The organism is Pseudoalteromonas sp. A757 (genome assembly GCF_004103285.1).
Taxonomy (GTDB): domain Bacteria; phylum Pseudomonadota; class Gammaproteobacteria; order Enterobacterales; family Alteromonadaceae; genus Pseudoalteromonas; species Pseudoalteromonas galatheae.
Window position 1 is genome coordinate 1 of record NZ_QNQN01000050.1, and the last position, 56223, is coordinate 56223.

The 56223-nt window shown below is 42.7% G+C and carries 45 protein-coding genes; 10 read left to right on the forward strand and 35 right to left on the reverse strand.

Annotated features, from left to right (window positions below):
* Positions 1-92 precede the first annotated feature (92 nt).
* The 9 genes from DRB05_RS01405 to DRB05_RS01445 form a co-directional block, all read right to left on the reverse strand.
* Positions 93-320 carry a hypothetical protein gene (locus DRB05_RS01405; protein WP_010378049.1) on the reverse strand — a complete coding sequence of 76 codons (228 nt, stop codon included), beginning with the start codon at positions 318-320 and terminating at the stop codon, positions 93-95.
* Positions 321-584: 264 nt separating this feature from the next.
* On the reverse strand, positions 585-1763 hold the full coding sequence (locus DRB05_RS01410) for a cystathionine beta-lyase (RefSeq protein ID WP_128725345.1): 1179 nt from the start codon (positions 1761-1763) through the stop codon (positions 585-587).
* Between the two features lie 2 nt (positions 1764-1765).
* Complete coding sequence (nudC, locus tag DRB05_RS01415) at positions 1766-2668, reverse strand: NAD(+) diphosphatase (protein ID WP_128725380.1); 903 nt, start codon at positions 2666-2668, stop codon at positions 1766-1768.
* Positions 2669-2816: 148 nt separating this feature from the next.
* Positions 2817-3611 carry a glucosamine-6-phosphate deaminase gene (nagB, locus tag DRB05_RS01420; protein WP_045988699.1) on the reverse strand — a complete coding sequence of 265 codons (795 nt, stop codon included), beginning with the start codon at positions 3609-3611 and terminating at the stop codon, positions 2817-2819.
* Between the two features lie 263 nt (positions 3612-3874).
* A complete protein-coding gene (locus tag DRB05_RS01425; RefSeq protein WP_128725346.1) occupies positions 3875-5008 on the reverse strand; it encodes a DUF5009 domain-containing protein in 1134 nt (377 codons plus the stop codon).
* Between the two features lie 258 nt (positions 5009-5266).
* Positions 5267-6391, reverse strand: coding sequence for an N-acetylglucosamine-6-phosphate deacetylase (gene nagA / locus DRB05_RS01430; RefSeq protein ID WP_128725347.1), 1125 nt, complete (start codon positions 6389-6391; stop codon positions 5267-5269).
* A complete protein-coding gene (locus DRB05_RS01435) occupies positions 6391-7302 on the reverse strand; it encodes a BadF/BadG/BcrA/BcrD ATPase family protein (RefSeq protein ID WP_128725348.1) in 912 nt (303 codons plus the stop codon). Before DRB05_RS01435 ends, nagA begins: the two co-directional genes overlap by 1 nt.
* A gap of 322 nt (positions 7303-7624) precedes the next feature.
* On the reverse strand, positions 7625-8467 hold the full coding sequence (locus tag DRB05_RS01440) for a 2OG-Fe(II) oxygenase family protein (RefSeq protein ID WP_128725349.1): 843 nt from the start codon (positions 8465-8467) through the stop codon (positions 7625-7627).
* 385 nt (positions 8468-8852) lie between these two features.
* A complete protein-coding gene (locus DRB05_RS01445) occupies positions 8853-9974 on the reverse strand; it encodes a hybrid sensor histidine kinase/response regulator (protein ID WP_128725350.1) in 1122 nt (373 codons plus the stop codon).
* 106 nt (positions 9975-10080) lie between these two features.
* Here DRB05_RS01445 and DRB05_RS01450 point away from each other — a divergent pair, with 106 nt between their 5' ends.
* Positions 10081-13812, forward strand: coding sequence for a response regulator (locus DRB05_RS01450; RefSeq protein ID WP_128725351.1), 3732 nt, complete (start codon positions 10081-10083; stop codon positions 13810-13812).
* 111 nt (positions 13813-13923) lie between these two features.
* Here DRB05_RS01450 and DRB05_RS01455 read toward each other — a convergent pair whose 3' ends face one another.
* Positions 13924-14598: a DUF3334 family protein gene (locus DRB05_RS01455; protein ID WP_010378035.1), complete on the reverse strand. Its 675-nt coding sequence runs from the start codon at positions 14596-14598 to the stop codon at positions 13924-13926.
* Positions 14599-14713: 115 nt separating this feature from the next.
* On the opposite strand from DRB05_RS01455, the gene cmoA reads away from it, so the two are divergent.
* Positions 14714-15439 (forward strand): carboxy-S-adenosyl-L-methionine synthase CmoA, encoded by a 726-nt coding sequence (cmoA, locus tag DRB05_RS01460; RefSeq protein ID WP_128725352.1) that lies wholly within the window; start codon positions 14714-14716, stop codon positions 15437-15439.
* An 8-nt stretch (positions 15440-15447) separates the two neighbouring features.
* Positions 15448-16416 (forward strand): tRNA 5-methoxyuridine(34)/uridine 5-oxyacetic acid(34) synthase CmoB, encoded by a 969-nt coding sequence (gene cmoB, locus DRB05_RS01465; RefSeq protein WP_128725353.1) that lies wholly within the window; start codon positions 15448-15450, stop codon positions 16414-16416.
* Between the two features lie 142 nt (positions 16417-16558).
* On the opposite strand, the gene DRB05_RS22610 is transcribed toward cmoB, so the two are convergent.
* Both DRB05_RS22610 and DRB05_RS01470 read right to left on the reverse strand, forming a co-directional pair.
* Positions 16559-16708 carry a hypothetical protein gene (locus tag DRB05_RS22610; RefSeq protein WP_161568666.1) on the reverse strand — a complete coding sequence of 50 codons (150 nt, stop codon included), beginning with the start codon at positions 16706-16708 and terminating at the stop codon, positions 16559-16561.
* Between the two features lie 344 nt (positions 16709-17052).
* On the reverse strand, positions 17053-19893 hold the full coding sequence (locus tag DRB05_RS01470) for a TonB-dependent receptor (protein WP_128725354.1): 2841 nt from the start codon (positions 19891-19893) through the stop codon (positions 17053-17055).
* Positions 19894-21069: 1176 nt separating this feature from the next.
* On the opposite strand from DRB05_RS01470, the gene DRB05_RS01475 reads away from it, so the two are divergent.
* Positions 21070-21483, forward strand: coding sequence for a hypothetical protein (locus DRB05_RS01475; RefSeq protein WP_128725355.1), 414 nt, complete (start codon positions 21070-21072; stop codon positions 21481-21483).
* 147 nt (positions 21484-21630) lie between these two features.
* Here the strand turns inward: DRB05_RS01475 and adk are convergent, their stop codons facing one another.
* The 15 genes from adk to nhaR form a co-directional block, all read right to left on the reverse strand.
* The gene (adk, locus tag DRB05_RS01480) at positions 21631-22275 is read right to left on the reverse strand and encodes an adenylate kinase (RefSeq protein ID WP_010378026.1); all 645 of its coding nucleotides are present in this window, start codon (positions 22273-22275) and stop codon (positions 21631-21633) included.
* A 168-nt stretch (positions 22276-22443) separates the two neighbouring features.
* Positions 22444-23448, reverse strand: coding sequence for a type I glyceraldehyde-3-phosphate dehydrogenase (gap, locus tag DRB05_RS01485; protein WP_128725356.1), 1005 nt, complete (start codon positions 23446-23448; stop codon positions 22444-22446).
* A gap of 17 nt (positions 23449-23465) precedes the next feature.
* Positions 23466-24086: a bifunctional 4-hydroxy-2-oxoglutarate aldolase/2-dehydro-3-deoxy-phosphogluconate aldolase gene (locus DRB05_RS01490; protein WP_010378022.1), complete on the reverse strand. Its 621-nt coding sequence runs from the start codon at positions 24084-24086 to the stop codon at positions 23466-23468.
* Between the two features lie 23 nt (positions 24087-24109).
* Positions 24110-25963: a phosphogluconate dehydratase gene (gene edd / locus DRB05_RS01495; RefSeq protein WP_128725357.1), complete on the reverse strand. Its 1854-nt coding sequence runs from the start codon at positions 25961-25963 to the stop codon at positions 24110-24112.
* 685 nt (positions 25964-26648) lie between these two features.
* The gene (locus DRB05_RS01500) at positions 26649-27413 is read right to left on the reverse strand and encodes a class II glutamine amidotransferase (protein ID WP_128725358.1); all 765 of its coding nucleotides are present in this window, start codon (positions 27411-27413) and stop codon (positions 26649-26651) included.
* Positions 27414-27481: 68 nt separating this feature from the next.
* Positions 27482-30727 (reverse strand): proton-conducting transporter membrane subunit, encoded by a 3246-nt coding sequence (locus DRB05_RS01505; protein ID WP_128725359.1) that lies wholly within the window; start codon positions 30725-30727, stop codon positions 27482-27484.
* Positions 30724-32151, reverse strand: a complete 1428-nt coding sequence (locus DRB05_RS01510; protein ID WP_240036184.1) for a proton-conducting transporter membrane subunit — start codon at positions 32149-32151, stop codon at positions 30724-30726. The genes DRB05_RS01505 and DRB05_RS01510 overlap by 4 nt, the downstream gene beginning before the upstream one ends.
* Positions 32152-32222: 71 nt before the next feature.
* Positions 32223-32510, reverse strand: coding sequence for an NADH-quinone oxidoreductase subunit K (locus tag DRB05_RS01515; RefSeq protein ID WP_235956556.1), 288 nt, complete (start codon positions 32508-32510; stop codon positions 32223-32225).
* Positions 32511-32515: 5 nt separating this feature from the next.
* On the reverse strand, positions 32516-33280 hold the full coding sequence (gene mbhE, locus DRB05_RS01520) for a hydrogen gas-evolving membrane-bound hydrogenase subunit E (protein ID WP_128725362.1): 765 nt from the start codon (positions 33278-33280) through the stop codon (positions 32516-32518).
* A gap of 60 nt (positions 33281-33340) precedes the next feature.
* Complete coding sequence (locus tag DRB05_RS01525) at positions 33341-33595, reverse strand: DUF4040 domain-containing protein (RefSeq protein ID WP_128725363.1); 255 nt, start codon at positions 33593-33595, stop codon at positions 33341-33343.
* Positions 33588-33887, reverse strand: a complete 300-nt coding sequence (locus DRB05_RS01530) for a monovalent cation/H(+) antiporter subunit G (RefSeq protein WP_240036185.1) — start codon at positions 33885-33887, stop codon at positions 33588-33590. Before DRB05_RS01530 ends, DRB05_RS01525 begins: the two co-directional genes overlap by 8 nt.
* Positions 33888-33913: 26 nt before the next feature.
* On the reverse strand, positions 33914-34180 hold the full coding sequence (locus DRB05_RS01535; RefSeq protein ID WP_128725365.1) for a monovalent cation/H+ antiporter complex subunit F: 267 nt from the start codon (positions 34178-34180) through the stop codon (positions 33914-33916).
* Positions 34177-34740 carry a Na+/H+ antiporter subunit E gene (locus DRB05_RS01540; protein ID WP_128725366.1) on the reverse strand — a complete coding sequence of 188 codons (564 nt, stop codon included), beginning with the start codon at positions 34738-34740 and terminating at the stop codon, positions 34177-34179. The genes DRB05_RS01535 and DRB05_RS01540 overlap by 4 nt, the downstream gene beginning before the upstream one ends.
* A complete protein-coding gene (locus DRB05_RS01545; protein WP_128725367.1) occupies positions 34737-37487 on the reverse strand; it encodes a cation-transporting P-type ATPase in 2751 nt (916 codons plus the stop codon). Before DRB05_RS01545 ends, DRB05_RS01540 begins: the two co-directional genes overlap by 4 nt.
* 121 nt (positions 37488-37608) lie before the next feature.
* Entirely contained in the window at positions 37609-38514 is a 906-nt protein-coding gene (gene nhaR / locus DRB05_RS01550) for a transcriptional activator NhaR (RefSeq protein WP_128725368.1), read from the reverse strand.
* A gap of 140 nt (positions 38515-38654) precedes the next feature.
* Between nhaR and DRB05_RS01555 the strand changes: the two genes are divergently transcribed.
* Both DRB05_RS01555 and DRB05_RS22615 read left to right on the forward strand, forming a co-directional pair.
* Positions 38655-38846 carry a hypothetical protein gene (locus DRB05_RS01555; RefSeq protein ID WP_128725369.1) on the forward strand — a complete coding sequence of 64 codons (192 nt, stop codon included), beginning with the start codon at positions 38655-38657 and terminating at the stop codon, positions 38844-38846.
* A complete protein-coding gene (locus tag DRB05_RS22615; protein ID WP_161568667.1) occupies positions 38843-38998 on the forward strand; it encodes a hypothetical protein in 156 nt (51 codons plus the stop codon). Before DRB05_RS01555 ends, DRB05_RS22615 begins: the two co-directional genes overlap by 4 nt.
* Before the next feature lie 159 nt (positions 38999-39157).
* Here the strand turns inward: DRB05_RS22615 and DRB05_RS01560 are convergent, their stop codons facing one another.
* Together DRB05_RS01560 and DRB05_RS01565 are read right to left on the reverse strand one after the other, a co-directional pair.
* Entirely contained in the window at positions 39158-39442 is a 285-nt protein-coding gene (locus DRB05_RS01560; protein WP_128725370.1) for a hypothetical protein, read from the reverse strand.
* Between the two features lie 119 nt (positions 39443-39561).
* Positions 39562-40449 (reverse strand): LysR family transcriptional regulator, encoded by an 888-nt coding sequence (locus tag DRB05_RS01565; RefSeq protein WP_128725381.1) that lies wholly within the window; start codon positions 40447-40449, stop codon positions 39562-39564.
* 147 nt (positions 40450-40596) lie between these two features.
* Between DRB05_RS01565 and DRB05_RS01570 the strand changes: the two genes are divergently transcribed.
* A complete protein-coding gene (locus tag DRB05_RS01570; RefSeq protein WP_128725371.1) occupies positions 40597-41313 on the forward strand; it encodes a haloacid dehalogenase type II in 717 nt (238 codons plus the stop codon).
* Positions 41314-41538: 225 nt separating this feature from the next.
* On the opposite strand, the gene DRB05_RS01575 is transcribed toward DRB05_RS01570, so the two are convergent.
* On the reverse strand, positions 41539-43059 hold the full coding sequence (locus DRB05_RS01575; RefSeq protein WP_128725372.1) for an aldehyde dehydrogenase family protein: 1521 nt from the start codon (positions 43057-43059) through the stop codon (positions 41539-41541).
* Between the two features lie 158 nt (positions 43060-43217).
* Between DRB05_RS01575 and DRB05_RS01580 the strand changes: the two genes are divergently transcribed.
* Positions 43218-44129 carry an AraC family transcriptional regulator gene (locus tag DRB05_RS01580; RefSeq protein WP_128725373.1) on the forward strand — a complete coding sequence of 304 codons (912 nt, stop codon included), beginning with the start codon at positions 43218-43220 and terminating at the stop codon, positions 44127-44129.
* Here the strand turns inward: DRB05_RS01580 and DRB05_RS01585 are convergent.
* From DRB05_RS01585 to DRB05_RS01595, 3 genes are all read right to left on the reverse strand, one after another.
* Complete coding sequence (locus tag DRB05_RS01585) at positions 44065-45582, reverse strand: trehalase family glycosidase (protein WP_128725374.1); 1518 nt, start codon at positions 45580-45582, stop codon at positions 44065-44067. The genes DRB05_RS01580 and DRB05_RS01585 overlap by 65 nt on opposite strands.
* A gap of 8 nt (positions 45583-45590) precedes the next feature.
* Positions 45591-46853 (reverse strand): MFS transporter, encoded by a 1263-nt coding sequence (locus tag DRB05_RS01590; RefSeq protein ID WP_128725375.1) that lies wholly within the window; start codon positions 46851-46853, stop codon positions 45591-45593.
* A gap of 128 nt (positions 46854-46981) precedes the next feature.
* A complete protein-coding gene (locus DRB05_RS01595) occupies positions 46982-47983 on the reverse strand; it encodes a LacI family DNA-binding transcriptional regulator (RefSeq protein ID WP_128725376.1) in 1002 nt (333 codons plus the stop codon).
* 254 nt (positions 47984-48237) lie between these two features.
* On the opposite strand from DRB05_RS01595, the gene DRB05_RS01600 reads away from it, so the two are divergent.
* Together DRB05_RS01600 and DRB05_RS01605 are read left to right on the forward strand one after the other, a co-directional pair.
* Positions 48238-50490, forward strand: a complete 2253-nt coding sequence (locus tag DRB05_RS01600) for a TonB-dependent receptor (protein ID WP_128725377.1) — start codon at positions 48238-48240, stop codon at positions 50488-50490.
* A 441-nt stretch (positions 50491-50931) separates the two neighbouring features.
* Positions 50932-51591: a hypothetical protein gene (locus DRB05_RS01605; protein WP_128725378.1), complete on the forward strand. Its 660-nt coding sequence runs from the start codon at positions 50932-50934 to the stop codon at positions 51589-51591.
* 196 nt (positions 51592-51787) lie between these two features.
* Here DRB05_RS01605 and DRB05_RS01610 read toward each other — a convergent pair whose 3' ends face one another.
* Positions 51788-52192 (reverse strand): PaaI family thioesterase, encoded by a 405-nt coding sequence (locus DRB05_RS01610; protein WP_240036186.1) that lies wholly within the window; start codon positions 52190-52192, stop codon positions 51788-51790.
* Between the two features lie 305 nt (positions 52193-52497).
* Positions 52498-54741, reverse strand: a complete 2244-nt coding sequence (locus DRB05_RS01615; RefSeq protein ID WP_128725379.1) for a TonB-dependent receptor — start codon at positions 54739-54741, stop codon at positions 52498-52500.
* Positions 54742-56223: the final 1482 nt, after the last annotated feature.

The following is a 56223-nucleotide window of genomic DNA, read 5'->3' on the forward strand; positions in this document are numbered from 1 at the left end:
GCGATATGACACCAATTGGTTATCTTGAGGCTGCATAAAATTCTACGAAATAGCTGTACTAAATTGGGTGGAGTTACTTTGTGACGTAAGTCTTAAATATTACCTTCCTCTATAGATTCCCTGTACTTACGCTTAAAGTACTTCAAACTGGCATTGATCTCTTTAATTTCCATCCTTGATTCCACCGCTAAATCTCTCATTTCTTTGACTCGCTTTGAAATAAGGTAAATAAAGAGGGGAATTGGTATACATAAAAAAATAAAACCTATGTAAACAAGCGCACTTATGACGCTGATACTACTCCACATTACTTCCATCATATAATTCTCCTTGAAATTTCCTATGTATTATTTATGTAAAGCTGGCAAAAATACGTAAATAAAGTTACTCCTTTCAACGCCATAAAACTAGCTTTATATGACCTGCGTCTACAAATTTTGGAGAATTATGAAACGGAAGTATTAGGTAATGGCACTACTTGGGTCAAGGTGATGAAAAACATGCGACCTTCAAAATGGTATAAATAAGTCCGAGGTAGCTCACTTAAAATGAAGCACCCCATACCAATAAGTCGAACCGAAATTTTAAGATTTACCGAGGTTTTTTTCGTAGACTTTAAGTGCGTGTTCTAAATCTTCTATCAAGTCTTCTACGTCTTCAAGACCAATGTGAAGGCGGATCACGGGGCCCAATGCCCAACCTGTGGTTGATCGCAAATGCTCCATGGTTTTATTAGCTGTAACTAAACTTTCATAGCCGCCCCATGAGAAACCCATTTTAAAATGGGATAAGGCATCTAAGAAGCGGTTAATCGCCTTTTGGCTACCTTCTTTCATTACGATTGAAAATAAACCATTACTACCATCAAAGTCTCGCTTGAAGAATTCATGGCCTGGGCAAGTCTCAAAAGCGGGATGTCTAACGTGGTCCACGAGCGGATGCGTTTCGAGCCATTTCGCCACTGTCATTGCCGACAGCTCGTGCTGTTTTAACCTTGCAGGCATAGTACGTAACCCACGTAGTGCTAAATAGGCATCATCTGCAGAGGTACATTGACCAAGTAAATACGAGTGCTCTCTAAGCTCAGGCCAATAGCGCTCATTTGCAACGGCAACCCCCATCATGACATCCGAATGCCCAACAATATACTTGGTTGCGGCTTGAATGCTGATATCAACACCATGATCGAGCGGACGAAACTGCCAGCCATTACCCCACGTATTATCAAGCATAGTGATAACGCCACGGCGCTTTGCAACTTCAACCATCGCTGGCACGTCTTGAACTTCCATGGTGATTGAACCTGGAGACTCTAAGAACAACACTTTGGTATTGTCTTGAATTAACGCGTCAATACCAGCGCCAACCATAGGGTCATAATAAGTGGTTTCGATACCATAACCTTTTAACAACTTATCGCACAAATCTCTGGTTGGTTCATAGGCAGTATCCACCATCAGCAGGTGATCGCCTGCTTTTAAAAATGACAGTAGTGACTGTGCGATAGCAGCAGCACCAGACGGATATAAGGCGCAACCCGCACCATTTTCAAGCTCAGTAATGGCATCTTGCAAGGCGAAATGGGTATTGGTGCCACGGCGGCCGTAAAACAGGGTGCGATGTCCACGGCCTTTTATCGCTTCTTGCATTTCGGCAACACTCTCAAAAACTACGGTAGAGGCGCGCTGAACAACTGGGTTTACTACCCCTTTGGTATATTCTGCTTTTCTTCCAGCAGCAACGATTTTAGTATGCTTTTTCATAATTACTCTTCTGATTGTGCACGCCAGTATTCAACTAAATATCTGGAGATAGAGTCTTCTCTGGTGAGTTTATAGCCGGGCTTTGTATCACCCCACTCTGAAAATGTATTAAGCTCCGCCCGTGAAAACCATTTAGCTTGCTCAAGCTCATCTTGCTCGACAAAAATCTCTGTGGTTTTCGCCTTCGCGATAAACCCAAGCATAAGTGAAGACGGGAACGGCCAAGGCTGTGAGGCAATATAAGTGGCGTCGTATGCTTCAACCCCCGCCTCTTCCATCACTTCCCTTATCACGGCTTGCTCTAACGTCTCGCCGGGGTCAACAAACCCAGCCAGCGTCGAAAATACACCTTCTGGCCAAACAGCCTGACGGCCCAACAAACAGCGTTCAACGCCATCAGGGAAAACATGAGTGACAAGCATGATAACGGCGGGATCTGTACGTGGAAACGTCATATGGCGGCATTCAGGGTTAACACAACGTCTTGCATGACCTGCTTCAACCATTTTATTGGGTTGCCCACAACGCCCGCAAAAACAATGGGTTTTATGCCAGTAACATAAGCCTCGTGCAAGCACACCAATTGAGCCCTGTTGCTTTGGTAAGTTACGACCCACTTGGCGCATATCGATAAATTCTGATTCGGAGTCAATAAAAGAAAGCTTTTCTTGTTGTTTGGAGACATCAAGCGCAAAATAGCTGTGCGCTTCGTCACGACCTAAGAATATCGCGTCTTGAAGTGCTAAATCAGCGACTTCTGTGCGAGAAAGATAGTGTAATTCATTATCTCGGGCATGCACTAAATTAGCGTCGTCTTGAATTAATAACCAGCGACTGTTGTCACCCATTTGAGATAATAACCAGTTTTGATCTTTTCTTTCGTTAGATGCTCTGTCCAACGTCATTTGAGTGTAATACAGCAAGCCCCTATCCCTTCGTGTTTTGGAACAATTTATCCACCTCGGCGAGACCTTAAAGCTACCATAGCACAAAGGTACAGGCAAAAAAAAAAGCCCATAAATGGGCTTTTGAAAACTACAGTGTGATTTCACACTACAGAGAGGCAAGATAGTCCAACAGCTTTTGATTTTCGTTTTCAATATGCTTATAGAATTCAATATCTTTTAGCTTAGATGCCGCAGCTTCATCGATGACGATTACAGCATCACGATGCATTTGTAGTGCCGAAGCCGGACACGCTGCCGTTAACGGGCCTTCCACCATAGCAACAACGGCATCAGCTTTATTTTCACCAGTCGCTAATAACACGACTTTTTTAGCATCTAAAATCGTGCCAATACCCATAGTGATTGACAAGTGAGGTTGGTACTCATCTGCTTTAAAAAAACGGGCGTTATCATCAATCGTCGCTTTCGTTAGGGTTTTAACCCGAGTGCGTGACGTTAAGCCTGAAGACGGCTCGTTAAAGCCAATATGGCCATTTCTGCCAATACCTAACAGTTGTACATCAATACCACCAGCCGATTTAATACGCGCTTCATATTCGCCGCACGCCGTAATTGGATTTTTTGCATCCCCCGGCGGTACGTGCGTGTTACTTTTATCAATGTTGATATGGTCAAACAGCTGCTGCTGCATAAAGTAACGATAACTTTGTGGGTGCGAGCCATCTAAGCCTAAATATTCATCTAGGTTAAAGCTGGTAACTTCAGCAAAACTGATTTCGTTCGCTTGGTTACGCTTAATTAATTCTTGATACAAAGCGACCGGTGTTGAACCCGTCGCTAATCCCAACACAGAGTTAGCTTTACGCTTTAATTGCGTTGTAAAAATGTCTGCACCATATGCTGCCACTTCGGCAGCGTCTTTTAAAATGACTACTTGCATACGATTAACCAAATGTTGAGATGATTAGAATAAAATGGGATCTGAGCCTTGCCTCGCGTGCAATCAAAGCAAGGTCAGATCGAACCTAATTGGGATACACAACATTAGGTTATTACCATTATGACAACGCTGTCATTATTATCAGAAATAATTCGCTTGTAAAGCAAAAGTGAAAAAAAAATATGGATATTTTTTACTCTATGCAATCGAAAGATGTTAAAAAGCCCAAAACGGTGGGCTTTTTGGAAGAAGGCTTGTGATTATTATACACTTACAAAAATACGGCGTTTATACATCCAATGCAGCACTAAAAGCTGTACCGCCAGTAGCGCAAAAACAGCAATTAATGGTTGCCACGCAATTGGCACTGAGGCGATCACGCCACCGAATACGCTTTTACTAATAAAGGTCCAATTCACTAAGCTTGATGCTAAATAAATAATAATGGAGTTAGCCCCAATAATAACAAATGGATACGCCCAACGCTGAAAACTCAGTACATCTACTATCGCGTAAAATACCGCAAGTAGAATTGCGCTCCAGCCAACGGTTACTAGCACAAATGAGCTTGTCCACAGTTCTTTATTAACTGGAAATTGCATGTCCCAAAGCCAACCTAGTGCTAAGACGAGTACACCTGAGGCTGCCAAAATACCAACGGTTTTCCACTCTCCTTGCGTTTGTGCATTGGCAATCGCACGACCAGCAAATACACCTGCGATAGCGTTTACAATGGCAGGTAAGCTTGACAGCACACCTTCTGGGTCAACCGGACGGTTTTGATAACTGATCCCTGGTAGAAAATACGTATCAATAAACGCATTCCAACTACCAACACCATTTGCACTTAAGTCCCCCGCTTGCCCACCAGGAACCGGGATAAAGCAAAGCAGTAACCAATAAAATAACAATATGCCTAAACCCGCATAGGCTAAGGTTCGCAAGCTGGTATGCCAAACCAGTAAAGCACAAAAGAACCAAGCAAACGCGATACGACCTAATACACTGGCGTAGCGAATACCGTCAGGATCCATTGGGATCCCAGTTCCCCAACCATGGTTGTATAACACGCCAAAAGCACACAGTAACAAAAGGCGCTTCAGTGCTTTGAGATAAAACGGTTTACGTTCTTTGAAGGGTAGATGGTCGATACGTTTAGGTGACAAGCCCATCGCCACACCCGATAAAAAGATAAATAGTGGAAAGATAAGATCATAAAAAGTGAAGCCATGCCAAGGGCTGTGCAGCGTGTGCGCTTCGAACGCCTTCCACCCTTGCCACCCAGTTAGTACAAACAGTGCCGCAAAAATAGACTGGCCACCTAAGATCCAGAACATATCCATGCCGCGTAAGGCATCTAAAGACGCAAGTCGCTTTGGCTTATTATTCGTTGTCATTGTTATTTATCCACGTGAAAACATTTACTATGGAGCGCTCAATCACGCAAATCCATTTGCCTCAAGGTGAGTTTTGATGCGCGTTGCAATCGCGACTGCATCATTACGCACACTACTCTAACTTCCTGAGTTGTCGATCCACCAATGCTTAACCAAATACCGGTTAAGCTAAAAAAACAAAGCCCCGCGGTACTGCTGCGGGGTTTTATCAGGGAAACTTAAACGGCCATTTCGGCCCACTATTCAATTGCAAATCAGTTATAACAACTGACCACCAATATAGGTTTGCTTCACAATCAAATCGCTGTCGAGCACCACGAAATCAGCATCAGCACCCGATCTTAGATGCCCCTTTTGGGACAAGCCAAGATATTGCGCAGGGTAAAGAGAGGCCATGCGCAAACTCTCCGCTAGACTCACGTTAAGCGTATTGACGGTATTTCGCACCGCACTTGCCATATCCAATACACTGCCAGCAAGCTCACCGGTTGTTGAATTTAATCGATCACCGGTACGAATAACTTTTCTGCCATCAAAAAAGTCAAACTCCGTATCATCTGTCCCAACTGGAGGCATGGCATCCGTCACTAGCATCATTTTGCCACGCTGCTTAGTACGAATCGCAAGCTGCGCCGACAATGGGTGAACGTGATGACCATCAACAATCAAACCACACCAGCTATTGTCATTCCAAAGCGCGGCACCGACAACGCCCGGCTCACGGGAAGTAAACGCAGACATTGCATTAAATAGATGCGTAAAACCATCCACGCCAACGTTTAGTGCAGCGTTAGCGGTGTCATAGTCCGCGTTTGAATGACCGATACACACTTTTACGCCCAATGAAATCAAGCGTTCGATATCACTAAGTGGCACGGTTTCAGGTGCTAAAGTCACCATTTTGATGCCTAAATCTTGACGCGCGTAAACCGCAAATTCTTGCTCTGAAATTGGTCTGATGAACTTTTCGCTATGCGTACCCTTTTTAGGATGAGATAAGTGTGGACCTTCAAAGTGGATCCCAAGCACTCCGGGCTGATTAGTAGCAATCGCTTCTGCTGTTGCGTCTGCCGCTTGTTGCATCACTTCAATCTTGTCAGTAATAAGGGTTGGCATTAATCCCGTGGAACCAAATTGGCCATGTGCTCTAACCATAGTCGCCAAGCATGCCGTCGATTGCTCGGCGTTAAAAAATGCACCGCCACCACCATTAACTTGAACGTCAATAAAGCCTGGAACAACCAACCCTGAAAGTTTCCTAACATTGGTTACTTGCGACTCAGTTACATAACGAATTTGACCGTTCTTTACCTCGAAAAAAACGTTATTTTTAAAACATTCACCATCAAAAAACTCTGGAGCAAAATAACATTGAGTTGTCATTAGTTCGCCTTTTTAAATTCTTGACCTGCACTTTGAATAGCAAAGTAAATAGCCCCCATTTCAGGAGGTTGCTTTGGTAATTGGACTTGCTTTGCAACGTCTGGGTCGAGCCAAGGTTGTAGCGGCTCGGATAATCCGCCGATCATAGAGAGTCTAGGCGGGTTTAATTCAAGTAAACGCTGCGCTAACCGACTGATATATTCCGCACCTGACTTCACAATTGAGAGGGCAACTTCATCATTTAGCTTTGCTTGCTCTAATACATAACGAGCCAGCTTTGCATAGCCGCTAGACGGCTGCCCCGCCATTTGCTCTGCAATACCCATTGCCCCTTTCGCACTGAAATGCTCTAGCAATACTCGGCTCAATGACGTTTTTTCGCCAAGGCCATCGAGATCGAGTAACGCAGCTTTTACCGCCTCTAATCCCATCCAAGCGCCACTGCCCATATCACCTTGCGCAAAACCATGACCACCATAGTTCACTGTTTTACCATCAACTAACGCAAAACCACAGGAACCGGTGCCCGTAATAATCACGGCACCATCGCTACCTTCATGAGCACCAATACACGCGGTGTGTAGGTCTGTGGTAAGGAACATTTGTTTAAAGGGATGTTCCCACTGCATGATTTTGTCATAGAGCGCGGGTAAGTTAACACCTGCAAGGCCAAGACCTGCATTTAGCTCATGTACTTGTTCAACACGAAGACCCGCGTCTTGTAACGCCATTTGTGTCGACACCATGATAGATTCAAGCGTGCGCTCTAGACCATGTAGGGGATTCGCAGGACCGCCTAGACCCGTACCCAAAACGCCATGTTGAAGAGAATAAATTGTAGCGCGGCATTTTGTTCCACCACCATCGACGCCGATGTATAGTTGGTCTTGGTTAACCTGTTTAGCCATCATGTAAAGACCCCTACTTTGTTCTGGATTAGACCGCGTTATTGTTTTCGTTGGACACGGTTTTTCATTCATGTTGAATTGATGTTACACAACAAATGACAGCGTTGTCATTAAATTTTTCAAGAAATTTCTTCATTTTGAAAAAAACTAATATTGCATAGTTTGTGAGGATTGTCAGTGAAAAATTGCAATAATCGTCAAATTACAAGGGCTAACAGAGATTAGGGATTGTTAGACACATAATAAAAAAGCGACTCAATATTACATCAAGTCGCTTTAAAGATTTAACCTTATCGTTCAGGTTATTCGCTATCGTAAGTCTAGATTACTTAACCCCAAGTTCTCTTAAACGCTCTTGCAAATAGCTATCTGCAGTGTAACGCTCTGACAACACAACATCCGGTCTTGGATGTAAGAATAGTGGCAATGAAATACGAGATTTCGTCGACGCTTTTCCTGTGGGGTTAATCACACGGTGAATTGTCGATGGGAAGTAATCACCCGACGCTTCTTGTAGCATGTCACCAATGTTAATAATTAGCGAACCAAAGTCGCATGGTACGTCTAACCAGCTGCCATCTTGTCTTTGCACTTGTAGGCCAGGCTCATTTGCCGCAGGCAATACAGTAAGTAGATTGATATCACCATGAGCTGCGGCGCGAATTGCACCCGGTTCTTCATCACCTGTCATCGGCGGGTAATGAAGAATACGCAGCAATGTTTGCTCTGATTCTTTGATCATATCTTTGAGATCAATAGAGAATCTCGCTCTCACATCTTCAGGCGCTTCAGCTTGTACCCAGCTTAGTAATTCTTGCGCAAACTCGTTCGCTAAACGGTAATATTCACGAATTTCTGCTTCTAATTGAGCCGGTACACGACCTTTTGGATAAACGTGAAAGTACTCTTTAATGTCTTTTACTGTAAAACCTTTCGCAACCTCGGATACTTCTGGTGGGAAGTAACCATCTTGGGTTTCTTTATTGAAAAGGAACTCGTGTTTTTCTTCTGAATTAAAAAATTCTTGCCAATGTTTGTAGATTGATTCAACCAACTCTTGTGGGATTGGGTGATTTTTTAGTACACCGAAACCCGTGTTTCTTAAAGATTCTACAAATTCTTTCGCAGCATTTGGCGATTGATAGTCTACGGTAGGTAACTGTTGCATAATGGTTCCACCAAAATTATTAGTAATTCATGGTTATTTACTCAATTGCACATTGGGGTAAATAACGCACTTCCCGTGTCATCTCAACACTGCGTACCTAGTAGAAGGTAAGGCGTATGTTATCGGGTCTGTTAACCTAGTGGGTTGTTTTAAACAATAAACTTGTGTTTAACAAGTCTCGCTAAAAACAGCAACAGCAAAGGCTAAAAAGCCCTTATACGATCGTGTTGTCGATAATTCTTCAAAAAGTGTAGCTAATTACATAGTTAGCAGAGTACTTTTTAAAGATTACGTTTTAACAGCGAGCGAGCTTATTGAATTAGGGCAAATGATATAAGGACTTATGTCCGCTTTTATATATAGGACCTGCTACTTTTGACGCAGATCAAGCATTCTCGGGAGGATCTATCGGTATTTGGATATCCCACTCCAATCCTTGCGGTGTATTTCTCACACTAAACTCTCCGTTAAGTGCCCCTGACACCAAATTAGCAGCTAAGTTCGCGCTTAATCCAACATGGCCTGCATTACCTCTTTTTGTCGTCACAAATGGCTTTAATAACTCGTGTGTACTAATTCCTCTGAGCCCTACTCCATTATCGGAGTAATTAACATGTAAGTTGTTACCCAAAAGCGTAAAAGTGATGATGGCAAGATGATCATGGTCAATCCACGCATGAGCGATAGAATTTTCAACTAAGTTGCTCAAGACCTCAATCAATGCTTGTCCATCAACATAAACCTCCATTGATGTGTTACCAACAAACTGGATTTGTACGTCTTGCTTGGAAAAGTCTTTTTTCAGTCTTGTTTCTATTTCTTTCAATTTGATTTCAATACAGCAACTATCTCGCTCTGACTGAGAAATTGACTTTAACAAACTGACAAACTTAGCGACTTTCTCTAAGTTGCGGCTACACAGCGCGCTGCTGTCTTTGATTTGCTCAAATCCCGCAGCCAACCCATCCTGCGTAAGCTTACCTGCGGTAAGTGCACTCTGCAGCTCTTCCATGACACCTTCTAAAAAGGTGTTTGATGTAATACAGGTACCGAGGGGAGTATTAATTTCGTGTGCTATCCCCATCACCATTTGGTTTATGGCTTTAGATAACTGCTGTTTTACTGCTAACTTTTGCGCTTCAATTAACTTAAATTGGGTGTTTACTCTGGCTATAATTTCAGCGGGTTTATAGGGTTTAGTGATGTAGTCAACACCACCAACCTCGAATGCTTGTACTAAGCTCTCGCTGTCTTCGTATGCACTGACAAAGACAACAGGAATGACCGCCGTCGAATTGTCGGACTTAAGCACCTTACAAAGTTCAATTCCCGACATATTTGGCATTTTTATATCGGTAATTATTAATTCAGGCTGATGCTTTTTAACGATACCCAGTGCAATGTCCCCTCCTCGAGCTGCTAATACTTTGTATCCTTCTTTTCTTAGTATGAGTTGCAATACTTGAAGGTTTTCCGGCATATCATCAACAATTAGAATGTCAGACATTTAACGGTACTCAACGTCCTAAAGATAGACACTTTTTACATCATAGCTTGAGAATTTGTATATCGCGACTATGTTTATATATAAATTCACGCGTAAATAATAACTTATGTCCTCAAAAGCATTATTAAGTTGGGTGGCACTTTTCGCCATAATGGCAGCCATAGGAAGCGCAGCGCTTATATACTATGCAACAACTACCCAAAGCACACTCGCGACCGACATCAATACTGCTTACCACAACCATTTGTCTCTTGAGATGTATAGTAAAGACAAAAATTCCCAATGGCTCGATGACATCAAACCTGCACCGAGTCATACAATACCACTTCCGCTACAACAAATTTATGAAACCCAAGCAAGATTAAAATCTCGATTGTTAGCAGATGCAGTTGAAAATACGGATTTCCCTCAAAGCTATCAAAGCGCCATTTCACAACTGCCTATCATTGCTAACGCTGAACTTGAAACAAGTACCAATCAACAACTACAAATATTGTTTATTACTGGTCTTGCTTTCGCGGTATTAACACTATTTTTAAGCTTTTATGTTTGGTTCATGCGCACCAAGCATTTTTCACCGCTCTATCGCATAGTCAATACCCTACGTGCACAAGCGTTAAACGGTGCCCCCCTTTCTGTTGGTCCTACAAATAGTGATGCGGATGTAAAACGACTCACACATGCAATCCATGCAGCCACCACCTCACAAAGCCAAAAGTTAGCGTCAGCCGCAATTATCGAAAGTTATAATCGCGAACTCAAATCTATCACCGGCTCAGAGCCTATTGTTCGCCATGCCCTAGAGTTTATTGCCAATGAGTTCAATGCTCCGAGTGTCTGTCTCTACGCCAATTTAGAAGATAGTACCGTGTCTCTAGTGAAAAGCCATGGGGTTACGCCGAGCCAATCAATTATTACGTCCACAATTGAGCTTTGCGCGGCAAATAACGAGCCACAAATACAACAAGAACCCCTGTGGCTCAAAGCGCAAGGAGCTGAAATCAAGATCCAAGGCCGTTATTGCTTTCCACTGACCATTGGTAATCATGTAGTTTACGTACTGCTCGTCGGGAGTGCTCAGTCGCTCATAGACAGTCAATTTGAAGCACTTGAATACTTGTGTAAGGACTTAAGTCTCGCGCTTGCTATTAATGAAAATATCGAAAAGCAACAAAAAACGGAGTCAGCCTTAAGCGAACAGCTTGAGCTTACTCATCATATAATTAATGCTATCCCAAATCCTACTTACTATCGGTCGACTGACGGTGTATTTATGGGGGTAAACAAGTCCTTTTTGGCACTGTTAGATCAATTCGAAGTAGATGTGATTGGCGCCAAACTAGACGAGGTTTTTGATTTAGGAATAGCCAGTCTATTTGAGTCCAAGGCCCACGAAATTATCACCACAACCCAAGAGCAAACCTACGAAGTACTTTTGCTTGATGGCCAAGAACAGGCTCGAGAACTTATTGTATACGAAGCGCCATTTTTTAATGAAAATGGCGCTGTCGCTGGAGTTGTTGGCATGTACCTTGATGTCTCGGAGAGGAACCAGCTACAACGTGAGCTCATAGAAGCAAAAGACTTGGCCCAAAACTCGGCAAAAGCGAAAAGCGAATTTCTCGCCAACATGAGCCATGAAATTAGAACCCCAATGAACGCGATTATTGGTATGTCTCATCTCGCACTCGCAACCGAATTAAATGCAAAACAGCACGACTACGTATCAAAAATAGATACTGCGGCAAAACAATTACTAAGATTGATCAACGATATACTCGATTTTTCAAAAATCGAAGCGGGCAAAATCGAGTTAGAATATCAGGCTTTTTCAACAGAAAAGCTACTCGACAGTGTCGCCACCATCGTCAGTGTAAAAGCCCAAGAAAAACAACTAGAGTTGGTCTTCGATCTCGACTCACAAGTGCCCTACTGCGTGATTGGTGATCAATTTAGAATAAGTCAAGTCCTCATCAATCTAGCGGGTAACGCGGTTAAATTCACAGAAACTGGTGAGGTTGTTATTCGTGTTGCCCTTGTCAATGTCGAAAAAGGGTTAGCAAAAATTAAATTTAGCGTAAAAGACTCTGGTATTGGCATGAATAAGCGCCAGCAAAAAAATCTATTCCAATCTTTCTCTCAAGCGGACAACTCAATCACACGTAAATATGGTGGTACAGGACTCGGCCTCACTATTTCGCAACAACTGGTTAAGCTGATGGGGGGAGAGATATACGTAGAGAGTGAAGAAAACGTCGGTTCGGAGTTTTATTTCACATTAGAGATGGAAGTCAGTGACGAACTGAGTCAGGCGAAAATGGCCTCAACTCACTTATCTGGACTGTCAGCAACAATCATTGATGACAACCAGCACGCTTTGGACGTGCTAAGCGGCATGCTAACAAACTTTGGTATGCAGGTTTGTGCTTATTTAGACCCTCATAAGGCGTTAAATCAGTTCGTCCTGACACAAGACTTACCAGACCTTATTTTCGTCGATTGGCATATGCCAAAAATAGATGGCATCGAACTAATTACTAAGCTGCAATCGCAAATTGATATATCACAGAGTAAATTTATTTTAGTCACAGCTTATGGTCGGGAGTTAAACCTCAACGATAGCCAAGCCAATTTAGTCGATGGTGTACTTTTAAAACCGATTAATCCATCAAATCTCGTGGATGTTATTCAAAATGCCGTGTTTGACTCACCAGAAGTAAGAACCACTATCACCAAAAAAGAACAAACAATTAGTAAACAAGCACTAAATGGCATATCGATTTTGGTTGCGGAGGATCAACCTGTCAATCAGGAGATCGCTGTAGAGATATTGTCTAGCTTCGGAGCTCAAGTGTCAGTCGCTGATAATGGGCAAGAAGCCATTGAGCAAGTTCATAACAAACACATAGATATTGTTTTAATGGATATGCAAATGCCAGTGATGGATGGTATTACCGCGACGCAAAACCTTCGTATGGAGTTCGATGAAAGTGCGCTTCCTATTCTTGCTATGACCGCCAATGCGATGGAAGAAGACATCCAAACTTGCATTGATGCTGGTATGAATGACCACGTCGCCAAACCCATCGATGTTGAGCAACTCGTTAACAGTATTTTGAAATACGCAAACGCTGAGACCGATATCCTTTCAACGGAACCTGTGGCAACCCCACCAGAAGCCTCTGCAGAAGTAGAGGAAGTTAATGAAGTCATTGAGTTTGAAGGCATTGATATTGCGGAGGGCATTGCTCGAGCCGCAGGCAACCAAAAGGTTTACTTCGATATATTAGAAAAGTTTCTATCCCAGCAGGTTGAGGAGCTGATCAATTTAAAACAGGCTTTAGCGATTGAGAATTTTGAACTTGCACATAGTATGTTACATGCATTAAAGGGCGCTAGCGCTAACCTTTCGATTGTTAAGCTGACCGAGGAGTTTAAGCAGATTGAAGCCTCTCTAAACGTCCGCCCTCCTAATGCGAGCGAAATTGACGAGCTGATTAAATACGTTAAATATGCACAGGAACAATGCCAAAAGCGCCGTAAAAGAGAAGCGTCTCAACAAGTAGAAAATGTAATGAAAAACAATGAGGCGACAGCCGGAAATAGTCAACTAGAGGAACTCATTCAGCTCGCGTGTGCGTTAAGAGATTATGATACTCAAGCTACAGAACTCGTAGACTCAATTTCAGTAAGTAGCTATTTGACTGAACCAGAGCTACAGAAATTAAAAACCGCCATTGCCCGTTTTGAGTTCAATGAAGCCTTTATGATGCTGACATCTATTAAACATGTAGAAGAAGCACCCGAGCTGAATATAGAAAAAGGCGCACTACATTAGGGCTATTGCTATATATTTATCCGAAGCCGAAATGAAGATTTTGCCGTAATAAAAAGGCCAATGATATGGCCTTTCTTTATATGCTCCAAGATGTTTACTTAAAAACGGTTATTACAGTCCCAACTGATCCATAAAGTCGTCATCTACAACATCTTCTTCCTGCGGCTTCGCCGGCTTTTTCTTTTCAGCCTGACTTGCAATAATGTCATCTGGATCTACCGACTCAGCAATATCAAAGTCATGTAGCTTAATGAATTCAGTTTTATCCATTGCCAATTCAAGATAGAAAATATTCTGGCCTTGAGTGGTAAAGGTAACGCGTCTTGCCTGCGGGCGATCCATCGTTGTGTCTACCGAGATCTGCACCTGTTTGTTGATGGCCATCATCTTAGGCTGGTTTTGCGTGATAGAGGTATGTAGCTGCTCGCGTACTTTGTTGGTGAAATCACCGACAATCTGGTTCATCAACTCACCCAATACGTTGGCAACGTCATCGGACAAATGACTATGCGCAATTTCTTCTTCAGGCATGCCCATATTACGCATGTAGTCGGTATACACCTCCATTGCTGCTTGCGCGGTAAAGTTAGTTACGACTAAACCGGTAAAACCGCCATCAAACAATACGAAACAGCCGATGTCAGGTCTCATACAGGTACGAGTGATCTTCTGTACCATCGCGGAATAGTTAATTTGGTTGCCGCTTGCCGATGACAGAACTTCTGTTACTGAGTGGCATAGCGTTGAAAGAATATCTTCTGTGCTAATCACTTTGCTTTTCGCCATTTTTGGTCTCATATTTACTTCTTATTGTTAATAGTAGCCAAGCTACTGAATTTATCACTGACTATCCAGCATAAAATGCTAAAATAGCGAGATTATTTTCAAAGAGAGATTTAATGTGACGGGCAAAGACAGTATTTATGCCACTGAGCAAGCAGTAAAAGATTTCACTTTTGACGCCAATGTCGTCGAAGTGTTTCCAGATATGATCCAGCGCTCAGTGCCGGGCTACGCGACAATAGTAAGCACAATGGGCAAACTTGCGGGTACTTACGCGCAAAGTAACTCTAACCTATATGACTTAGGCTGCTCTTTAGGCGCGGTCACACTAAGCATGCGTAGAAATATAGATAAAGAAAACTGTCATATCATTGCCGTGGATAATTCCCAGCCCATGGTAGAGCGCTGCCAACTGCATTTAAAAGGCTTTAAATCCGATGTCCCAGTCTCAGTCACTTTAGGTGATATCAATGAAATAGAGATTAGCAACGCGTCTGTCGTTGCGATGAACTTCACCCTACAGTTTATCCCATCAGAAAACCGCAAAGCGGTTCTAGAAAAAATATACCAAGGCCTGAAACCTGGTGGCGTACTGTTATTAAGTGAAAAAATTCGCGGTGAAAACGGTACTAAAGACAACTTACTTATTGACCTTCATCACGACTTTAAACGTCACAATGGCTACTCAGAATTAGAGATCAGCCAAAAACGCACCGCGATCGAAAACGTAATGCGTACGGACTCATTAAGTACTCATATGACAAGATTAGAGGATATCGGCTTTAATCAAACTCAAGTGTGGTATCAGTGTTTTAACTTCTGCTCAATGGTAGCAATAAAATAGAGGCAATTATGAATCATTGGTTTACCGACTTTTATGCAACCATTGCAAAAACACCACTAAGCCATTGGCTAGAAACATTACCTGCTCAGCTTAGCCATTGGCAGAAAGAGGCCCAACATGGCGACTGGCCGAAGTGGGAAAAAGTCATAAAAAATCTACCAGAGATCTCAACCACGCATGTTGATATAAAAACCAAAGTTGAGATAGGTACTGGCGAAGACGTTAGTGAAGGTCATCAAAAGCAGTTAACACATTTACTAAAACGCATGATGCCGTGGCGTAAGGGACCTTTTCACTTGCATGGTGTCCATATTGATACTGAGTGGCGCAGCGACTGGAAATGGGACAGATTGCTTCCTCATATTAGTGACCTTTATGGCCGTAATGTGTTGGATATTGGCTGTGGCTCTGGTTATCACTTGTGGCGTATGCGCGGTGAAGGCGCAGAGCTTGTAGTTGGTATTGATCCTTCCGATCTGTTTTTGTGTCAATTCCAGACTATTAAACACTTTAACCCCGATCCCAATGTACATTTACTACCGCTAGGTGTAGAGCAACTGCCTGAGCTAAAAGCATTTGATACTGTGTTTTCAATGGGCGTGCTGTATCACCGTCGTTCACCAATCGACTTCTTAGCACAGCTAAGGTCTCAACTAAGAAAAGGTGGCGAATTAGTGCTAGAAACGCTCGTGGTAGAAGGCGATGTAAATACAGTATTAGTGCCGACCGATCGCTACGCAAAAATGCGCAATGTATGGTTTATTCCAAGCTGTGATGCATTAACATTGTGGCTGGAGCGCGTGGGCTTTAAAGATATCAAGGTAGTAAACAAAGATGTCACGTCGTTAGACGAACAGCGCCAAACTCATTGGATGGAAACAGAGTCGCTTGCTGACTTTTTAGACCCTAATGACTCAAGCAAAACGATAGAAGGCTACCCAGCTCCGCTCCGTGCAATTTTTATCGCAAAGGCTTAAGCAGTCTATTCCAAGTGAAAGTGAACGCTAAGTCATTTCAGCTAGATGTTGCCTTGTTCTCGAACGAGGTCAACATCTCAATTTGAGTACAGCTTAGGCTCAAGGGTCAGTCTAGTATCTTATTAACTATTGCGATCTCACGTTATTTAGCAATATCGCAGTAGGCTTTGCTTAACTCTTCAAACCAGCTCGATGTAAAACCACCACCCCCTACTTGTGGTGTTAACTTTTGGTTAAGTGACTTTTTATCGGACAGGTTCAATATGCTCTTCTTTTTTATTTTTAACTTCATTTGTTATCCTTAATTACGATTTAATGTTACATACCTTTTACCAAAATATAAGCAAAAATAAAACACTTCGCAAATACTTGGCTATCTCTTTTCGCTTAGTTAGTGTCTCAATTGAGCTAAATTTTGAATCCCAGAAGTGCTTACATCGCATGAGCTATATTAGATCCACTAGATGGAAATTGAGCCCTAGTTGCTTGCTCAAAGCCAAATGATATACCAGCAAGGCTAGAAAGTTACTCCCTGCTATTGCGAGAGCACAACTGTGCAATGAGTAGGATCATGCAAAGTCACACAAAAATTGAAGCTCGATAAGATCGAGCTTCAATTTTTAATTCGATATAGCATTAGAAGCTATAAGAAATAGTCGCATAGACGAAGCGACCAATATTATCGTACGAACCACTATCACCGCCTGTGGCTGTAGTATATTTGATTGGCTTTTTATCAAATATATTGTCTACTCCAACTTTAATCGAGAGCCCCATATCAAAGTTGTAGCCAGCTGTAATATCGCTTACAACATACGACGGCCACTCCATAAAGTTCGACGGGTTAGGGTTAGTTTCTAATTCATCTGGGCGGAAACGATCTGAACGCTCAATGTAGCGCATTCTCCAAGAAGCAAAATAGTTCTCATAATCATAGTTAATATCCAGCGTACCTTGCCATGATGGTTCGGTATCGACACCTGCATATTCTTCAAAACGATCTAATTCCTCTTGGAAAGGATACCTTTTTCGTTCAATCAATCGCGTTGCCATTAAACGTGAACTAAAGTTACCAATATCAGTGTTAAAGGAATAATTTAGTTCGAAATCGACACCCGATGCCTCTTGTTTCGATATATTCAGCACCTGGTTCTTAATATTCGTAATCTTACCGGACGTATCACGTGTGATTAAAGCACAGTATTGATTGTCTATACTCGCAGCGTCAACACAACGTTCGAGAATTTGCTGAGCCAAGATACTACTGATTGAATCCTCTAATTCAATATTCCAATAATCTACTGTAAAGCTCAGACCTGAAATACTGCTAGGTGTAAATACTGCACCTACGGTATAACTACTTGACTCTTCAGGTGATAGGTTACGATTACCACTAGACTCTCCAGGTAGCCTCGAATCATCGTATGGTTCATCGAACCCTACTGGTACACCTAAAGCCGAACAACTCGCTTGTCGAGCAGCTCGTTTGTCACCTGATATTTCATTAAGGTATTTGGCACGGCAAGGATCGTCTACACCAAAAAAGTTTTGACTTTTTGCACCAAAAATTTCGCTAATATTTGGCGCTCGAATCGCTTCAGAGACCGTTGAACGGAATCTTAAGTCATCATATACTTGCCAATCCAAACCCACTTTCCAAGTAGTAACATCACCAACCGTACTGTAATCAGCATATCGCGCAGCAATTTCCACAGTCATTGTATCGATTAGCGGTAAATCACCGAGTATAGGAATAGACGTTTCAGCGAACACTTCTGAGACATCATATTTACCTTTGTCTTCACCTAGAGCATTGAAGAATGTATCACCGTCTTTCGCGTTATCATCCTCAGTGCTTTCACTTTTTTCTTCTCTATATTCCAAACCAAAAGCAATACCTACAGGGCCGGCTGGTAGCTCATAAATGGCGGAGTTAGTTATCGTCGCACCGACGTTTAGTTGTTCAATTGTGCTTGTACCAACTGATACTGTATTAACGTAATTAATCGACTCTTGGCTAGGACGACCATAGCCCATAATGTCCATTGGGATACAACCATTATTTCGAGCATCTGCACTGCGACAAACTACATTACCACTGCCATCGTCTATCGCATCAATAGCTGCCATAAAATTAGGTACTACTAGGTTATTATGATTCGCTCGTTCAATCTCAGTCTCACCTGAGTTAACAAACACCTCATAATCCCACTCTTCAGCGACTACCCCTTTGATACCAGCAACAAAACGAGTCGTTTCCCTAGTATTTATTTCGTACCTTCTACCGATATCACCATTGAATCGGTTAACTCTAATAGAATCAAGCCCATTTTCATCCATTAACTTTGCGGTAGTTGGGTGTAAAAAGGCGTTATCACGAGTAATGTTTAAAGCAGAACCTAAATAATAGAAGCTTGGCTGTCCCCAATCTTCAGATTCAATTTTTGAATATTTACCTTCAAAGTAGACTCTCGTGTCATCGTTAATTTCATAGTTGGTTTTGAAGTTAATAATGTGGCGATCAAAACTAGGCTGTATTTCTGTAAACTTACGTAGATTCATAAATTCACAGTTTTCACAACTTATGCCGTCAACTATGCCATTTAGTTGTATTGGACGAGAAGAGCCATCTGGGTTGAAAGTATACCAAGTGCCTCCCACATTAAATGCGCCAGGCTCATTCAACGCGAAGAGGCCCGCATTCTCATAGAAAATCTGGTCTGGATTATCTAGTGCATCTGGGCGAGTTGGGTCTTGATTTGGGTTAGTTAATTCTCGATAAGAGCCATTAGTAAAGTCACTATCTAGCGCGTTCAGTCTATCCTGTTGAGCAAACTCATAGGAAATACCAAAATTTCCCTTGCCGTTTAGGAAGCTTTGTCCATATGAGAAAGAAAACTTATCGTTACTATAATCGGAGTGCTCAGCCTCTCCTCGTGTATAAGACACCGATAAGCCCTCGATATCTTCTTTAAGAATAAAGTTTACAACACCTGTTACCGCATCAGCACCATAAACAGCAGACGCGCCACCAGTGATAACTTCAACTCTATCTATCCATGCCGTTGGGATAGTATTTGTATCAACAGACGCAGTACCTGCGCTACTTGCAACATGACGCTTACCATTTACGAGTACTAGAGTACGATCTGTACCCATACCACGAAGGTCCAAAATATTAAGGCCAGAAGTACCAATATAGCGTCCTGAATTCTGAAGACCAAATGTCGGTTTCAAACTGGGCATTTTATTCAATGCTTCACCAATATTGAGCGCGCCAGTATTAATTAGCTCCTCTCCAGAAATAACAGATACTGGACTTGGTGCAATAGCTCCTTCTCTGAGAATGCGAGAGCCAGTTACCTCGATTGTCTCTATTTCTTTTTCTTCTGCGGATACCGCTTGGATAGGCGCGCCAACAACAGTACTGACACATAGAAGCTTTACCGCAGCACTCAAGGGATTTACTTTAACCATTTCATATCCTTAAATTTATTATTTTAACATCACTTATACATTTAGAAATCGCAACAAAAAAATCAGATCAAAATATAAGCAATAAAGATACTAATACGGGAACATCTCAGTTGTAAACAATATGATGACGAATGAAAGATCAATTTAGAGGATCAAAGGTAATAAAAATGAAATTAAAATGAAAATAAAACAAGGTAAAATGTAAAGCCCTATCCCACCTTTTAAACTAAACCCCTCCTGCAAACCGAAACTAGAACTTTTACCAATTCCCGCCCATCTAAAAGGTTTAACCCGACACAAACTACACTAAAGTTTATTATTTACCCAGATGTTCAAGTGAAGCTCTGATTTGGTATTAACTGCTTAAAAGTAATGGAAAAATAATGAGGGAAAGTATAGCGAGTGAAGTTATTGAAGGTAGATATCTCGCATTCATCCATGAATGCGATACCTTAACTTAACCAAATTAAGCAACATACATCATTTCTTCTAATGCAACTGCCAATTGCTAACAGCCTAATACTTCTCGACAGATCGCTTTTGCGTAGCATTGTGAACTTAGTATCTTTTCGCTAACTTCTCTTAAATCAACACCTTTATTTAAATATTATCGTTGCACACCACCTGTACTTTCATTTGCTCCGAACTTTCACGAGCAATCAAGAGCTATCTTGTGACGCTGATACCCATGGTAACTCTGCGTACTTTTCGGCCAACAAAAGCGTAACTCTTTTAGTCGTTGACTCTATCTTCTAAAAATCCATGGAAGTCGTATTTATGATTTAAAGCAAAGCCTCAGGCCATTTGAAAGCACATTTGTCTTATCTATTTTTTGTGAACTCTCTGTGTAACTAAGTCATAGAGTCGTTGGTTGGAAAAGTAATCCTATTGAAGACTGTATATATCGGACTAAACTTAGCTTATCGCCGTATTACAAATACGATATTTTAACCTGAAATACTTGGATAAATACTTGGGGAAGTAAATTACGGCACCGTTTAATACCTCTTTCCTCAATTAAGATTCCTGTTTTGAGGCAAGAAAAAACGTCTGATTTACATCCTAAAATTGGGCTAGCATTAAAAGAAGCGGTATAGCACTCTACTCTGTCTATGCAAACGATGAGTATGATGAGCTTTGTCCTCTAACAAGGTATTTAATGGCTAAGGAGACTCGATGACGGTAAAAAAATCAGAACCGAATTATACACATGTAAAACAATTACTTCGTAAAATGGAGCCTGAAGTAGCCGCTAGCTTTAGCTATAAACAACGCAAAGCATTACAAAAAGCGATAAACACTCGAGGATGGAATAATCATAAGATCGACTTTAGGCCGACACTAGCACTACCGTTTTTACCTTGGAGTTTTTACTTTGTTTTTCTCGGAGGATTAAATAGGCGTACGTTGAGCTCAACTGAAAGAGTCAGCGCCGCAATAATGTTTATAATTGCTTTGCTAATTTGTGGGCTAATTCTACTTGGTACTCTTTTTGTGCTGCTCTATTTACTTAAATCTTGGCTCGGTATAGATGTTTTTTCCAATGAATCACTGGGGTTATGGGACCAGTTTAAAGCGTTATTTTGGTAAGTAAAAAGTCGAATGGCAAGCCAGAACTTCAACTTTTAGCTTCTATACAAATCAAAAAGCAATGGCACGTAATGCCTTGGCTTTTGCACAATACTAAAAAAGGAGCAACGATATGCTCCTTTTTTAGTACGTACAGCTAATGGGGAATTAGCCCAATAGTTCACCTAACTGCTTGCTTACCGCATCAACAGCTTGTGTACCATCTAGTTTGTGATATTGCGTGTTACCGGCGTCTGCTTCCGCACTATAGTAATCTACTAGAGGTTTTGTTTGCTCATGGTAAATCGCTAGACGTTTACGTACTGTCTCTTCAGTGTCGTCATCACGAATGATTAGGTCTTCACCCGTTACGTCATCTTTACCTTCAACTTTAGGCGGATTGTAAACGATGTGGTAAACACGACCAGAACCTGGGTGTACGCGACGACCGCTCATACGCTCAACGATGATCTCATCTGCCACGTCAAATTCGATAACATGGTCAACTTTGATGCCATTTTCTTTCATTGCATCTGCTTGTGGAATTGTGCGAGGGAAGCCATCAAGCAAGAAGCCATTTGCACAATCTTCTTTTGCGATGCGCTCTTTTACCAAGCCGATAATGATTTCATCAGATACTAGCTGACCTGCATCCATGACTTTTTTCGCTTCAAGACCCAGCGGAGTCCCTTCTTTGATAGCAGCACGTAGCATGTCGCCTGTAGAGATCTGAGGGATCCCATATTTGTCCATTAGAAATTGAGCTTGAGTACCTTTACCTGCACCCGGCGCGCCTAGCAAGATGATGCGCATAATTGAATCCTCGTTTGGAGTTATTGGTGTTTGTGTGGTGAATTTTTCCATATACGGTGCCGATCCTCAAGGAACTTATACTAATTGATAAGGAAGAATGGCAATTTTTCCGTCAAAAACAAAAAAGCTCCGCGATCTGCAGAGCTTTTGGTCAGAAATTAATCCTGATTATAAAAATGCACCTAGTGCTTTAACTTGGTCTAGCATGCGGCAAGAGAAGCCCCACTCGTTATCATACCAAGCCATCACTTTTACCAGCTTTCCATCTACTTTGGTTTGTGTAGAGTCAAACACTGAGGAAGCCGGGTTATGGTTGAAGTCGATAGAAACCAAGGGTAATTCATTGTATTCAAGGATTTCACTCATCGCGCCCTCAGCAGCTGCTTTGATTGCTGCATTCACTTCTTCTTTTGAAGTCTCACGCTTGGCAACAAACGTTAAATCAACCAGTGATACGTTGATGGTTGGCACACGAACCGCCATACCATCTAATTTACCCGCAAGTTCAGGAAGCACTAAGCCAACCGCTTTTGCTGCACCTGTTTTTGTTGGGATCATCGATTGTGTTGCGCTTCGAGCACGGTACAAATCTTTGTGGTATACATCGGACAAGTTCTGGTCGTTCGTGTACGCATGAATAGTTGTCATGCTACCTTGCTCAATACCAATAGTGTCATTCAAAACTTTTGCAATAGGCGCAAGACAGTTTGTGGTACAAGATGCGTTAGAGATAATAGTTGATTCAGCATTTAGTACTTCGCTGTTAACGCCATGAACAACCGTTGCATCCATATCTGTGCCCGGCGCAGATACAATCACTTTTTTCGCACCGGCTTCAATGTGTTTAGCCGCAGCTTCGCGAGAGGTGAACAGCCCAGTACATTCAAGTACGATATCAACGTTTAGCGCTTTCCAAGGAAGATTTGCAGGGTCACGCTCTTGCGTTAGCGTGATTTCGTCACCACCGATAACAAGTGTGTTGTCGCTCAGAACAACCTGCTCTTGAAAGCGGCCATGTACAGAGTCAAATTGAGTCAAATGCGCGTTTACGTTTGCAGGTGCGAGATCGTTGATGGCAACGACTTTGATGTCTTTATTCTGACCTGACTCGTACAGTGCACGAAGTACGTTACGACCGATACGTCCATAGCCATTAATTGCAATATTAATCATGATAACTGTCCCCTAATCTATTTTACTTCACTTGCTTGTTTCGCAAGCGCTTCAATGGCTTGCCAGTCTTTGTTTGCGATAAGTGCTTTATCAAGCATCCAAGTACCGCCCACACATACCACATTGTCGAGTGCAAGATACTTAGGTGCAGTTGCCAACGAAATACCACCCGTTGGACAGAATTTTACTTGTGGAATTGGTCCGCCAATGGATTTAAGCATTGGTGCACCACCTGCAGCTTCTGCTGGGAAAAACTTTAAGAATTCAAAGCCATGACTTGCAAGCTTCATCACTTCGCTTGGCGTTGCAGCACCCGGAAGAAATGGAATACTTGACGACTTAGCCAGTTCCAATAATTCATCATTGACACCTGGACTTACCATGAAGTCAGCGCCAGCTTCTACTGAGGCATTAAAGGTTGCCTTATCCACTACCGTACCAGTACCAACATAGGCGTCTGGTAAAGCCGCTTTAATGTCTTTTACCGCTTGCGCTGCCACCGGTGTACGAAGTGTCACTTCGAGTGCTTTTAAGCCACCATTAAACAATGCCGTAGCAAGCGGCACCGCGTCTTCGAGGTTATCAATAACGATAACCGGAACCACTGGTGCTGCTGACAATATCTCTTTAATACTCATGCTCACCCTCATTCCCACTGTTATTATTCTTCGATGCCAAATGAGCATGCGCCTTGATCTGCACTGCTCACTACGTGTCTAAATCCTGAGAATAGCTCTCGACCCGTACCAAATGTTTGCGATTGCGGTGAAAGCTGTAATTCGCGCTGTGCCATTTCTTCATCAGATACGTGTAACACTAATTCGCCTTTAGGTGCATTTAGGGTGATCAAGTCACCTTCGTGCACTTTTGCAATTGCACCACCTTCAACCGCTTCCGGCGCAAGGTGGATCGCCGCAGGTACTTTACCCGAAGCACCTGACATACGACCATCTGTGACAATCGCCACTTTAAAGCCTTGGTCTTGTAATGTAGCCATAACAGGTGTCAGTTTATGTAACTCAGGCATACCTTTCGCTTTAGGGCCTTGTTCTTTAATCACGGCAATAAAGTCTTGGTTAAGCTTGCCAGCAGCAAAGGCTTCTTGTAATTCACCTTGAGAACTGAATACCTTCGCCGGTGCAGTCACAGTTTGATGCTGCTCTTGTACCGCAGACACTTTAATCACCGCTTTACCCAAATTACCATTAAGTAATTGCAAGCCGCCTTGCTTGTTAAATGGATTTGCCACTGGGCGAAGCACTTCTTCATCCAGTGAGTTCTCAGGTACCGGTACCCATTTCACTTTGGCAGGGCCTTGATTATCGCTGATGATCACATTGCTGTTGATATCCAGTAGTGGTTCCATCGTGTAAGCATCAAGCCCCGCACCCACAATCGTTTTTACGTCATTGTGTAAGAAGCCGCCATCTCTTAATTCACGCATTAAGAACCCCATGCCACCAGCCGCTTGAAAGTGGTTTACATCGGCATGGCCATTTGGATAGATACGCGTTAACAGCGGTACCACTTCAGACAAATCCGCCATGTCTTTCCAAGTGATTTGAACACCCGCCGCTTTTGCCATTGCGACTAAGTGAATAGCATGATTGGTAGAACCACCAGTAGACAACAGACCAACTAAGCCATTAATAACGGTTTTTTCACTCACGATATCCGCAAGTGCATTGCCGCTTTTACCGTCAAGTAGCTGAGTTAGCATGGTCTCAACCGCACTCGCCGTTAAGCCATCTCTTAATTCTGTGTATGGATTGATAAACGAGCTACCTGGTAAATGAAGACCCATGATCTCCATTAGCATCTGGTTCGAGTTCGCCGTACCGTAGAAAGTACAAGTACCTGCACTGTGGTATGAAGCACTCTCAGCTTCCAGTAACTCTTCGCGGCTGACTAAGCCCTGTGCAAACTTTTGACGAATGCGCGCCTTTTCTTTGTTCGGGATCCCTGATTGCATTGGACCTGCGGGTAAAAAGAAAATGGGTAAATGACCAAAAGACAAAGCACCGATTAATAGTCCTGGGACGATTTTGTCACAGACACCAAGACAGAAAACCCCATCGAAGACATCATGTGACAACGCCACCGCTGTTGACATGGCAATGACATCTCGAGAAAACAAAGATAGTTCCATGCCATCGCGGCCTTGGGTCACCCCGTCACACATTGCAGGTACACCGCCTGCGACTTGTGCAGTCGCGTCAAACTTATTTGCCACTGCTTTAATTAAATCTGGATATTCTTTATATGGTTCGTGCGCCGACAACATGTCATTGTACGAATTGATAATTGCTAAATTTGGTTGTTCGTCTTCCTTCAGACGTGCTTTGTCACTGCTTGAGCAAGCAGCCATTACGTGTGCTAGGTTTCCACAGCCCAGTCCCGCTCGTACGCGCGTTTGTTTTTTTGCTTGTTGGATTCGAGCTAAATAGGCTTGACGTGTTGCTTTGCTTCGCTCAATGACGCGTTCGGTGACTTCCTGAATTCGTGGATGCAACATATTACTGACTCTCTAGTGTTAGAGGAAAAAGGCTCTGCACGATTACCAGCATTCGTGGTAATCCTTGTACAGAGCTGCTTTGATTTACCCGTTCAAAGGTACGCTATCAGGTTGTCTCTCACCTCAACCTGACACCGGTGTCACTATATTTACGCATAAAGCTGACACCGGTGTCAACCTTTCTTATAAATTTAGTCTAACTTTTTAAAATGACCAAATTATAACCATCTAAAATTTCTTATACGTGCGTTTTTTTAACTGGGTTGAATGTCAAACTTAGCAGCAATAACTCTGACACAATCCACTGCGCCCTTCATTGTCTCAAATCACAATATCACGGTTGTATTGCGACAGTTCAATATGCTGGAGTTGCTCGCATCAAATGACCAAAACCGCAAAGAGTAGTATTCTGACTTGGCATTTAAATGATCTTGTCTATTTGAACTGGAAACTTTGACAGTAGTTAAGTGTGGAATTGAATATCCAAATATAGGCTATGTATAGCGAGAACAAGAAACGCTGATTTACTCAGTGATACCTAATCTAGGTATATCAACTTTCAGCGTTTTACATTATGTACATTGTGGTTGCAGAGTACTGTTATAGCAATTCCACTATTCGCGCTCCCCTCAATAGAGAGCAACTAGAAGTAATTTAGAAAATGCCCTATCTAAGTATTGTGGCCTTAGACTTTTTCGCCCAACTTAAATAAAGCAAATTCACCAGGCTCAAGCTTTTGCCATTGCTCATCGTTAGTAAGCGGTCGAGTTGCGATCACTGTAACGATATCATCTGGTGTGGTCTCCTTTTGAAAATCCACCACCATATCAGCATCGATTAATGTGGCCTTACCAAATGGGGCTCTACGGGTTATCCAATGCAGGTTATTAGTACAATACGCCAACACATAAATGCCATCAGTGATCAACATGTTGAACACTCCTTTATCTCTCAAAGTATGTGCTAACTTTGCGATGTACCTAAAAACTGAGACCATGTTTGACGGACGACTTGGGTATTTCTCTCGTACTTTGTCCAAAATCCAACAAAAGGCTAGCTCACTGTCAGTGTTTCCAACGGGTCGGTAAAAGTCAGTTTTTAGGTCTTTATAGTCTGAAAGCTGACCATTGTGAGCGTAAGTGATCTCCCTACCCCATAATTCTCGCGTAAATGGATGAGTATTTTCAAGACAAGTCCGCCCCCTATTTCCCTGTCGAATATGGCTTATTACGGACACACTTTTAATCGGATACGCTTTGACCAGTTTAGCAATTTCTGACTGACAGCTCGGCTCTGGATCTTTAAAGGTTCTACATCCTTTCCCTTCGTAAAAGGTGATACCCCAGCCATCTTTATGAGGGCCCGTATTGCCACCGCGCTCCAATAACCCAGAAAAGCTAAAACAAATATCTGTCGGTACGTTCGCCGACATCCCCAAAAGCTCGCACATAACCACCTCAAGTGCAGGATAATAAAATTGCCAATATAATACCCTATAGGTTTTGGTTACAAAAATACTCAGCGTTGATAAATTCCAGAGTCATAGAGCCCAACGGCCACAAAAGCCAACAATAAGATAATTATTACAAAACCCGGGCTGAGCACGGTAACAAGCGCTCTATTTATTTTGGCTAGAGTCAACTTTCCCCTGTTGCACTGTCGCACTAACGAAAGCTGGACTACAGATAGCAATTCTTGAGCGACAAAGTGTGCTTCTTTGCAAAGGACATTGGTTCCTTTCGTTACATAACGTGCAACTTCACTGTAGGCAAGTCCAATATCCCCTGCAGGAACAGCTTCAAGGTAAACGGAGGCTTTTCGCAAAAAGAAAAATAAGAGTCCAGCGATTAATATAGGCCAAGTACTATCCCAAATCTTCTCGATTGCTAGCGACCCTTCGAAGCTCTGTTTTGAAGAAAAAAGTGTAAAGATCAACACAAAAGACACGATTATTAATCCTATATACGAAGAGGCTTGGGTGCTCTTAAGTACGGTCTTAGATACAGAGTTCACGCGTTTAAGGTCTACTAGGTATAAAAACCTCAGCATTAGCAGACTTGTTCCAAGTGTTGTAAACGGCAATAGGCTATTTATAAATATATCATGCTGCAGCGCATCCTTTAGAGCGAATTTACTCAGCGCACCAGTAGTGAAAGGCAGACCAGCAAGTGCAGCCGCTGGCACACAAATAGCAATCCAACATAACCACTTATGTCGTTGCCATGGCAACTTATCAGCTGCCCCTGCTGCCATAAAGAGTGCAGCTTTGGCCATACCATGATGCATCGCATATAAAACAATTACAGGTAACAGTACAGGCCAAATCTCAGGGTATGTTAAGCCACCTCCAACAGCGGCTATAACTATCCCCATTTGACTAATAGTAGAATAAGCTAGCAAGGTCTTTAAATCGTGTTGAGTAAATCCGATAAAGACGCCATAAAATGCTGAAAAAAGACCAATCATTATCATTAATGAGCCTAATTCAACGAATGCCGAAGTTCCAAAGGGGATGAATTTAATCCAGCCAAGCAGGCCCGCCTTAACCATAATACCACTTAGCAATGCACTAGCCGCTACGGGCGCAACAGGATGAGCCTGAGGTAACCACACATGAAAAGCGAACATACCTGCTTTTATACCAAACCCAACAAGTAACAAAACAATTACCCAAGAGGGGTGGCTTACTAATGCCGCTCCCTCCGCGGTTTGAAGAGCACTATATGCTAAACCTGCAAAAGCAGTAAATAATAGTAGTTCACCAAAAATAGCCCATTGGATATAGGACTTGCCAGCTTTAATAGCCTGTGGCGTGCCGTAATGGATGACTAAACCATATGATGCCAAACTCATCACAGTGAAGAAACTAATGAATCCAGACATATCTTGAGAAAGAACGAGACCAAAATTACCACTCATTGACAATAAGAAGAACAAACAAAATCGCTCTTTGTTGTCATCACTCCTGATGAAGTCTACCGCATAAATAGATGCTGCAAGCCATAGTACCGCTGCCAACAAGAAAAATGGTGAAGTAACTTCGTTTAGCGTTAACACACTACCGAAAAACAACCATGGAGTTAAGTTTGATCCTTGAGGTGATAAAACATACATAAGCAATGCAATCGCGGACACACCGGCGGGTAACCAGTGCAGATAGTTTCTTATCCTGTGGTTCATGACAAATAAACAGCAGACTAATGGCAAAATAATGGTTAACCACATTGCAGGAATTTGCTGAACTCCGATATTGATAATGGTTGTGAATTCCTCACCATATTCTCTCGCAGCAATCAACTTAACCCAATTAATAGGGCTAAATTGTGCATCAGCAAAAAGCCCAGCAGCTAAGGCTAACATTGCAGTCAACAAAGGTGGTAAAACCAGCATCCAGTGTGCTTCAAATCGCATTTTAGGCTTTTCCGATGGCCATTCGTCTTTTTGGTCTTTAAACCAGGCTGAATATAGTATTGGTAAAAAATACATAGCATTAAGTAGACTACTGAGAATTAGCACACCTAATACCCAAAAATAACCACTTTCCAAAGCCCCTGTACCTAAATACCACTTTGATACAAATCCCGCCGCAGGAGGTATACCAATCATACCCAGTACCGCCAAACTAAAGGCAATCATAGTAAGCGGCATTCTTTTGCCGATACCAGCCATCTGGTCAACTTTGGTAACGCCTAATGTCTCAGCAATTGACCCTGCACAAAAGAACATTGTAATTTTCATCAGGCCTTGATGAACCAAATGAGCAATCCCTCCAATGGTTGCAATCGGGCCAGCAATCGCAGTACCCAACGCGATATATGAAACTTGGCTGACTGTAGAATAGGCTAGGCGCTTTTTAAGATCATTTTGAAACAGTGCACGCGTTGAGCCATATATGATTGTGATCGAGGCCAGTATGGCGAGTAGCATGGTTAATCCTAAATCTCTCGCAAACTCAACGCCATAAACATCATACACCACCCTGACAATACCAAAAGCCCCTGCTTTCACCACAGCTACAGCGTGTAACAATGCACTAACAGGTGCAGGCGCTGCCATCGCTGAAGGCAACCAACCATGAAAAGGAACCAATGCCGCCTTTACCCCTAGCCCTAGTACGATAAGCACAAAAATAACTTTTAGGCTATTCGGGTCCAACTCGGGCATTGCTGCGAGTAAACCAGTAGCGGTAAAATCCAAAGGACCCGCAAGAGACTTGAGCCAAACAACCCCGATTAGAAAACTAGCACCACCTAGCATTGTGTAGATCAGGTATTTTCTACCAGCAGCCAAAGATGCTGAATTTCCTTTATGAACAACCAAGGGATATGTCGTTAATGTCAGTAGTTCGTAAAAAATAAGAAACGTGATGAGGTTGCCAGCCAACGCAATTCCTATGGTCGCAAATACACACAAGCTAAAGAAGCCAAAAAATCGACTCCTATTTGGCGAGTCTTCTAAGTAACCAATTGCGTATATGGTTGTTAATAGCCAAAGGAAGCCTGAAAGGGCAACAAATAGCAAAGAAAGTGCATCCGCATGCAAGACCAAATCTATATCAGGGAGTAAAGGAAAACGCGCTTCAAAAACTTGCCCTTGGTAAACGCCTGCAATTAATAATACGATCAGAACAATACAAGTCCCTGCTCCAGTAAAGTTGAGTGCTTTTCGCAGTTTTGGTTTTGCTTCACTTACAAAAAATATTGCGATGCCAGATAACAATGCACTTAACAGGATCATTGTAGGTAAAGCCGATTGCCATGTCATTCTCTACCTCCTAACGATACAAGATTAATGATTACCTCAGCATTAAAGCCCAAAGCAACTGTACACAATGCTAAAAATAGTCCAGCATAAGGCATAAAGGGACTAAGTTTATAAATACTCTTATTTTTATCAAAAGCCAAGGTACTACTTTCGGGTTTAATAAATGCTAAATCAAGCACTCGAAATATTGCTAACGCCGCAAGCAGTCCCCCCGTTATAACAACAATTACCCACCACCATTGGGCAGTGTCCACGGCAGCGTTAAGTAGAAGCCATTTAGCAATAAAACCCGCACTTGGTGGTAATCCAATTAGGCTAGCTCCAGCGATGGCAAAGGTAAACAAGCTCACAGGCATGTATTTAGCCATACCTTGTAGCTGGGCGATATTGTCATGCCCAAGTGTCTTAATGATATTTCCAGCAGCAATAAACATTGCAGCTTTGGCACAGGCATGCGCAACGATAAAATAGCTAATTGCGGTTAAAGTATGCTGGCGTAGTTCCGAAGAGTCGATCTCAGGATCAGCGCTAGTCAAAAGAGGAAAAAGTAGAAATAAATACCCAATTTGAGCCACTGTGGAATAAGCAATCATTATTTTCAGGCGCTCAGCTCTTAGGGCTTTTACACAACCCCACAACACCGCCCCAGCCCCTAATCCCCCCATCAACATCAACGCTGAGTTTGAGACAACCGGAGATAAAATCTCCATCCAGAACCGTACAAGTAAATAAAAAGATGCCTTCACTACCAGAGCTGAGAGAATAGCGCTCACTGGCGCCGGAGCACTACCATGAGCATAGGGCAACCAAAAATGAAGGGGGACAATCGCAGTTTTTAGTGCCAGTCCCAATGAAATTAGGATTAGCACCATTAGATTCAGCAGATTTACCTCTACCTGCTCAGCCAAAGATAAAAGTGATAAGGTGCCATAGCTGTGATATAACAAAGCGACTCCAGCTAGGTAGAGTAATGAGCCAAGCAAACCTACGAGTAAATAACGAAGCGCAGCGATTAGACCTTCCTTGCTGTCGTTTAACGCAACTAAAGCAACGGAAGCAAGACCTATAATTTCGAGCGTGACATAAATATTGAAAATATCTGACGATATAAATAATGCATTCAGTCCTGTAACTAACAACCACCATAAAGGCCAGAAGCGTTGAGCTACAGGTTTATTGTTAAAATAAAAAGCCGCATAAAATGATAGTACGCTGATCAAAAAGGTGCTGAGAATAATCATCAACATTGATAAACCATCTATCAAAAAGCCAATTCCTAATGGAGCAGCCCAACCACCAACTTCATACTTCAATGTGCTCGAGTCAACATTGAGACCAAGGTACAATTGCTGAACAACAACGCATAGTCCTAAAGCTGCCAGAAAGCTGATTACTAACTGTACAGACCGGGTGGTAAAAAGCATAGAAAGTATCGATGCTACTAATGGTATTAGAATTAATGCTGGAATAATTAACTCGGCTGTACTGTGCATATTTACTTTCCAACCTGTTGTTTAGTCTTGTCGTAGATTCTACAAACTAAGGATAAGGCTAAAGCCGTTCCTGCTACGGCAACAACGATCCCTGTAAGTACGATGGCATGGGGCACATAATCAACACTGCCATTTACAGCTGTTGAATTTGCAATAAAAATCATAAAAATACCCACACCACAAATATTTACGGCTAATATTTTTTTCATGGCCTGTGCAAGGGCTACGACACCAAACAACCCAATCCCGAACATCGCGATACCAATTGCAGTATAAAGTGAACCCTCCATTATCATTATTCCTCTTTTTCTATCCTATCAACGTTATAGGGTGCGTATTTATCGGACTCAGAGTTGGTCAGGCTGTGGTATAAAAGCACTAAAATCATCGCAATAGACAATGTCGCTGCGACTTCTATAACGAGTATTAAAGCCCCAGCGTATTTATCTGGAAAGTCGAGTATTGTTTTGGAGTTTGTTGCAACACCAACTCCCACTATCAAAAATATGACTAATCCAACGACCATCATTTTTTGAGCAATATCGCAGCTAAAATCTACACGATAACTTCCTGTTAGTAACAATAATATCCCGGCGCCAGCCAATAATGCGCCCGCTTGAAAAGCGCCACCGGGTAAGCTAGCTCCTGTCCACAGCAAATACCCTGCGGTTACAACAATACTCGGCAACAACCATCTTAGAAATGCTTCCAGCACATCATTCCTATGTGGATTTTTTACATGTGTAATAAAACCTTGACTAGTGGAATCTAACTTATTCGGCATAACAGCTAATGCAACAATTAACAGCACCGCAATCTCTAAAAGTGTGTCTAAACTTCTAAAGTTTAGTAATACTGCGGTAACCGGATTAGAAACACCGCTACTTGCCAGGTTTTGCTCAATAAGCTCCACGACAGGCCTTGAAGGTACTGGTACTTGCAGGAGTGAGAAAAATATCAGCGAGCAAAACACACATATCACTCCGCCAAGAAAAACTCCCAGTCCAAAGTTATTTTCCTTTGACCCTTCTTCATTATGTAAAGTCATCGAATGAAACATAATTCCCCCCAATTCACCAACGTAAGACTGTTGAAGACAACGCGATGACGAGTCTGTAATCTAGCTCTTATCTTGTTGCATTAGCCGACGGCGAGTCGCGAGTAATAGTGCCCCCGTCAGACCAGCTCCAATAGCCGCTTCGGCAATTGCGACGTCCCATGCCCCAAGCCGAGCCCAAATTAAAGTAACTAGCAACCCCATACACATAAAAACCAATATTGACTGAAATAAGTCTCTGATAGCCAAGCAGAGTATCGCTGTGATAACCGCACCGACACCGAGCATTAGATCAATGAAGAGCGCATATTCAATCATCAGATTTACTCCTAGGCTCAATTTCACGTGAATTTTTGAGTTTTTCTTGACCTTGAACCTCTTCAGATGAGCTCGCTAGCAAATAGCAAGAAATTGCTCCCGAGAGCATCACTGCAAACCAAATAACCAAGAGTTGAACAGCATCTACTGCATCGGTCACTAACGGAATGACACCCACAATAATGAAGCCTAAACCCAAGTTATCCGCCTTAGTTAACGCATGAAGGCGACTTAGCACGTCAGGAAAACGCCATAATCCCACAGTTCCTGCAAGAAAAAAAAAATGTGCCAAGTGCAATCATTAGTACACAAAGCCACTCAATGTTCGTCATCTGTAACTCCTCCCAACCTGACCAAAATAACAGTCGTCGTTGGTGCTAACAGCGCCAACACCAACGCCACATTAAAAAGTGCACTTTGATCCATATAAACAGCGAGTAAGATCATCACAGCAACACCCAACGTACCAAAGAGTTGTAATGACGAAATGAGATCTAACCGAGTTGATCCAACACACAACCTTAGTAGTCCGAGTAACAACACTATCGTCAGAATACTAATTACAACGCCGAGATATACTGTCATTTTGATTTTCCCCATGTTGCCTTATCTTTATCAAGACCAAAAAGAAAAGCGATTTTTTCTTCACACTGCGTAATATCTCTGACGTTATTGCTACTTACTTCAAGCATATGAACAGCAAGCTCATCTCCCTCAATTCGAGCGCTGAGGGTTCCCGGCAATAAGCTAATTAGGTGAATAAACCAAAGCCTTACCTCCCCTTGAGGGAGGTTAACTGAGTAGCGTACCAAACCTGATGTAGTTAATGATTTGCGACGAAAAGCTAAACGGGATGTTTGAATACCACCTTTTAGTGAGTTCATCAGAAAGTAAGGGAGCAGGCGTAGTAGTCTAAAGAGACTAAAATAATAACTTTTAGTCTCTCCTTTTTTATCACTAACAACATGATGTCGAGGAATAAAAAGTCTCAGGTTTAACCAGGCTGCAAACGGGACCACAACGATGCCTATAACCCAGGAGCTCAGCTCCCCATTGGTCAGTAGCACCCAAAGAAGAGAGAAGAAAACTAGTCGAACAATGGCTTTTGTGTAATTCGCCGTAATAGACTTCTCTCTTCGGTTCATACTTCTCTCCTCACATGTGTCTGAGTCTCTGGTTTAGCTTTGATTTTGGTTTCTGTATTATTTCTATACCACTTTTCAGCACCAACAATAAGCGATATCAACCACCCACAAATAAAGACTCTAAGCCAAGAGCCCAGGTCAATAGGCTCACTTTGAAACCACTCGTTCATTAACGATGAGTAGGTAAATAGCAATTGCAGTAACATCATGGAGCCAATACCTACCCAAACCCAGATGTTAGAAAACAATCCAATTGAGAACACCGAGCGATGTAATGAGCGGCAATTAAATAAATAAAAAGCTTCACCGACCACGAACATAGCAACAGCGACTGTTCTAGCTTGCGCCTCAGACGCCCCCCAATATAGCTCCAGTTCATATAAACCAAATGCCATGACACAGAGTAACGAGGAGACAAGCAAGATACGCCACGCTAATATCCTATCTATTATCGGAGCAGCTGGATCGTAAGGTGGTCTTTCCATGATTCCCTGCTCTTTTGGCTCAAAGGCGAGCATCAAGCCAAGAAAAATAGCTGTCGTCATATTGACCCACAAAATATGAACGGGTAGTAGTGGCAACGACACTCCCAACAACACTGCAAGCAAGATGACCAAACCTTCTCCACCATTAGTAGGCAAGGTCCAGACAATAAACTTTTTAAGGTTATCAAATACACCTCTGCCTTCTTCAACCGCTGCTCTCACTGTCGCAAAGTTGTCGTCAGTTAACATCATGTCTGATGCATCTCGCGCCACCTCTGTACCATTTAGGGCCATCGCCACCCCAATGTCGGCTCGCCTTAACGCTGGCGCATCATTCACCCCATCTCCGGTCATAGCCACCACTTGACCGCCAGATTGCAATGACTGTACTAACTGTAGTTTATTTTCGGGCGTCACTCTTGCAAATACGTCATAATTTTCAGAAACATGGGTAAAATCTTGTTCTGACATTCCCGACAACTCGTAACCAGTGATGGTTTTGTTATCACTGTCAGATGTCAAAATTCCAAGCTGACGCGCTATGCTAGTCGCCGTTAACGCATGGTCACCGGTGATCATTTTGACTCGAATACCTGCTTTATGACACGCGGCTACGGCTTCTATTGCCTCAGGTCTAGGGGGATCAATCATCGCCTGTAAGCCTAAAAACTCTAGTCCCTCAGCAACATCTTCATGAGATAACGTTTGCTTCTCCGTAGTACAATTCTTAGAAGCAAACGCAAGCACTCTCAACCCTCTACTCGCTAGCTTCTCCGCCTGCAACTTAATATCATCAATATCTATCGGCACGGACTCACCGACACGATTAAGCATACTGTTACACTTCGGCAAGATGCTCTCAATTGAACCCTTAATGTGAATCAAAGTATCACTAGCAACTCTATCCAAAGTTGCCATATATTGATATTCAGATTGGAATGGAATACTGTCGCTACGTAACGCTCCCAATGACTCACCTGTCAAACCTGCCTTAAGACCAGACACCAGTAATGCAGCCTCGGTGGGATCTCCATTAATTTTCCATTGCTCTCGCTCTGACACCGGCGCAATTAACTGCGCATCGTTACACAAAACCCCGGCTCTTAACATTTTGTATAACGCAGCCTCTCCCATCTCGCCAGACTCAATTGCTTCTTGATTATCTCTAGAAATAACACCAGCAGGATTATAGCCATTACCGCTAACGGAAAAATGCTCAGAACCTGCGTAAATTTGCTCAACTGTCATTTCGTTTTTAGTCAGAGTGCCTGTTTTATCCGAACAAATAATAGTTGTGCTTCCTAACGTTTCCACTGCTGGTAAATTACGGATGACAGCTCGACGCTTGGCCATTCTCGATACCCCAATCGCCAGCATGATAGTGACAGCCGCAGGCAATCCTTCAGGAATAGCACCTACTGCAAGGGCAACAGCGGCCATAAAAGAGGTTAACAATGGCTGACCGTGAAGGTAACCTATGACCAATGTTAAAGCCGCCAAAATGACAATTGCATAGAGTAAAACATGGCTAAACTGCTTGATACGTTTGGTCAATGGGGTATCTAGGGTCGGTGTTGTCGCAATTAACTCCGATATTTTACCGATTTCTGTATCATCGCCTGTACTAGTGACAACCCCTATTCCGCTGCCATAGACCACCAATGTCGAGGAAAATGCCATATTCTGACGATCCCCGAGTAGTGTTTCTTTATCTAGTTTTTCGGTAATTTTTTGCACAGGCACAGACTCTCCTGTGAGTGCAGATTCATCTACTTGCAAGTCCTTTACCTTAACTAACCGTATATCCGCACAAACCTTGTCACCGGCATGCAACAACACAATATCACCAGGTACTAGCTCCTCAGCAGGGATGGAGTGCTTTTTACCATCACGTAATACTGTTGCAAACGACTTAATACTGCCAGACAGTGCGTTTATTGCATTAATCGCTTTTGACTCCTGAATAAACCCAATAATTGCATTTAACAAGACCACGGCAAATATTACTGCGGCATCAACCCATTCTTGCAACGCCAAAGTCACCGCAACTGCAGCGAGCAGGATATAAACTAGAGGTTGATGAAACTGCAGTACAAATCGTTTGAATGGGCCATCTCCAGTATGTTTGGTCAGTGAGTTAGCACCATGCTTTTGCCTACGTTCTACTACTTCACCATCACTCAAACCCACAGTTTGATTAGCTGTGAGCTGCTTTAATACTTCTTCGGTGTGGTAACTATGCCATTCTATCGGGTTTTTCATGTTACACCTCTGGAGCTAGTTAAGTTAAAGATATACTAGGATGTAGAAATATGATGTAAAACTCGAATTATTTAATTTAAAAGCTCGAAAAAAACGATGTTTTGAATTTAGAAACCTTTATTCAGCTTGCAAATAATGACGCTTTAGCAGCTTCGAAAATAGCGGCAATAGCAGGGTGTCGGATTTTTCTTTCCGCCGAAATTGCATAAAATTTTTGCTTTACTTCAGGCAGAGTACCGAAGGCCTCAACATGAAAAGTTTCAACAATACTCTGTGCTATTGCAGATGGCATAAAAAAGGCGCCTAACCCTGATTGTCCAAATGACTTAAGTAGTGCGCTGTCATCAAATTGTGCCACGATATTTGGACGAATATTCTTATCACTCAGCCAAAAGTCGAACTCTTTTCGGATTTCATGCTGATTAGTAGGTAGTAGTAAGGGCGCTTCACTTAGCGAATTAGGAAAATCTTTGCGGTACTGCTCAGCCAAAGACGGGGCAGCAAAAAAAGTAATGCCACTCTCCCCAAGAAAATGATTGTAAGCTTTAACGCTCAAAGCACCTGTAACCGGCACATCACTTAACACTAGATCAACTTTGTGTACTGCCAGATCAGCCAGTAAACTTTCGACCGGCCCCTCCAAACTAGTTAACCTAATTTCATGATCTATGGTCAATGCAGGCGCTATAATCTTATGCACTATTGTTTTGGGTAACCCGCTAGATGCAGCCACAATAAAGTCAGCGGGCCCAACCGTACCGCTTCCTCGGATCACATCACCCAGCTCATTCCCAAGCTCAAAAATCTCATCAGCATAACGCAGGACGAGATGCCCTGTATCGGTCAAGCGTAACCCTCGGCCTTCTTTTTGAAAAAGCGCGAAGCCAATACGCTCCTCAAGAAGGGATAATTGTCCACTGATTGTCTGCGGAGTAATATTGAGTTTTGTACTTGCTCTGGCGATACTTCCCTCGTGAGAGACAACCCAAAAATACTTCAAGTGCTTGTAATTGATCATATCTTGCATTGACACATTCCTTACAATAAAGCTCGTTTTATTCGAACTATATACATATAACAAACGATTTAAATTTAATCATTACAAGCTATACGATTTGATTTAAAGAAATGATTTTCAGCGAAACGATAGCCAAAGAAAGAATATGAGTGTCAAAAATGATAGTGATCTTTAATGGAGCCCAAACGCCAAATCTTGCCAGTAATGAGATCCAGAGCAGAATTGAAGCGAAGGTGCGGCTGGCGTTGGGAAGATATGAAAGTGACATAGAAAAAGTCAACATTCAGCTTGAAAAAATTGACTCAGAGGAAAACGAAAAAAAATACGATATGTCTGTATGATTAGAGCAACATTAACCTCAAAAAAGCAGATAGAAATCTCTGAAACAGCAAGGCAACTTGAGGTCGCAATTAGCGCTTGCATTCGTAGAATTGGTCGGTACGTAAAACGCGCCTTTTATCTGCCAGACAACGCCAAAAAGCATATTCGCTGAGCATCAGATTCTGTGCATTAGGAAACAGATATTTGAGATAAGCATTGTTAGGGATTAACCCTACCGTGAGGCAACCTTGAAAAATATCCGAATTTCCCATCAATAGAAACTCGGATTATGGCTGTATATAAACACTCAAGATATTAAGTTCAGTAAAGTCTATATTGTTACCACATGCCATTGGTATGCAAGGCTAGCGCCAGCCAATGAGCATGCTAATAAAAAGTTCATTACCTCTTTTGAGCTAAGTGAGCGAGACTCCCGAGAAAAATGCTTAGCATGTAATCTCATACCTAGTGGTTGCAATTCTTTTTCATGTTTTGGCAATGCAATTAATCCAGCAAATAGCATAACTAAACAAAGCATATAACTACCTTGCACGATAAAGAATAGAGTAAGTGAAAATGCGGTGATAGAAAAAATCCAAGAAATGAATTTAAACATAGCAGCTCCGTTTGCTATCAGTGTTACCAGTTCGATTTTACAATCATCAAGCTGGCTAGTTTCTAATTTTAATACAGAGTTTAGAGCTATTAGTTTAAAAGCACAAGCAGACTAAAGTATTAGCCCTTATTTTCGAACAATGCCTTCATAAATTCATAGAATGCCTCTGCCTTGCGTGTCTTCAGCGAATGCTGTGGCCTAACAAACCAAATAGGCGCGTCGTCACTTTCGAGACAACCTGGAATTATAGGCACTAACTCACCCCGTTTTAGGTTATCTCTGATGGCGATGTGAGATTTAACTGCAATACCGTGGCCAGCCAAGGCGGCAGAAGTCATGTTGTCTGAGTTTGAAATCGTAAAACGAGTTTTTGCGTTAAAGTGTACAGTGCTACCGTTTGGCTCTTTTAACTTAAATTCTCGTTGCCAAGGTAAGCATACAAAAAAGTGATTTTGTAATTCGCTGATATTTTCAGGCATGCCATAGCGAGTAATATAGCTCGGCGCTGCACATAATATCCGGTGGTTATCGCATAGCTTTCTCGCCAACAACCCCGAATCAGCCAGCAGCCCAACACGTATCGCTACATCTTGAGCACCTTCAACTATGTTTACAAACTGGTCATTGATCAGGAAATCGAGTGCTAACTGTGGGTGCGCTTGTTCAAATTGACTTAGGTTTGGCATCACAAATTGTGAAAACACCCAAGGCGGCATAGTGACACGAAGTAACCCGCTCACCGCTGAGCCTCTTGCACCTATTTCATGCTCAGCATCATAAAGCGCCTCTAATATATGCTCCACCCTCTCTCTAAAAGTACTTCCGGCTGGGGACAAAGTTAGCGTACGACTATCTCTAAACAGCAAAGTCGTGCCTAAATATTGTTCTAACTTATTAAGACGATGACTAACTGTCGCAGGCGAGAGCCTCAATTGCTTCGCAGCATTAACCACTCCTTGATGTTTAATAATAGCTAAGAATGTTTCGAGTTCAGCGATTGAATACATGTCGATTTGATTTTCTCGAATCTTACTTTCGAATATGCGCGCTTTGTTTAAATTTATCAAATAAATATACTGCTTCTCATCGCAACTAAATTGGAATTATCAATGAAACGCACCTTAATTAGTCTATTCGTTATGTTAGGAGGCCTAATGCCGAATATTAGCCAAGCCAACTCAAAGGCTGAACGCCCGGAAGTTATTTTCTTCGATGTCAATGAAACCTTACTTGATTTAGAGTCAATGAATAAACCAGTTAGTCAAGTTTTGGGGGGTGATGAGTCCCTATTACCTCTTTGGTTTTCCACTATGCTACATCACTCGTTAGTGACTACAGTAAGTGGTGATTATCAAGATTTTGGCAAGATAGGCGTTGCCGCGCTACAGATGGTTGCAAAGAACAAAGGCCTAACGATAACTGACGCACAAGCTAAGCAAGCAATTGTGCCCGCCCTGCTCTCTTTGCCCCCGCATAAAGACGTCATTCCGGCGCTAAAACGGCTCAAACAAGCAGGCTTTAAACTCGTGAGTTTAACCAATTCATCGAATGCAGGAGTTAAAGCGCAGTTTGAAAATGCCGGTCTAATTACCTATTTTGATCAACGCTTGAGTATTGAAGACATTAAAGTGTATAAGCCCGACCTTAGAGCCTATGAGTGGGCGTTACAGCAACTAAATATTCGCCCAGATCAAGCGCTAATGGTGGCGGCTCACGGCTGGGATGTTGCCGGCGCTAAAGCCGCGGGCATGCAAACTGCGTTTATTGCAAGACCACAAAAGCAACTTTATCCACTGGCAAAGGCACCTGATTACGTGCTGACTGATTTAACAAGTTTGGCTGATGAACTCACCACTTCTGAAAACGAGTAGTATTAAAAAATACCCGTAGGCAACCTGACACTAGCAGATAAAAATGGTAAAGGCATATCGGGACTTGAACTAAATCGGCTATGTGAGCCTTCTTGCGCCACCAGCATGTCTGGTAAAGGGCTCAAACGTAGGATAGTGTTTGCGAATAAACAACTTAGCCTTATGACTGATTAATTGAGTACTGCCAACTTTGTCAGTACTCAATTAATAGAATAACTTAGGTTATTAGAAAAACCCTAAAGGACTGGTGCTATAGCTCACCAAGAGGTTCTTGGTTTGTTGGTAATGATCCAGCGCCTTTTTATGAGTTTCTCTGCCAATGCCTGATTTTTTATAACCACCAAATGCCGCGTGCGCAGGATACATATGATAACAGTTAGTCCAGACGCGACCCGCTTCGATTTGGCGACCAAATTGATATGCGCGATTCATATCTCTAGTCCACACCCCAGCTCCTAAACCAAATTCAGAGCTATTCGCCAATTCCAACGCCTCCGCTTCGTCTTTAAAAGTGCATAAAGAGATCACCGGACCAAATATTTCTTCTTGGAATACCCGCATTTGGTTATGCCCTTTTAACAGCGTCGGCTGAATATAAAAGCCTTTATGATAACCCTCGCCAAGCTCTGCGACTTCGCCACCGATTAACACTTCAGCCCCTTCCTTTTTGCCAATATCAATATAGCTAAGGATTTTATCAAATTGAGCTTGTGAGGCTTGTGCACCAACCATGGTCTCTGTATCAAGCGGATTGCCGCGTTTAATCGCCTTGGTGCGTTCGATGACTTTGGCTATAAAGTCATCGTATATATCTTCTTGCACGAGCAATCGCGATGGACAAGTACATACTTCTCCTTGGTTAAAGTAGGCCAGCACCGCGCCTTCAATACACTTGCTTAGGTAATCATCGTCAGCTTGCATCACATCACTAAAGTAGATATTAGGCGACTTACCCCCTAGCTCCACCGTTGAGGGAATGATATTTTCAGCGGCACATTTTAGGATGTGAGAACCCACAGGAGTCGAGCCTGTAAACGCAATTTTTGCGATACGTGTACTCGTAGCAAGCGCTTCGCCTGCCTCTTTCCCAAAACCATTCACAACATTAACCACGCCATTTGGTAATAAATCAGCGATAAGTTCCATCAACAACAAAATAGATGCAGGCGTTTGCTCCGCAGGTTTTAGCACTACGCAGTTTCCAGCTGCGAGAGCGGGTGCCAGTTTCCAAGCGGCCATAAGTAATGGGAAGTTCCATGGGATGATCTGCCCCACAACGCCCAGAGGTTCATGAAAATGATAGGCCACGGTTGACTCATCAATTTCACCAATGGCTCCTTCTTGAGCACGAATACAACCTGCAAAATAGCGGAAGTGATCAGCAGCAAGGGGAACATCCGCGGCTAGCGTTTCACGTACAGCTTTACCATTATCCCATGTTTCGGCTACCGCTAGGTATTCAAGGTTTGCTTCCATTCGGTCTGCGATTTTGAGTAATATATTGCTTCGTTCAGTGACCGAAGTTTTACCCCACGCCGCCTTTGCGGCATGGGCAGCGTCAAGTGCCAGTTCAATGTCTGCATTATTTGAGCGCGGGATCTGACAGAACACTTCGCCATTAACAGGACTAATATTGTCGAAGTACTGGCCGTTAACGGGTGGCGTCCACTCACCGCCAATAAAGTTTTGATATTGAGACTTAAAGCTGACGACTGCACCTTCAGTATTTGGGTTTGCGTATATCATTTTTACCTCTGCAACTTGTGTTATTTATTTGGGCTTCATTCGTCCCAGTTTTGTTTTTACTAATATTTGACATTAGCCAAATTCACCTTTAAAAACTTAACTTAGGGTCTCGGAATGTATACGCACAGTCCAAAAGTAACCGAGAAGGAGTGCATTGTTTGCAAATCTCTAAACATCGCAGTCGTGTCGAACGCTTAGTTGAAAACAAAATAAGTTTTGCCGCCAATCACGTAGAGCTGAGCGTCTATGACACTTACGAAAGTACCAATAGAGTCAAACTCGCCTCTAATGAAGTGTTGTTTTGTGCAATGATCACGGGCAAAAAAGTGATGCATGTAGAGAGTTGTGACTATCATCAGCCCTTTTTACCTCATCAAAGCTTCGTATTGGCACCAGAACAAACCGTATTTATAGACTTTCCCGACGCCAGCTTATCCGCTCCCACCACCTGTTTAGCAATTGAGATCAGTCGAGAGAAAATTAATACCGTGAGTGAGAAGTTAGCGCTTTCGCTTCCTAGTGATTTTAATTATCAAAAGCAGCTGGTTCACACCGAGCATAACTGGCAAACCCAGCACTGCTTGGGGCGATTGCTCCATCTGTTCAGTGAGAATGAGGCTGAGCGGGGGTACTTTATCGATTTGGCAATGGACGAACTAATTGCAAGACTACTACAGCAACAAAGCCGAGATCTGCTGTTAGGCGCAGTAAAACAAACGCCTGATCAAAACGGTTTGTATCAAGCGGTGCATTATTTGGAGACTCATTTAGACGAGCCATTAGATGTAGAGAAACTTTGTAAACTTAGCTGCATGAGTAGAAGCCGCTTTTTCAATCAATTTAAAAAGTCATTTGCGACGACGCCACAGCAGTGGCTCCAAGCACGAAGACTAGCTGAAGCAAAGGCAAAACTAAAAGCAGGAATTCAGATCACCACAATTAGTTTTGCACTCGGCTTTAAACATCCAAGTCAGTTCAGTCGAGCGTTTAAACAAGCCTTTAATATCACGCCAAAGGACTATCAACTTCAGGCACTAAAAGCCGATAAAAACGACTGGTTACTCCGTTAGTCCAGCCAAAACCCTGTTGCACCACGTATTCTCCGCCACTTGCCTGTTTATCCGGTTCAACCACATTATACTTCTCAAGCAAACAGCCGATTTGCTCAAAGCCGGTTTCAACAGCATAAAGCCATGCTTGCATAATCTTATTCGCGAGTTGATTTTGACCATATGCCCTTAAACCTGACACCGCAAACCACTGCAGTGGTGCCCAGCCATTAGGACTGTCCCACTGCTGTGAAGTAGTGACTAAGGTACTAACCAATCCACCTTGCTGCAAAAACTCTGCCTCGAGTTTTTTGCCAATATGCTCTGCCTGCTCGGGTGTAACCAGCTCAGCAAACATAGGCACAACGCCCGCTAGAGATTCAACTGTGGTACGCGCATAATCATTAAGATCCACATCGAAAAACCAGCCTTTTTTATCACACCAACAATATTTCTGTATCAGTGCACTGCGATTTGACGCTAAATTGGCATAGTACTGAGCTTGCGTTAGCTCGTTTAATTTCTCAAAACACCGCGCGATTTGCGACTCAAGCAATACCAGCAGTGCATTTAAATCCACAGGGATAATGTCCGTCGTACGAATGCTCGCTAAATCGTCAGCGTTTGCTAACCAGCGGCTACTAAAGTCCCACCCCGACTCACAAGCCGCACGAATGTGCTGATAAAACGTTTCGCTGTCCGTAACCGCTGCGGCTAATTCTATATCCTCAATAAAAGACTCTGGTCGCGGTGCTGCAAGCGGATCCCAGTAGCGATTCAGTTTGCCCCCACACGGCATGATTACGACTCGGTACTGCGCTTTTTTATCCGTGCAACTCAAACCCTCTCCGGTCTGCCAAAACTGATGTTCTTTCAGTAATGCCTGAGTAACTCGCGATAACCACTGCTCATCGTGGGATTTTTCCTGCCACAGCAAATCAACCATTAATGCGGTTACAGGCGGCTGGGAGCGGCTTTGGTAATAATCTCGATTACCGTTAGGTACATGTCCAATACGATCAATAAGACTCACAAAGTTATCTAACATTCCCTCAACGAGATCGCTTCTGTTCGCATCCAAAAGCCCAAGTGCCGTAAAGTAGCTATCCCAGTAATAAATCTCATTAAAACGTCCACCCGGTACTACATACGGATGAGGTAAAGGTAGCAAGGAGCCTTTAGCAACGGTACTCGGCTTTCTAGATAAACGCGACCACAGCGCACTGATATACTGCTGCGCACTAGTAAAGTCAGGTAAGGCATCTAGCTCTTTGTTGGCAACAAAGTCAAAATGCGCATGCACAAATCTAAGTAACGCCTCTCCCGTCGGCTTTTGCATCACATACTGGTTTTCTATCTCTGCGAGCGGAATTTTTGCGATGGCATCTGCAAAAACTTTACTGTCTGAAAACAGGCCAGCGCTTTGCACCGCCTTGAAAATCTCTGTGGAATAAAAGTTTGATTGGTACTGCATGTAAAACCTCAGCTCACCTTTTGTTGATTTGGCGTGTGAGCATGATTTGATTGGCTAGACTCACTCATCGATTTAAAAAAATATAAACATACAGCAATCACCAGCATGGGAATAAGTGCCCCATAAAACGCTTGTTGACCGCCAAAATGTTGAAATACTAAACCTGTGATCATTGAACCCGTGCTACCACCCAGCGCTGAAAATACAACGATTAGCCCTGTCATCGAAGCGTGCTGTGTAGTGGGTAAACTACTTAGCATTACCGAATTAATCACTGGATAAATAGGCGCCATAAAAAGACCGATCAGCGGCATGAGAAAAGCCACGAGGGGTGCGTCAAATAACGAAGAAATAAGCGTTTTCTCAATACCCTCAGTCATAGGTAAGGTTAAAATCACTAACCCTGCCATAGCGGCAAGACAAACATTTAACACCACATACCAATGTACTTTGGTTAACACAATGCCAGCACCTAGCCGACCGAGTGCTAAGCAGGCAGCAAAAACACTGGTAATTTGCACGCTAATGTTCACCGGTAATGACAGGATCTCATTATTAAAAGTAGGCAGCCAAGTGCCTATACTCTGCTCTATCAATACGTATAAAAATGCGGAAATCACAAATACCAGCACAAGCGGCTTAGCAACAAGCTTTAGCATCGCCATAAATGCAGAGACACTAGACTCGGTGGCTTGCGTTGGCTCTGGCTTTGCAATTGGGGAGATCCAAACGATAAATGCAGTAAAAGCACTCAGAACAGCTAACACGAAATAGACGTTTAACCAGCCAAGAGAGTTATCGCCGTTGTCAATAAACGCCGCAAAAATCCAATAACCGCCGAGGACCCCCAACATAAACACGCCTTCAATGAAATTAAGCAGGCTTGAATGCTGGTTGCTCCCTTCAGTAACTTGACCAACCAGCGCATAAACCGACACTTTAACCACCGCAAATGCCGCCCCTACAGAAGCAAATACTAATTTAAGAATCCAAAACTCAGCGACCATAGGAGTGATACTACAAATTAATGCTACGCCCGCGAGCACTGCAGTCAGAGCGATCTTAAACCCAACCCTGGGGATAACCGACGCAACCAGAAATGAAACGATGGCGATAGGAAGATCTTTAAATGCCTCTAAGGTGGCGGCCTGGGCTTTTGTAATACCAAAACTATGAATGGACTGCAAAATGACCGTCCCTACACTATTAAGCAAAATAGCGAATAGGAAGTAACTAACGGCCATGGCAAGTATGATACGTGCTCGGTTCATTGTTATTCTCGTTAAAACACTGTGATTTCTTTTTAGTCTAGACAGACTTTTTCTTTTTTGCAATCGTTTGCATTTTAAATCATAACGAGGCTTTATAAGCTAATGATTATTATAACAATTGCAAAGGTTTAACTGGATTGTCTGATAACCAATGAGGATGGAACCTCTTGAGAAGTAGTTTTTTCACCACTTAGCTGAGAGAGTAGCTTCTCCACCAATAACTGCGCCGCCGCACTAGTGTCTTGTTTAATCGTCGTAAGTGCTGGAAAGCTAATTTGTGCCATCGCAATATCGTCAAAGCCAACAATTCGAACGTCATTGGGCACGCTGACATAACGCTCTTTTAGGGCTTTTAGTACCCCAAGTGCAACCATATCACTACAAGCAAATATCCCATCAAAGGTTAATCCTTGCGCACGCAACAAAGCGTTTATACTCGCGTAGGCTGCTTCTGAGGTAATATCGATTTTAACCATTTGCGCTTCTACTTGAGCTTCTTCTACCGCATGGCAAAACCCCCGATAGCGCTCACCAAGTTCAGCATGACCTGGGTCGCCCATAAACAGAAGTTTAGACGCACCCTTGGCTATTAAGTGCTTCGTTGCGCTAATACCACCAATAAAATTATCACTACCAACGATAGGGTAATTTGCAGAAGTTTTAGGGTCGCCCCACACCACGATTGGCGTTCCTGCTTTTGCGGCCCGCTCGATTCGTGCTTGCTCTTTGCCTTGCCCTACGACGATAACTCCATCAGCTCGGCGCCCGGAAATAAAGTAGCCATGCCAGTCCTCCCCCGCCATATATGAATTGGAGAGCAGTAACTCGTAACCTTTTCGATTCACTGCACGATTTATATCGCTCACTACCTTAAGTAAAAATGGGTCGTCAACGGATTGTTTGGTTTCAGCTTCGAGATTAATAATAACAGCGATGACTTTGGTTTTTTGCATCCGTAAGCGACTAGCCGCTGCGTTGATACTAAAGTGATGCTCTTTTGCAAGCGCCTGAATACGCTCTCGAGTTTCCTTTTTTATCAGTGGGTTATCATTGAGTGCACGGGAAGCTGTGGAGGTAGAGACTCCAGCTAACCTTGCTAGATCAGATAGCTTTAATTGTGTAGTTCCCATCGCAAACCTCTTAATAAACGCACTCAATAGCACTGCTATTCTTACAATTTTTTGATAATTAGACCATAACTAATTGAATCCCTTAATCTAACTGAGCAGAAAAGAACACCAATCAAGCTATATTTGTAATGCCTTACATCATTTTATGACAAAATTTTAAACAACATTATTGCAAACGTTTGCATTAAGATCTATTTTAAAGAGTAGACAGTCGTTAAATACCAGTTTATGACAACAACAAGAGGGCTTTAGCCGTGATAAAAACGAACTCCTTAAGCTTGATCGCTGCTGCTATAACGCTTGCGTTAAGCACATCAGCTCAGGCTGAGCAAACACCGAAAGATAATAAAGAGAAAGTAGAAACCATCATTGTGTCAGGTACACCAGGTGGCGCAGGGATCAGAAAAATTGATGCAAGCTTTGCTGTAACTAATATCGATGCCGTGCAAATTGATAAGCTCGCTCCCAAAAGCACAGCTGACTTACTGAAAGCGGTACCAGGGATCTGGGTTGAAAGTTCAGGTGGAGAATCCGGCGCTAACGTTTTTGTTCGTGGTTTTCCAGGTGGTGGTGATGCGCCATTCTTAACTGTTAGTTTGCAAGGCAGTCCAATCTATCCTGCACCAACACTCTCATTTTTAGAAAACACGTCGATTTTCAGGCTCGATGAAACCATCAGCATGATGGAAGGCCTGCGTGGTGGACCAAATCCAGTGGTATCTAATGGTCAGCCGGGCTTAACGACGAACTTTCAACTTAAACGTGGCCAAGCCGATACCGAAGGCACATTTAAATATACCACCACAGACTATGGCCTAAATCGTATTGACGGCGTGTTAAGTGGTGAGATCTCCGATGACCTTTATTATATGGTTGGCGGCTATATCAAACGCTCTTCTGGGATCCGTGATGCGGGATTTACTTCAGAAAAGGGTCATCAATTTACCATTAACCTAACTAAAGAGTTTGCTAATGGTGAATTTAATCTTTATACCCGTCAAACTGATGACACTGGCGCATGGTACCTACCAACTCCCCTTAATGTTGAAGGTGTAGATGCCGGTTTTACTCAACTAGGCACAAACAATCGCAAAGCAACTATTTATTTTGGTGAACACAACACCACGATGAATGTAGATATAGGGGATGGTCGTGGCTGGAAGGGTCACGTGTCAGGCGGTAGTTTGAAAGTAAATTTCGACAATGGTTGGCAACTAAACGACCGCTTTAGTTTAACGCAAGGAGATGCTAATACAATAGGCCTAGTGCCTGCTGGCAGCGCAATGCTTTTAAGTGATGTAGCGGACAATGGCGAAACAGCTACTGGCAGTGTCACTGGTAATGAGTATGCTGGTGATACAATGGTGCAGCAGTATGGTCGCTGGGTTGTATTAAAAGATATCGAAGCTTTCACCAATGACTTAGCTCTAAGCAAAACCTTTGGTGATTGGTCAAGTGCCTTTGGTATTTATACTGCAACTACCTCTGCAAAAGACTGGTGGAGCTTAGGTAATACCGCCTACCACGTTTTAGAACAAGGTGGCGAGGTGTTAGATGGTATCGCGTGTAATAGCGATGTTGCGGGCTGCGCCTTCAACTACGACATTAACAGTTCTGGTGATGCGACAACGTGGGCCATCTACACCACCCAAAGTTACCAAGCAACGGAAGCCCTTAAGTTAGATTTAGGCTTACGTAGCGAGCAGCACGAGGTTGAGTATTCAGTCGACGAAGGTTTAGATGGAGCTATCACCAAAGCGGTTGACTATGATGAGCGCAAGACTTCATGGACCTTAGGCGCTGACTATAGTTTGAGCTTAGATTCAGGTGTTTTTGTGCGTATGAACAAAGGCTACAAAATGCCTTATTTCGACGACTTCAGAGACAACTATAGCACCTATGAATCGGGCGAGTCGCTGATTAAAGAAGTCACACAAGCAGAGCTTGGCTATAAATATATGGGTGAAACTGGCGACCTGTTTGTTACTTTATTTACCAATGAAGTGAAAGGCGACACGTTTGTAAGGCGCCCAGGCGTACCTGCAGAAATTCTCACCAATGAAGCAACCGGTGTAGAACTTGATTACAGCTATAACCATGAATCGGGTTTATCGATAAACTTGAATGCTACTTGGCAAGACACTGAAATTACTGAAAGCCCAACAAATGAGGGAAATAAAGCACAGCGCCAACCTGATTGGATGCTGCGCGTTACACCAAGCTACGACTTTGAAGTATCGGGTATGTACGCCACCTTATATGGCACACTCTCAGCCGTAGACGACCGTTTTGGCGATAACGAAAATACCGTCGTGTTAGAGGGCTATGAAAAGCTCGATGTTGGTCTCATTGTAGAGCCTACTGAAGGCGTAAAGCTACAACTAGCGGTAGATAACCTTACTGACAAGCAAGGGATCACCGAAGGGGATCCACGTAACCCAGATTCACCTAACGGCCGATATATCATGCCAAGGAGTGTAAAGTTTAGCGTTGCGTATACGTTCTAGCTGCTGTAACTAAGTATTCGACATAGCGCTACCTTTTTGTACTATTATTAACGTGGTAGCGCTTGCAGATAATTTCAAATTATCCGTTGGCTGTTTTCAAGTACCTTCGAAATGTACTCTCGCCCCGACATCACCAATACGTGAAACATCAGTCCATATTGAATTAGCTCCTCATACTATCCCTGTTATCTACTGTGGCAAATGCAAGAATAACACATTCAGGAATCCCTATTATCGAATTTAAAACTTCCTTCTTTACGAAAACTAAACGATGAGCGATATTATTGCACCAAATGTTAATACAATGAAATTAAAAATAAAAAAATGTACGGCTGTTTATTTTTTGTATCCAAACCATTGACTTTTTGAATTATCAGTTATACCTTGGAGCTGCCTCACAATTATTATGAAGCACTTAATTTTATTATAAGGAAATTTACTATGTTTAATAAAAATACATTATTCGCTGCGTTATCTTGCTTTTCAATTTTTTCACAAGCTAATGCGAGCGAGATTGATAATAGCTCGGTAAATATAGATAACACTCCAGTTAAGATATATCACTTCTTTAATAGTGGCGTACATCCATTTAATCATACAACTTACCAAACTTGGGGCTCCAATGGTTTATATTGCCGAATTCAGGGTGGCAGCTATAATAGAAGCGTACCAAAATCAGGTAAAGAAATCTTTAATGTCGCATACGGTAGACAAATGTGGGTGTTAACTTGCCATGGTTCTATGGGCGATCAAGCTAGAAGCGTTAACTGGACTAACCTTGCAGGCCGCTTTGTCAACGCAGAGGGTGATGTAAAGGCTCCAAGCATTTCAATTGATGAGATTGAGAATAGATATAATGTAGACTTATCTGAATTAAATTTAGACCACGGTCATTTTGATATTGAATTCGGTGATTTGGATGCTAACTCATTCGATGATATTGTCATCGTTGATAAGTATAGCAAAAAGCTCTACATCTATACATCTGATGATAATGGGTTATTAAAATTATCGTATCATCAAGATTCTATTTCCTCTATAGAGAACATCAACAGTATAGATCTTTATAACGGAAAAGTGATAAAAGCCAGCACCAAGTAAATTTAAGGAATATTATTTATTATTAAATAATAAATAATATTATATAAAATAATTTAAGACTCGAAGCCCAGTTGCTTTCGGGTCTTATTGCTATTTAAAAGTAAAAATAAAGATTAATTTGATTGGGGTTTAATAGGACCTGACTTCTAAGTAACAAAAAATAAGCGACCAACTTTCATCTTTGAGGTTAACTAATTTAAACTTTGATGATTGTGCCAAGAGAAACTGCCACTAACTTCTCTTCGTTTCCGCTTTTCGCATACACCTTACATTCGCATGTCGCCTGACGTTTACCCGAATACAAAACAGTTGACTTCGCAATTAGCTTATCGCCAATAGCAGGCCTAACATAGTTCACTTTATATTCTGAGGTAACACAGCTGCCCAGCACGGATGCGCCAGCAAACGTAATACAATTATCAGCTAGATAGCTAACCACGCCGCCATGTGCAAAACCATAGTTTTGTTTAAGATCATCCCGAATAGCTAGGCTTAACTCAGCAGCGCCAACCTCAAACTCCTCCAACTCAGCGCCCAACAACAAACTAAAAGACTGCTGTGCTAGGATCTCCTTTCCTTCCTCTAACATAGTATTGCTCAACTTCTTCTCCTTAGTAATATTTGCGCTCAAATAGACTCTACATCGCGAATGGTGTTCACGTTTATAGGTAAACGAGTGACAGCGATATGATTAGCTCAACACGAATAAAAGCTGGACTAGAGATATTATCTACAATTAGATTCCCATAGATTAATCACAATGTAAACAAGCAGTTATATCCATTACTTTGTGTATGCTGAATGAGATTGAAATGTTTCAACATAATTTAGGACGAGACATTTAAAACAAAAAAGCCGCGTAGTAAGAAACTAAGCGGCTTTTTCTATATTCAAACTAGGGCTGGATTAATCTAACCAGAACTCTTTTTTGAACTTAATACCAAACTCACTGCGGTCATTGCTGCGCATGACACCAACAAAGCCACTTTGCTGTAGACGACCTACATCGTACACTTCGTTAAGCACGTTTTCACCGTATAACGTTACTTCCATATCGCCTTCAGCGTTGGTGTATGAAATGTTAAAGCCTAACAATTCGCGAGAATCGATATGCTCACTTGCACGTGTTACAGACTGACCTTGCATGTCTGAGCGGTACGAGTAGCTTGCGTTAACTGCAATCGTTGCACCATGCTCTAAGTCATGGAAGTAAGATGGTGCCACCATCACAGTCCATCTTGGCGTAAGTGCTGGCGCATCGCCTTTACCAATACCAATAACACCTTCATCAACATGGGTAATTTCAGAGTCTAGGTAACCGATTGAGCTGCGTACTGAGAAATCATCAGTAATTGCGACTGTCGTTTCAAGTTCAATACCTTGTGCTTTCGACTCACCCGCATTTTCCACGATAGTGACGAAACCACCGCCAGCTGTCGGGTCGTTGAAAGGTAACGCCAGATCGGTGTAATCCGTTACAAATGCAGCAACCATCATAGATACGTTTTCATGCACTTGGCCTTTGAAACCAATTTCGTAGTTAATCGCTTTAGTTTCATCAAACGCAGCGAATTGATCTGGGCCACCAAATGGGCGAGGTGGGAAGCCGCCACTTTGGTATCCTTTTTGGACCTGTGCGTAGACATTGATGTCACGAGTTAGCTGGTATGACGCATTCACATCCCACGTCACTTCGTCAAAGTCTGCGCTAACGTATTTACGAGCATCAAAGCTTGGGAATAGCGCGTTTGCCTCTTTTTTGTCTTCAGAGTAACGTAAACCACCACCAATGCTGAGTAAATCAGTCACGTCAAAGCTTGCATTGATATATGCCGCATAGGCATCGGTTTCTTGGTTGATGTCAAAGTAACCGTAGCCGCCAAAAGAAGCCGTCTGACCATCATTCAATAATCCATTTGGCGTGTTCCATGGGCTAAATACAAACGGACCAGAGCTGGTAAAGCCATCTTCGTTAAAGTAATAAAGACCCGATACAAAATCCCAAGAGTCATAAGTACCATTTAGCTGTAGTTCAAATGAGTACTGATCTGCACCGCCCTCTTCTGGGAATTCTGAGAGATTAAGTGCTACCGCATCGTCATCTAGGCCGCCGGTATATTCAGAGCTACGCTTACTTGCGATAAATTTAACAGAGTAAACATCACTTGCTTGCCAATCGGCAGTCACGGAGCCGCCCCAACCAGAATAATCAGTGCTTTCAATGCCAGCAACCGTTGTTGCCAAATCATCAGGATTGTTTGGCAGCATAGACTCATCTAGCAATGGGAAGTCACCATTGAAAGGATCATTTGAGTCAAGCGGATCTGTTAATTCGATAGTATACGGCGATTGACCAGACTCGTTCTCAACGCCGTCAAATGCAGCGGTGACAACTAAATCATTCGTCGCTTGCCATCTAAGTGCTAAGCGACCACTAAACTCTTGTTCTTCGCCGATTTCTTTTTCAGGATTTGCTAAGTTAATTGCTTTGCCTACACCATCGCGCTCTTTATAAGAAGCACTTGCAGAAAAGCTTAGTGTGTCTGTTAAAGTTTGACTTGTATATAGATCAGTCGCTAAACGACCGCGAGAACCTATTTTAGCTTCAACGCGTGCAACTTCTTCAGCGCCAGGTTGTTTAGTGATTACATTTACTGCACCACCTAATGTGTTACGACCGTACAGTGTACCTTGTGGACCACGTAGTACTTCTACGCGTTCAACATTTGGCAATGAAAGGTTAGAACCCATCTGACGGCCAAGATATACACCATCAACGTACACACCAACACCAGGGTCTGTTGTGATCACATGGTCTTGCAGACCAATACCGCGGATAAATACAGAAGCATGTGCAGCGTTACCTACACCATAGCGAGTAATATTTAAGTTTGGAACGAACTTACCAATATCGTCTAGATTGCTGATATTGGCTTTATCAATATCACTAGCACCGATAGAAGTAATTGCGGTAGGCGTTTCGAACAAGCTTTCTGTACGTTTACGAGCAGTCACTTCTATTTTTTCAAAAACTTGTTTTTCTTGCTCTACATTAGCTTGTTCAGCCAATGCTGTACTAGGAAGGGCTACTGCTGCTAACACTGCAGCTGAAATCGCAGATAAACCAAGGCGAGGTAAAACTGTAATCATATAATCTCCAAAGGAATCACCGTGTGTGTACTAGTCGCGAGAGGTCACAAACTAGAGAAGCAACAAGCTCAGTGTTATTACTTCTAGCCCTGTAATCCGTCAAATCTAAATAGACTGAACGCTACAAATTTTGGGCATAAAAAAAGATGCACTAGGCGCATCTCTTTCCTCTGGAAGGGTATTATAGTTAAAACCGACACAAATTGAAATAATTATTTAATAAAAATTAATATTTAGGTTTTTGTAGCTACTTTAAACACAATTAAAGGAAAATAAACCTCAAAAAAATCCTTATACAACAAACAATTATACTATATAACTGAACTATAAGCTTTATTTTGTTACTAAAGTGATACATCACTAGAATGCCAAATTATTGCCTTGACCTTGCCTTTAGTAGAACAATTGGCTGACCTTGCGAAGTCTAAAATAAGCAGTAAAAGGCGAACTTTACCTTGGTCAAAAAATACTTCTACTCGTTTTTGAGCCAGAACTTTCATTGCAAGTTATCGGTGGGTAAACCACCTCCGACCACGCTGCTCATTGCTGATGTGGTGGTAGGAGCGAGTTTACCTCGCGATCTTTAATAAGGCCCCGGCTCGCTACGAAGTAAGATGTTCTACTTTCACATGGGAAGCCCAACAGCTCGGCGGGTAAACCACCTCCGACCACGCTGCTCAGTGCTGATGTGGTGGTAGGTGCACATTTACTTAGGTTTAGAAAAGCTCGTGATGTTACGAAGTGATGCTTTTATTCTTTTTTGCCAAGCCCAACAGCTCGGTGGGTAAACCACCTCCGACCACGCCGCTCAGTGCTGATGCTGTGGTGGGAGCGAGTTTACCTCGCGATGTGTTGATTTTGCGAGGTTTTCTAAAATCCCAAACAGCAAAAAACCCGTCACATCTCTGCAACGGGTTTGACGTACATGGAGGTACTAATGTCGATTAGAATCATGGATGAATGCTGTTAATCGACCTTTAATAAGGCCCTGGCTCGCTACGAACTAGGATGTTTTACTCTCTTTGTTTGGGGAGCCCAACAGCTCGGTGGGTAAACCACCTCCGACCACGCTGGTCAGTGCTGATGCTGTGGTAGGAGCGAGTTTACCTCGCTAGGTTTTATATCTCAAATCTCTATGCCCCAAACAGCAAAAAAACCGTCGCATTGCTGCAACGGGTTCTTTAATAAGGCCCTGACGATGTTCTACTTTCACATGGGAAGCCCACACTATCATTGACCGGGGCCGACCCTTCGGCTGTTTTGTTTCACTTCTGAGTTTGGGTGACAAGAAACCGAAGCAACGCTTCGCAGTTCGGGGAAATGAGCGCATGGATACGTGAAGGGGAGATACTCATGGAAGTACTTTACTTCAAACGCAAAAAAGCCCGACTCTCTCGAATCGGGCTTTCTCTAATAAGGCCCTGACGATGTTCTACTTTCACATGGGAAGCCCACACTATCATCGACGCTGTTTTGTTTCAC

Coding starts and splice junctions, on each gene's coding strand:
- DRB05_RS01590 (WP_128725375.1), bottom strand. CDS start 46,853: ATGAACCGAGCACGTATCATACTTGCCATGGCCGTTAGTTACTTCCTA.
- DRB05_RS01435 (WP_128725348.1), bottom strand. CDS start 7,302: ATGATGGCTAAACAGGTTAACCAAGACCAACTATACATCGGCGTCGAT.
- DRB05_RS22615 (WP_161568667.1), top strand. CDS start 38,843: ATGATTAGAGCAACATTAACCTCAAAAAAGCAGATAGAAATCTCTGAA.
- gap (WP_128725356.1), bottom strand. CDS start 23,448: ATGATTAATATTGCAATTAATGGCTATGGACGTATCGGTCGTAACGTA.
- DRB05_RS01470 (WP_128725354.1), bottom strand. CDS start 19,893: ATGGTTAAAGTAAATCCCTTGAGTGCTGCGGTAAAGCTTCTATGTGTC.
- DRB05_RS01450 (WP_128725351.1), top strand. CDS start 10,081: ATGTCCTCAAAAGCATTATTAAGTTGGGTGGCACTTTTCGCCATAATG.
- DRB05_RS01475 (WP_128725355.1), top strand. CDS start 21,070: ATGACGGTAAAAAAATCAGAACCGAATTATACACATGTAAAACAATTA.
- DRB05_RS01440 (WP_128725349.1), bottom strand. CDS start 8,467: ATGCAACAGTTACCTACCGTAGACTATCAATCGCCAAATGCTGCGAAA.
- DRB05_RS01455 (WP_010378035.1), bottom strand. CDS start 14,598: ATGGCGAAAAGCAAAGTGATTAGCACAGAAGATATTCTTTCAACGCTA.
- DRB05_RS22610 (WP_161568666.1), bottom strand. CDS start 16,708: ATGAAGTTAAAAATAAAAAAGAAGAGCATATTGAACCTGTCCGATAAA.
- DRB05_RS01425 (WP_128725346.1), bottom strand. CDS start 5,008: ATGACAACGAATAATAAGCCAAAGCGACTTGCGTCTTTAGATGCCTTA.
- cmoB (WP_128725353.1), top strand. CDS start 15,448: ATGAATCATTGGTTTACCGACTTTTATGCAACCATTGCAAAAACACCA.
- DRB05_RS01565 (WP_128725381.1), bottom strand. CDS start 40,449: ATGTATTCAATCGCTGAACTCGAAACATTCTTAGCTATTATTAAACAT.
- DRB05_RS01510 (WP_240036184.1), bottom strand. CDS start 32,151: ATGCTTTTTACCACCCGGTCTGTACAGTTAGTAATCAGCTTTCTGGCA.
- DRB05_RS01490 (WP_010378022.1), bottom strand. CDS start 24,086: ATGAGTATTAAAGAGATATTGTCAGCAGCACCAGTGGTTCCGGTTATC.
- adk (WP_010378026.1), bottom strand. CDS start 22,275: ATGCGCATCATCTTGCTAGGCGCGCCGGGTGCAGGTAAAGGTACTCAA.
- mbhE (WP_128725362.1), bottom strand. CDS start 33,280: ATGTTTCATTCGATGACTTTACATAATGAAGAAGGGTCAAAGGAAAAT.
- DRB05_RS01525 (WP_128725363.1), bottom strand. CDS start 33,595: ATGATTGAATATGCGCTCTTCATTGATCTAATGCTCGGTGTCGGTGCG.
- DRB05_RS01585 (WP_128725374.1), bottom strand. CDS start 45,582: ATGCAGTACCAATCAAACTTTTATTCCACAGAGATTTTCAAGGCGGTG.
- DRB05_RS01505 (WP_128725359.1), bottom strand. CDS start 30,727: ATGACATGGCAATCGGCTTTACCTACAATGATCCTGTTAAGTGCATTG.
- DRB05_RS01410 (WP_128725345.1), bottom strand. CDS start 1,763: ATGAAAAAGCATACTAAAATCGTTGCTGCTGGAAGAAAAGCAGAATAT.
- DRB05_RS01535 (WP_128725365.1), bottom strand. CDS start 34,180: ATGACAGTATATCTCGGCGTTGTAATTAGTATTCTGACGATAGTGTTG.
- DRB05_RS01575 (WP_128725372.1), bottom strand. CDS start 43,059: ATGATATACGCAAACCCAAATACTGAAGGTGCAGTCGTCAGCTTTAAG.
- DRB05_RS01595 (WP_128725376.1), bottom strand. CDS start 47,983: ATGGGAACTACACAATTAAAGCTATCTGATCTAGCAAGGTTAGCTGGA.
- DRB05_RS01500 (WP_128725358.1), bottom strand. CDS start 27,413: ATGTGCGAGCTTTTGGGGATGTCGGCGAACGTACCGACAGATATTTGT.
- DRB05_RS01540 (WP_128725366.1), bottom strand. CDS start 34,740: ATGAACCGAAGAGAGAAGTCTATTACGGCGAATTACACAAAAGCCATT.
- nhaR (WP_128725368.1), bottom strand. CDS start 38,514: ATGCAAGATATGATCAATTACAAGCACTTGAAGTATTTTTGGGTTGTC.
- DRB05_RS01570 (WP_128725371.1), top strand. CDS start 40,597: ATGCCGAATATTAGCCAAGCCAACTCAAAGGCTGAACGCCCGGAAGTT.
- DRB05_RS01445 (WP_128725350.1), bottom strand. CDS start 9,974: ATGTCTGACATTCTAATTGTTGATGATATGCCGGAAAACCTTCAAGTA.
- DRB05_RS01615 (WP_128725379.1), bottom strand. CDS start 54,741: ATGATTACAGTTTTACCTCGCCTTGGTTTATCTGCGATTTCAGCTGCA.
- DRB05_RS01545 (WP_128725367.1), bottom strand. CDS start 37,487: ATGAAAAACCCGATAGAATGGCATAGTTACCACACCGAAGAAGTATTA.
- DRB05_RS01560 (WP_128725370.1), bottom strand. CDS start 39,442: ATGTTTAAATTCATTTCTTGGATTTTTTCTATCACCGCATTTTCACTT.
- nudC (WP_128725380.1), bottom strand. CDS start 2,668: ATGACGTTGGACAGAGCATCTAACGAAAGAAAAGATCAAAACTGGTTA.
- nagB (WP_045988699.1), bottom strand. CDS start 3,611: ATGCAAGTAGTCATTTTAAAAGACGCTGCCGAAGTGGCAGCATATGGT.
- edd (WP_128725357.1), bottom strand. CDS start 25,963: ATGTTGCATCCACGAATTCAGGAAGTCACCGAACGCGTCATTGAGCGA.
- DRB05_RS01405 (WP_010378049.1), bottom strand. CDS start 320: ATGATGGAAGTAATGTGGAGTAGTATCAGCGTCATAAGTGCGCTTGTT.
- nagA (WP_128725347.1), bottom strand. CDS start 6,391: ATGACAACTCAATGTTATTTTGCTCCAGAGTTTTTTGATGGTGAATGT.
- DRB05_RS01515 (WP_235956556.1), bottom strand. CDS start 32,510: ATGGAGGGTTCACTTTATACTGCAATTGGTATCGCGATGTTCGGGATT.
- DRB05_RS01605 (WP_128725378.1), top strand. CDS start 50,932: ATGTTTAATAAAAATACATTATTCGCTGCGTTATCTTGCTTTTCAATT.